Origin of the sequence: Iodobacter sp. BJB302, from assembly GCF_002735645.1 — a bacterium.
GTDB lineage: Bacteria > Pseudomonadota > Gammaproteobacteria > Burkholderiales > Chitinibacteraceae > Iodobacter.
The window spans coordinates 1-57,671 of record NZ_PDZG01000021.1; the positions used below are offsets into that span (position 1 = coordinate 1).

Annotated in this window: 45 protein-coding genes and 1 riboswitch (1 of these 46 running past the window's edge); of the genes, 31 read left to right on the forward strand and 14 right to left on the reverse strand. The window is 50.2% G+C overall.

The genetic code is table 11. The features are described 5' to 3' along the window. The first annotated feature begins 422 nt into the window (after window positions 1–422). The 4 genes from clpB (at window position 423) to CSQ88_RS08860 (ending at window position 8,694) form a co-directional block, all read left to right on the forward strand. Window positions 423–3,005: an ATP-dependent chaperone ClpB gene (gene clpB / locus CSQ88_RS08845; protein WP_099397749.1), complete on the forward strand. Its 2,583-nt coding sequence runs from the start codon at window positions 423–425 to the stop codon at window positions 3,003–3,005. 198 nt (window positions 3,006–3,203) lie between these two features. After that, window positions 3,204–4,718 carry a diguanylate cyclase gene (locus tag CSQ88_RS08850; protein WP_099397750.1) on the forward strand — a complete coding sequence of 505 codons (1,515 nt, stop codon included), beginning with the start codon at window positions 3,204–3,206 and terminating at the stop codon, window positions 4,716–4,718. A gap of 101 nt (window positions 4,719–4,819) precedes the next feature. Continuing rightward, window positions 4,820–6,517 carry a SulP family inorganic anion transporter gene (locus CSQ88_RS08855; protein ID WP_099397751.1) on the forward strand — a complete coding sequence of 566 codons (1,698 nt, stop codon included), beginning with the start codon at window positions 4,820–4,822 and terminating at the stop codon, window positions 6,515–6,517. A gap of 164 nt (window positions 6,518–6,681) precedes the next feature. After that, the gene (locus tag CSQ88_RS08860) at window positions 6,682–8,694 is read left to right on the forward strand and encodes a BCCT family transporter (protein ID WP_099397752.1); all 2,013 of its coding nucleotides are present in this window, start codon (window positions 6,682–6,684) and stop codon (window positions 8,692–8,694) included. A 204-nt stretch (window positions 8,695–8,898) separates the two neighbouring features. On the opposite strand, the gene CSQ88_RS08865 is transcribed toward CSQ88_RS08860, so the two are convergent. The 5 genes from CSQ88_RS08865 to CSQ88_RS08885 are packed head-to-tail and all read right to left on the reverse strand — an operon-like array spanning window position 8,899 to window position 12,926. Further along, the gene (locus CSQ88_RS08865; RefSeq protein WP_099397753.1) at window positions 8,899–9,192 is read right to left on the reverse strand and encodes a copper-binding protein; all 294 of its coding nucleotides are present in this window, start codon (window positions 9,190–9,192) and stop codon (window positions 8,899–8,901) included. 26 nt (window positions 9,193–9,218) lie between these two features. Then, window positions 9,219–9,689, reverse strand: coding sequence for a plastocyanin/azurin family copper-binding protein (locus CSQ88_RS08870; RefSeq protein ID WP_099397754.1), 471 nt, complete (start codon window positions 9,687–9,689; stop codon window positions 9,219–9,221). Window positions 9,690–9,713: 24 nt separating this feature from the next. Next, entirely contained in the window at window positions 9,714–11,117 is a 1,404-nt protein-coding gene (locus tag CSQ88_RS08875) for a multicopper oxidase domain-containing protein (protein ID WP_099397755.1), read from the reverse strand. Between the two features lie 26 nt (window positions 11,118–11,143). Then, window positions 11,144–12,571 (reverse strand): TolC family protein, encoded by a 1,428-nt coding sequence (locus CSQ88_RS08880; RefSeq protein ID WP_099397756.1) that lies wholly within the window; start codon window positions 12,569–12,571, stop codon window positions 11,144–11,146. Next, window positions 12,564–12,926, reverse strand: a complete 363-nt coding sequence (locus tag CSQ88_RS08885; protein ID WP_143449448.1) for a hypothetical protein — start codon at window positions 12,924–12,926, stop codon at window positions 12,564–12,566. The genes CSQ88_RS08880 and CSQ88_RS08885 overlap by 8 nt, the downstream gene beginning before the upstream one ends. A 69-nt stretch (window positions 12,927–12,995) precedes the next feature. On the opposite strand from CSQ88_RS08885, the gene CSQ88_RS08890 reads away from it, so the two are divergent. From CSQ88_RS08890 to CSQ88_RS08915, 6 genes are all read left to right on the forward strand, one after another. Then, a complete protein-coding gene (locus CSQ88_RS08890; RefSeq protein ID WP_099397758.1) occupies window positions 12,996–13,676 on the forward strand; it encodes a heavy metal response regulator transcription factor in 681 nt (226 codons plus the stop codon). A 34-nt stretch (window positions 13,677–13,710) separates the two neighbouring features. Further along, window positions 13,711–15,084, forward strand: coding sequence for a heavy metal sensor histidine kinase (locus tag CSQ88_RS08895; protein ID WP_099397759.1), 1,374 nt, complete (start codon window positions 13,711–13,713; stop codon window positions 15,082–15,084). Window positions 15,085–15,143: 59 nt separating this feature from the next. Further along, a riboswitch (glycine riboswitch) is annotated at window positions 15,144–15,239 on the forward strand. A gap of 151 nt (window positions 15,240–15,390) precedes the next feature. After that, window positions 15,391–16,488 (forward strand): glycine cleavage system aminomethyltransferase GcvT, encoded by a 1,098-nt coding sequence (gcvT, locus tag CSQ88_RS08900; RefSeq protein ID WP_099397760.1) that lies wholly within the window; start codon window positions 15,391–15,393, stop codon window positions 16,486–16,488. A 207-nt stretch (window positions 16,489–16,695) separates the two neighbouring features. Next, complete coding sequence (gene gcvH, locus CSQ88_RS08905; protein ID WP_099397761.1) at window positions 16,696–17,073, forward strand: glycine cleavage system protein GcvH; 378 nt, start codon at window positions 16,696–16,698, stop codon at window positions 17,071–17,073. Between the two features lie 193 nt (window positions 17,074–17,266). Then, window positions 17,267–20,137: an aminomethyl-transferring glycine dehydrogenase gene (gene gcvP / locus CSQ88_RS08910; protein WP_099397762.1), complete on the forward strand. Its 2,871-nt coding sequence runs from the start codon at window positions 17,267–17,269 to the stop codon at window positions 20,135–20,137. Window positions 20,138–20,316: 179 nt separating this feature from the next. After that, the gene (locus CSQ88_RS08915) at window positions 20,317–21,273 is read left to right on the forward strand and encodes a substrate-binding domain-containing protein (RefSeq protein WP_099397763.1); all 957 of its coding nucleotides are present in this window, start codon (window positions 20,317–20,319) and stop codon (window positions 21,271–21,273) included. 128 nt (window positions 21,274–21,401) lie between these two features. Here the strand turns inward: CSQ88_RS08915 and CSQ88_RS08920 are convergent, their stop codons facing one another. Then, window positions 21,402–22,205, reverse strand: coding sequence for a hypothetical protein (locus CSQ88_RS08920; RefSeq protein WP_099397764.1), 804 nt, complete (start codon window positions 22,203–22,205; stop codon window positions 21,402–21,404). A gap of 64 nt (window positions 22,206–22,269) precedes the next feature. Beyond that, entirely contained in the window at window positions 22,270–22,827 is a 558-nt protein-coding gene (locus CSQ88_RS08925; RefSeq protein WP_099397765.1) for a hypothetical protein, read from the reverse strand. Window positions 22,828–23,710: 883 nt separating this feature from the next. On the opposite strand from CSQ88_RS08925, the gene CSQ88_RS23345 reads away from it, so the two are divergent. The 3 genes from CSQ88_RS23345 to CSQ88_RS22740 are packed head-to-tail and all read left to right on the forward strand — an operon-like array spanning window position 23,711 to window position 24,394. After that, window positions 23,711–24,043, forward strand: coding sequence for a hypothetical protein (locus CSQ88_RS23345; RefSeq protein ID WP_257212536.1), 333 nt, complete (start codon window positions 23,711–23,713; stop codon window positions 24,041–24,043). After that, complete coding sequence (locus CSQ88_RS23645; protein WP_374700463.1) at window positions 23,947–24,165, forward strand: serine O-acetyltransferase; 219 nt, start codon at window positions 23,947–23,949, stop codon at window positions 24,163–24,165. Before CSQ88_RS23345 ends, CSQ88_RS23645 begins: the two co-directional genes overlap by 97 nt. Then, window positions 24,155–24,394: a hypothetical protein gene (locus tag CSQ88_RS22740; protein WP_143449449.1), complete on the forward strand. Its 240-nt coding sequence runs from the start codon at window positions 24,155–24,157 to the stop codon at window positions 24,392–24,394. The genes CSQ88_RS23645 and CSQ88_RS22740 overlap by 11 nt, the downstream gene beginning before the upstream one ends. A 35-nt stretch (window positions 24,395–24,429) precedes the next feature. Here CSQ88_RS22740 and CSQ88_RS08940 read toward each other — a convergent pair whose 3' ends face one another. Further along, window positions 24,430–25,023, reverse strand: a complete 594-nt coding sequence (locus CSQ88_RS08940) for a CoA pyrophosphatase (protein ID WP_218963045.1) — start codon at window positions 25,021–25,023, stop codon at window positions 24,430–24,432. A 52-nt stretch (window positions 25,024–25,075) separates the two neighbouring features. Continuing rightward, the gene (locus tag CSQ88_RS08945; protein WP_180273602.1) at window positions 25,076–29,551 is read right to left on the reverse strand and encodes a PAS domain-containing hybrid sensor histidine kinase/response regulator; all 4,476 of its coding nucleotides are present in this window, start codon (window positions 29,549–29,551) and stop codon (window positions 25,076–25,078) included. A gap of 436 nt (window positions 29,552–29,987) precedes the next feature. Here CSQ88_RS08945 and metG point away from each other — a divergent pair, with 436 nt between their 5' ends. Next, window positions 29,988–32,036 carry a methionine--tRNA ligase gene (gene metG, locus CSQ88_RS08950; protein WP_099397795.1) on the forward strand — a complete coding sequence of 683 codons (2,049 nt, stop codon included), beginning with the start codon at window positions 29,988–29,990 and terminating at the stop codon, window positions 32,034–32,036. A 129-nt stretch (window positions 32,037–32,165) separates the two neighbouring features. After that, window positions 32,166–33,638 (forward strand): hypothetical protein, encoded by a 1,473-nt coding sequence (locus CSQ88_RS08955; RefSeq protein ID WP_099397769.1) that lies wholly within the window; start codon window positions 32,166–32,168, stop codon window positions 33,636–33,638. A 151-nt stretch (window positions 33,639–33,789) separates the two neighbouring features. Here CSQ88_RS08955 and CSQ88_RS08960 read toward each other — a convergent pair whose 3' ends face one another. Both CSQ88_RS08960 and CSQ88_RS08965 read right to left on the reverse strand, forming a co-directional pair. Then, the gene (locus CSQ88_RS08960) at window positions 33,790–34,263 is read right to left on the reverse strand and encodes a WbuC family cupin fold metalloprotein (RefSeq protein WP_099397770.1); all 474 of its coding nucleotides are present in this window, start codon (window positions 34,261–34,263) and stop codon (window positions 33,790–33,792) included. A gap of 54 nt (window positions 34,264–34,317) precedes the next feature. Next, window positions 34,318–34,755 (reverse strand): PACE efflux transporter, encoded by a 438-nt coding sequence (locus CSQ88_RS08965; protein WP_257212537.1) that lies wholly within the window; start codon window positions 34,753–34,755, stop codon window positions 34,318–34,320. An 84-nt stretch (window positions 34,756–34,839) separates the two neighbouring features. Between CSQ88_RS08965 and CSQ88_RS08970 the strand changes: the two genes are divergently transcribed. From CSQ88_RS08970 to mscL, 8 genes are all read left to right on the forward strand, one after another. Continuing rightward, window positions 34,840–35,739, forward strand: coding sequence for a LysR family transcriptional regulator (locus CSQ88_RS08970; protein ID WP_099397771.1), 900 nt, complete (start codon window positions 34,840–34,842; stop codon window positions 35,737–35,739). Window positions 35,740–35,835: 96 nt separating this feature from the next. Continuing rightward, window positions 35,836–36,930: a hypothetical protein gene (locus CSQ88_RS08975; RefSeq protein WP_099397772.1), complete on the forward strand. Its 1,095-nt coding sequence runs from the start codon at window positions 35,836–35,838 to the stop codon at window positions 36,928–36,930. Between the two features lie 438 nt (window positions 36,931–37,368). Further along, on the forward strand, window positions 37,369–37,680 hold the full coding sequence (locus tag CSQ88_RS08985; RefSeq protein WP_099397774.1) for a ferredoxin: 312 nt from the start codon (window positions 37,369–37,371) through the stop codon (window positions 37,678–37,680). A gap of 92 nt (window positions 37,681–37,772) precedes the next feature. Further along, window positions 37,773–38,417: an alpha/beta hydrolase gene (locus CSQ88_RS08990; RefSeq protein ID WP_099397775.1), complete on the forward strand. Its 645-nt coding sequence runs from the start codon at window positions 37,773–37,775 to the stop codon at window positions 38,415–38,417. Further along, complete coding sequence (locus CSQ88_RS08995) at window positions 38,414–39,079, forward strand: energy-coupling factor ABC transporter permease (protein ID WP_099397776.1); 666 nt, start codon at window positions 38,414–38,416, stop codon at window positions 39,077–39,079. The genes CSQ88_RS08990 and CSQ88_RS08995 overlap by 4 nt, the downstream gene beginning before the upstream one ends. A 140-nt stretch (window positions 39,080–39,219) precedes the next feature. After that, complete coding sequence (locus tag CSQ88_RS09000; RefSeq protein ID WP_099397777.1) at window positions 39,220–40,764, forward strand: sensor histidine kinase; 1,545 nt, start codon at window positions 39,220–39,222, stop codon at window positions 40,762–40,764. A gap of 30 nt (window positions 40,765–40,794) precedes the next feature. Then, window positions 40,795–41,850, forward strand: a complete 1,056-nt coding sequence (gene rlmM, locus CSQ88_RS09005) for a 23S rRNA (cytidine(2498)-2'-O)-methyltransferase RlmM (protein ID WP_099397778.1) — start codon at window positions 40,795–40,797, stop codon at window positions 41,848–41,850. A 102-nt stretch (window positions 41,851–41,952) separates the two neighbouring features. After that, window positions 41,953–42,378 (forward strand): large conductance mechanosensitive channel protein MscL, encoded by a 426-nt coding sequence (gene mscL / locus CSQ88_RS09010; RefSeq protein WP_099397779.1) that lies wholly within the window; start codon window positions 41,953–41,955, stop codon window positions 42,376–42,378. A gap of 61 nt (window positions 42,379–42,439) precedes the next feature. Here mscL and CSQ88_RS09015 read toward each other — a convergent pair whose 3' ends face one another. Then, entirely contained in the window at window positions 42,440–44,623 is a 2,184-nt protein-coding gene (locus CSQ88_RS09015; RefSeq protein WP_180273603.1) for a diguanylate cyclase, read from the reverse strand. Between the two features lie 167 nt (window positions 44,624–44,790). On the opposite strand from CSQ88_RS09015, the gene hutC reads away from it, so the two are divergent. The 6 genes from hutC (at window position 44,791) to hutH (ending at window position 53,905) form a co-directional block, all read left to right on the forward strand. Continuing rightward, entirely contained in the window at window positions 44,791–45,498 is a 708-nt protein-coding gene (gene hutC / locus CSQ88_RS09020; protein WP_099397781.1) for a histidine utilization repressor, read from the forward strand. A 308-nt stretch (window positions 45,499–45,806) separates the two neighbouring features. Next, on the forward strand, window positions 45,807–47,594 hold the full coding sequence (locus CSQ88_RS09025) for a DUF1302 domain-containing protein (RefSeq protein ID WP_180273604.1): 1,788 nt from the start codon (window positions 45,807–45,809) through the stop codon (window positions 47,592–47,594). A 241-nt stretch (window positions 47,595–47,835) separates the two neighbouring features. Further along, a complete protein-coding gene (hutI, locus tag CSQ88_RS09030) occupies window positions 47,836–49,062 on the forward strand; it encodes an imidazolonepropionase (RefSeq protein ID WP_257212538.1) in 1,227 nt (408 codons plus the stop codon). A 149-nt stretch (window positions 49,063–49,211) separates the two neighbouring features. Then, the gene (hutG, locus tag CSQ88_RS09035; RefSeq protein ID WP_099397783.1) at window positions 49,212–50,147 is read left to right on the forward strand and encodes a formimidoylglutamase; all 936 of its coding nucleotides are present in this window, start codon (window positions 49,212–49,214) and stop codon (window positions 50,145–50,147) included. A 260-nt stretch (window positions 50,148–50,407) separates the two neighbouring features. Next, complete coding sequence (gene hutU, locus CSQ88_RS09040; protein ID WP_099397784.1) at window positions 50,408–52,078, forward strand: urocanate hydratase; 1,671 nt, start codon at window positions 50,408–50,410, stop codon at window positions 52,076–52,078. Between the two features lie 291 nt (window positions 52,079–52,369). Beyond that, the gene (hutH, locus tag CSQ88_RS09045) at window positions 52,370–53,905 is read left to right on the forward strand and encodes a histidine ammonia-lyase (protein WP_099397785.1); all 1,536 of its coding nucleotides are present in this window, start codon (window positions 52,370–52,372) and stop codon (window positions 53,903–53,905) included. 78 nt (window positions 53,906–53,983) lie between these two features. On the opposite strand, the gene CSQ88_RS09050 is transcribed toward hutH, so the two are convergent. Beyond that, complete coding sequence (locus CSQ88_RS09050) at window positions 53,984–54,583, reverse strand: OmpA family protein (protein ID WP_099397786.1); 600 nt, start codon at window positions 54,581–54,583, stop codon at window positions 53,984–53,986. 3 nt (window positions 54,584–54,586) lie between these two features. Then, on the reverse strand, window positions 54,587–55,021 hold the full coding sequence (locus CSQ88_RS09055) for a FecR domain-containing protein (RefSeq protein ID WP_099397798.1): 435 nt from the start codon (window positions 55,019–55,021) through the stop codon (window positions 54,587–54,589). A gap of 276 nt (window positions 55,022–55,297) precedes the next feature. Between CSQ88_RS09055 and CSQ88_RS09060 the strand changes: the two genes are divergently transcribed. Both CSQ88_RS09060 and CSQ88_RS09065 read left to right on the forward strand, forming a co-directional pair. Further along, entirely contained in the window at window positions 55,298–57,439 is a 2,142-nt protein-coding gene (locus CSQ88_RS09060; protein WP_099397787.1) for a CHASE2 domain-containing protein, read from the forward strand. 8 nt (window positions 57,440–57,447) lie between these two features. After that, window positions 57,448–57,671: the start of a hypothetical protein gene (locus tag CSQ88_RS09065; RefSeq protein ID WP_099397788.1), read on the forward strand. Its footprint extends 1,147 nt past the window's final position; only the first 224 of its 1,371 coding nucleotides appear in the window; the start codon lies at window positions 57,448–57,450; its stop codon lies beyond the right edge, outside the window.

A 57,671-nucleotide genomic window follows, 5' to 3' on the forward strand; every position in this document is an offset into this window, starting at 1 on the left:
AGGACGCAGTAATCCGCGGGTTGTGAAACGACGAACTAAGCATTTTGCAAGTAGAAAAGGCACGGAAATTCTTAATCAACGGCATAACTGGGGAATAAAAATCATAAAGTGAACAGCATTGGGGTCTATTGACGTTTTATTCACGGCTGAGAATAAAACGTCAATAGACCCGGATCATTCCCGATTATTTTTACCGGGAATCCAGCCTCGTCACTCCCAAGTGCTTGTATCGGAAGAGGAATGGCGGCGTTTCTTAACGGAACATGAACACGAGCCAAGTCCTGTAGTTTTCTCCGTGGCCCTCCGTACTCTCCTGGCTCGAAGTGGTTAAAGATTTGGTTTTTCTAAAACCCACACACCCTTGATCTCGCCCTGCCATGCCCCCATGTATAACGTAAGAACCAACTTTGGAGGTGTGCGGAATGCGTTTCGATAAACTGACCACAAAATTTCAACAAGCCATAGGCGACGCGCAAAGCAGCGCCAATGCCAACGACAATCCTTATATTGAGCCGCAGCATGTCTTAGCTGCACTGCTGGCCGACGTGGATTCCGGCACGTCTGCCTTATTGGCAAGAGCTGGAGTAAATGTTAATCCGCTCAAAACCGCACTTGCTGCCGCCATTGACCGCCTGCCAAAAGTAAGCGGTGGCGATGGTGAAATCACTGTTTCTAAAGAACTGAGCAATTTACTAAATCTGACCGATAAAGCCGCACTTAAACGCAACGATCAGTTTATTTCCAGCGATCTGTTTTTATTGGCTTTAACCGCAGATAAAGGCGAGACAGGCCGTTTACTCAAAGAAAACGGCGCTAAAAAAGAAGCGGTTGCCGCAGCCATTGATGCCGTGCGCGGCGGGCAAAGCGTAGACAGCTCGGAAGCGGATCAAAACCGTGAAGCGCTGGATAAATATTGCATGGATCTGACTGAACGCGCCAAAGCGGGCAAGCTAGACCCAGTGATTGGCCGCGACGATGAAATCCGCCGCGCCATGCAAGTATTGCAGCGCCGCACCAAAAATAATCCTGTTTTAATCGGTGAGCCTGGCGTGGGTAAAACCGCAATTGTTGAAGGCCTGGCCCAGCGCATCGTCAATGGCGAAGTGCCTGAATCGCTCAAATCCAAGCGCGTTTTGGTGCTGGATTTGGCGTCTTTGCTGGCTGGCACCAAATACCGTGGCGAATTTGAAGAACGCCTAAAAGCCGTGCTGAACGAGTTGGCGAAAGACGAAGGCAACACCATTATCTTTATCGACGAGCTGCATACCCTGGTGGGCGCGGGCAAAACCGAAGGATCAATGGACGCGGGCAATATGCTCAAACCGGCGCTGGCGCGGGGAGAGCTGCATTGCATCGGCGCAACCACGCTGGATGAATACCGTAAGTATGTAGAAAAAGACCCCGCACTGGAGCGCCGCTTCCAGAAAGTATTAGTGGGAGAGCCGAGCGTTGAAGCCACCATCGCCATTTTGCGCGGCTTACAGGAAAAATACGAAATCCATCACGGTGTAGAAATCACCGATCCAGCCATTGTGGCCGCCGCCGAACTGAGCCATCGCTATATCACCGACCGCTTTTTACCCGATAAAGCCATCGACTTGATCGACGAAGCCGCCGCCCGCATCAAAATGGAAATCGATTCCAAACCTGAAGTGATGGACAAGCTGGACCGACGGATTATTCAGCTCAAAATCGAGCGCGAAGCGGTAAAACGTGAAAAAGACGATGCATCCAAAAAACGCCTCGCCCTGATCGAAGAAGAAAGTGCACGTTTAGAGAAAGAATATTCAGACTTAGAAGAAATCTGGAAAGCAGAAAAAGCCAGCGTGCTCGGCAGCCAGGCAATTCGGGAAGAAATTGAACGGGTTAAAACTGCAATGGACGCCGCCCAGCGTCGTGGCGAGTGGGACAAAGCCAGCGAATTGCAATACGGCCAGTTGCCGCAGCTGGAAGCCAAACTCAAAGCCGCTGAAGCATCCGAAGCTACGGGTGGCAAGCCCAAATTACTGCGCACGCAGGTTGGATCGGAAGAAATCGCCGAAGTGGTCAGCCGTGCTACCGGCATTCCGGTCAGCCGCATGTTGCAAGGGGAGCGCGCCAAGCTGCTGGCCATGGAAAACGCCCTGCATCAAAAAGTGGTGGGGCAATCCGAAGCCGTACGGCTGGTTTCTGATGCCATCCGCCGTTCCCGCGCAGGGCTTTCCGACCCTAACCGCCCTTACGGCAGCTTTTTATTCCTCGGCCCAACCGGCGTGGGTAAAACCGAGCTGACCAAGGCGCTGGCAGAATTCTTATTTGATTCGCCCGAGCATTTAATTCGCCTCGATATGAGCGAATTTATGGAAAAACACAGCGTATCCCGCTTAGTGGGCGCGCCTCCGGGCTATGTGGGCTATGAGGAAGGCGGCTACTTAACCGAGGCCGTTCGCCGCAAACCCTATAGCGTGATTTTGCTGGACGAAGTCGAAAAAGCGCATCCGGATGTGTTTAACATCCTGCTGCAGGTACTGGATGACGGCCGTCTTACTGATGGCCAGGGGTGTACGGTGGACTTCAGAAACACCGTGATTGTGATGACCAGCAATTTAGGCAGCTCGCAAATCCAGGCCATGGCAGGCATGGATTATCAGCTCATCAAGATGGCGGTATTGGCCGAAGTACAAGGCCATTTCCGCCCCGAATTTGTAAACCGGATTGATGAAATGGTGGTTTTCCATTCTCTGGATCAGGCGGCCATCAGAAATATTGCGCGCATTCAGCTGAATCGCTTACAAAGCCGCTTAGCTCATATGGAAATCGAATTGTGCGTAACAGACGCTGCACTGGATATCGTTGCGGCAGCAGGGTTTGATCCGGTTTATGGGGCAAGGCCTTTAAAACGCGCTATTCAAACCGAAATTGAAAACCCTCTATCCAAAGCCATATTGGAAGGCAAAGTGAGCGCAGGCCATCTGCTCACGATTGATGCCGACAATGACACGCTTTGCTTTAAGCAATCTCATTAAATCTGCAGCACTTAACGGCATTCTTCGGAATGCCGTTTTTTTATTCCCGGACAAAACCATCAGTAAGTATCTTCCTTTCAAAACAAACGGGTTTTATATGCAATTAGCTCGTCAGAAAATTGTACTTCCATAATCAAATACTCAACAATTATCAAAATAATAAGATAAGCTAAATGATCGAATTCCCAAAAAAATGTAATGAAGCAAGCACTTACATTTCTGACATCACCTAAGGCCGCCAAGGCCTTCTTGCTGCTGATCGTTTATCTGGGCATTGGTTTTCTGAGTATTCAATTTGCCATGCTACCCTCAGAAAACTTTGCCGTTATTTGGTTTGCTGCGGGCTGCGGGCTGGTTCTTATGCTGGAGCTTGGCAAAACGGGGATTCCTTTTGTTTTAGCCGGCAGCGCCATCCTGAATACCCCCACCTATTATGCTTTTTTGAGCCATGCAGGCATGAATCATGCACTGCCCCTGTCTGTTATTTTAGGTTTTATACCCGCCGCCATTGATACCTGGCAAGCCGTGATGGCCGCCAATGCATGGAAAGCTTTTAGTGAAAAGTATCATCACCCACCATTACAAACCCCCGGGGATCTTCCTTATTTCTGGCAAAAAATCTGTTTTATGCCTGCACTGATCAGCATGACGCTTTGGCATTTACTGCTGAGCTGCAGCAATACAATTCCCTACAACGGTTTTTTTTCTAATCTTCAACAAATGTTATTACTGATTCTTGGCGATACAGCGGGCATTTTTGTCATTGCCCCTATATATGCCTCGTGGAAATCAGGCGCTTTAAAAAATATAATCCGCCCTGCCTCGCCCTACTTTGCCACCATTTTACTGATTGTTGGCCTTGGATTTATGGTGCACAGTTATTTAATGATGCTGGTTTTGCCGGTTTTATTATTAATTGCCATTCATTTCAAGCTGGCGGGTACATCAATCGCTTTATTTATTGTATTTACCCTGTCGGCAATTGGAACGGTCTATCAGACAGGGCCGTTTCTCCATTCCAACTTAATGATTACTTTCATTAATTTACAGCTTTTTCTTTTTCCCCTCGGGCTGACACTGCACTATCTGGCTCTTTTACAAGAGCTGCTCAGCCAAAGCCAGATGCAACTTGAATCTGAAGTGGCCAGCAGAACGAAAGCCCTTGCCGCAGCCAATTTACGCCTCGAAGAATTAGTCACCACGGATGAGCTGACGGGTGTAGCCAACCGGAGAGAATGGCAGCGCCGCTGCGATGAAGCCATAACCTATGCCCGCCGCTACCAGCAGCCCCTGTCTATTTTATTAATTGATATTGATCACTTTAAAAATGTAAATGACCAACACGGCCATTTAGCGGGGGATTTAACCCTGAAAGAATTATGTCGGATATGCACCACAGAATTACGCGCCACTGACAGCTTTGCCCGCTGGGGAGGCGAAGAATTTGTACTGCTCTTGCCTGGCACCACACAGGCAGAAGCCATGCTGGCAGGCAATAAATTAAGGCTAGCCGTAGAAGAGCAAGCGCAAATTGAATTTGAAAACAAAAATATCCGTATCACCATCAGCATTGGTGTGGCCATGCTGGAAGACAGTGATCCCAGCCTGGATTGCCTGCTGAACCGTGCCGATCAAGCCATGTACGCAGCAAAAGCCGCAGGCAGAAATCAGGTGCAATGCGCATTAAGCAGCGCGTATTTTGCCAGCAGCTAAAATCAGCACGCCGAGGCCAAAACAGCAACAACTTACTTGAGACTTATACAGATTCCACAGAGTAAGCCATAATTAAACCCTGCCTTTTACTTGGCTAAATCATGCTTACCCGCTTTCGCCCCCGCTCCCTTGATATCCTCCACAATTACAGCAAAAGCCAGCTGATGGCCGATATCACGGCAGGAATGAGCGTGGGTATTGTCGCCCTTCCGCTTGCTATGGCCTTTGCAATCGCCAGTGGGCTGACACCCGCAGCCGGGCTGACCACAGCCATTATTGCGGGCTTTCTGATTTCGCTTCTGGGCGGATCAAAAGTCCAGATAGGCGGGCCCGCCGGGGCATTTATTGTGGTGGTTTACGCTATTGTTCAGCAATATGGCTTAGGCAATCTGCTTTTAGCGACCATGCTGGCAGGTGTATTTATGTTTTTACTTGGCCTGCTTGGCCTTGGGGCATTAGTACGCCATATTCCCGTTTCAATTGTGATTGGCTTTACCAATGGAATTGCTGCCTTAATTGCCTTATCTCAGCTTAATGATTTTTTTGGTTTAAATATTGATCATCTTCCTGCTGAATTTTTTTCAAAAACCAAAGCAATTGGGCTGGCCCTGCCTCATATTCATTTGGCCACGCTGGGTATTGGCGTATTTTCGCTGACCATTCTGATTATCTGGCCCAAAATAGCCAGGCATTTGCCCCCGGGTTTAAAACAAATCCCCGGCAGTATGATTGCCCTTTTAGCAGGGACTTTACTTTCTCAATGGCCGGAGCTGAATGTGGCCACCATAGGCAGCCGCTTTGGTGATATTCCGTCGCAGCTATCCCCGCCTGCCTTTCCTCAGTTCACCTGGCACTCCCTTGCCGCCATTATTCAGCCCGCGCTGACCATTGCTGTATTAGGCGCCATTGAATCCTTACTTTGCGCGCGCATTGCTGATGGCCTGATCAATGACCGCCACGACCCCAATCAGGAGCTGATGGCTCAGGGCATTGCCAACTTTGTTTCGCCCTTGTTTGGCGGGTTTTGCGCCACCGGCACCATTGCCCGCACCGTCACCAATATTAACAGCGGGGCCAGCAGCCCTGTTTCTGGCATGGTGCACGCCTTATCTATTTTGCTGATCATGGCTATTGCTGCGCCATTTGCCAAACTGATCCCACTTTCCACGCTCGCCGCCGTTTTACTTTATGTGGCCTGGAATATGGGGGAATGGGCCGAGTTCCGGCGCTTGCAACATTTCACCGGCAATTACCGCACCATTTTACTTTCTACTTTTATTCTCACCGTGGTAGTGGATTTAACTGTGGCAATGGAAGTGGGCTTACTGCTGGCCTGCGTTTTCTTTATTACCCGGGTATCCAGCCTGACTCACTTAAAGAAAGTGGAACTTCCTGAACATCTGCGTGGCAAAGCGGATCAAATTGAAGCATGGAGTATTCATGGCTCCTTATTTTTTGGATCGATTGCCAAAATTGAAAGCTTACTCGACCCGCATAAAATCCAGCCCGATCTGCTGATTTTAGATTTGTCATCACTCTTAAATATGGATACCACAGGGCTGGAGGCCTTAGAAACACTGCAGCAGCAATTACACCACCAGGGCGCTTGCCTGATTATTTGCGGCGCGGGCATTCAGCCTCATTCACTGATCCACAGATCCGGGTTTTATCAGCATTTAGGGGCAGAATTTTTATTGCCTGATCTGCAAAGCGCATGGCAGTGGGCAGATCATTTATCCCAAAAAAAGCATGCAGAACACCAGGAAAACAGCGGAAAAACGCATAGTCACAATGTGTGATTTAGTCACTAATTTGTACTATTTATCATTACAAACCCAGCAATCATTGTTAGAGTGCCCGTCCCGTTTCTATGCAAATAGTCTTATAAATACATGCGCATAGCACTGAAATCCGCTTTTTATCCCCAAACGGCCTCGTTTTTTTGGCCACTACAAGGAGATGCATGAATACAAGTACCCGCCTTCGCCTTCATCACACCTTAAGCATGCCGGTGTTTTTACCCAGCATGATTTTAATTGGCATATTGCTCGCCATTTGCACGCTTAATCCTCAGGCTGCTGAACAAATCTTCTCGCAAGGCCAAGCCTGGGTTACACAGAAATTCAGCTGGTTTTATATTCTTTCTGTGGCTATTTTTGTCATCACCTTAGTCGCCATAGCCTGCAGCCCTTACGGCAATACCCGCCTTGGCCCGGACGACGCCAAACCCGAATACAACTTTACCTCTTGGGTGGCCATGCTGTTTGCCGCGGGCATGGGTATTGGTCTGATGTATTTCGGTGTGGGCGAGCCGATGCAGCATTATTTATCGCCGCCACTGGCCCAAGGCAGCACCATGGCTGCCGCCCGTGAAGCCATGACCGTGACCTTTTTCCACTGGGGCTTTCATGCATGGGCGATTTACTGCCTGGTTGGCCTCGTGCTGGCCTATTTTGGCTTTCGCTACAATCTGCCGCTGACTATCCGCTCCGGCCTTTATCCCATTTTGCGCGACAAAATTAATGGCCCAATCGGCCATGCTGTCGATGTATTTGCCCTCTGTGGCACTATTTTCGGGATTGCCACCACGCTGGGCTACGGCATTTTGCAAATCAGCGCTGGTCTGCATTCACTCACCGGCTGGGAAACCTCAAACCTGCACTTTCAGTATGGCCTGATTGCCGTGGTGATTGGTCTTGCGGGCTGGTCTGCCGCATCGGGTCTGGATAAAGGCGTGCGCCGCCTGAGCGAGCTTAATTTAAGCCTCGCCATTATCCTGATGCTGTTTGTTTTATTTGCCGGGCCAACCTTGTTTTTGCTTGGCGCATTTGGCGACAATATCGGCCATTATTTTTCCAGCCTGGTTGAGCTGACTTTCCGCTCTTACACCTATGAGCCTACGCAAAAAGAAGGCTGGTTCAGTGGCTGGACACTGCTCTACTGGGCGTGGTGGATTTCATGGTCGCCATTCGTTGGGATGTTTATTGCGCGTATCTCCCGTGGCCGCACCTTACGTGAATTTATCATCGGCGTGATGCTGATTCCTGCCCTGTTTAACCTAGTATGGATGACGATTTTTGGCAATACCGCCATCTGGCTGGATATGCATACCGCCGCAGGTGCGCTGTCGCAAACGGCAGGCAATGTGGATGCGCTGCTGTTTAAATTCTTTGAATACCTGCCCTTGGTGAAAGTCACTTCATCGATCACCATCCTGCTGATTGCCGTGTTTTTTGTCACCTCGGCGGATTCGGGTGCTTTTGTGCTCAACACCATTGCCACCCGTGGTGCAGAAAAATCGCCCGCCTGGCAAAGCCTGTTTTGGGCAGGCTTACTTGGCGCTACGGCCGCTATTTTGCTGACTGCCGGTGGTTTAAAAGCGCTGCAGGCCGTCACCTTAATTGCTGCACTGCCCTTCACTGTGATTATGCTGCTGCTTTGCTTCAGCCTGTGCAAAGGCCTGGCGGCAGACAGACAGCACTTTTCACAGAAGTTTTCCCCCAGCACTACCTTCTGGACAGGCCAGCACTGGCGGACTCGTCTTGCGCAAATTCTGCATGAGCCGCGCTTGAGTGATGTCGAAAAATTCATCACCAAAAGTGTTGAACCTGCACTGAATGAAGTCGCCACCGAGCTACAAAAGCAAGGCCTGAGTGCCTCGGTATTACACGGGGAAGGTGGCGCGGTTTCTTTGGTGGTGCCACAAGCTAATCTGCGTGACTTTGTTTACGGCGTGCGGCCATTAAAGCAGCCGGTGGCTACTTTTGCGCTGCGTGACGCTTCGCTCCCCATGTCGAGCAGGCCGCATCACTATGTGCCCATCACCTTCTTTGAAGATGGCCGCCAAGGCTACGATGTGCAATATATGATTCAGCAAGAGCTGATTGCCGATGTGCTCAAGCAATACGAGCGTTATTTAAGCCTGGTGCAAAATCAAGATACGCATCTGCTCAATAGCGCGCCGGGCCATACGTAACCTCACCCAATAGCTTGGTAATTTAAGTAGAAGTTCAGCCGAGATCTGAGCTTCTACTTTTTCAAAAAAAAATGCTCATAAGTAAACACCCAAAAGTTTTATGGCAAGGCGTCGAAGGCGCAAGCAGTACAAGTAGTACGACAAGGCGAGACAACGATGCAAGAAAACTTTTGCTTAAGCACTTATTTATGCTGCAAAAGCAAACTAGTTTGCAATTTGAATCTCTGTAACAAGCAGCTTGCCATTCTCACTCACCGCTTTAAATTTCACCTTATCGCCCGCTTGTAAAGGCTCCAGCTGATTCAGGTTTTTAGCAGTAAAAACCATGGTCATGCCAGGCATATCCAGATTTTTAAGTTCACCGTGTTTTAGCGTTATTTTTCCGGAAGATTTGTCGATTTTCTTGATTTCGCCATCACTCAGCTCATCGCTATTAGCAAAAGAAGTATTTAAAGCAAAAGCCATTGCCAGCACGGCGATTAATCGTGTGTTTTTCATGATCTGAACTCCAAATATTGAATTGTTTATTTAGCGACCGTTTTTACGGTAACAAAGCCTTTCATGCCTGCCTCATAATGGCCAGGACTCAGGCAAGAAAAGTTGATTTTGCCAAGCTGAGTAAATTGCCAAATCACTTCACCACTTTTACCCGCTGCTAAAGACAGCATATTCGGTTCGTCATGCTCCATTTCTGGATGCTTTTTCATCTCTAAGAGATGCTCTTTGATTTCTTTCTCAGAATTAAGAATAAATTCATGCTTCACTTTTCCCGTGTTTTTTACGGCAAAACGAACTGTTTCCCCCTGTTTAACTTCAATATTTTCCGGGCTAAAACGCATGGTATCGGCCATTTCAACGGTGACCGTGCGTGTGACTTTACTGGCAACACCGGGCTTGCCAATATTGTCACCGTGACCACCTGCATGATCGCCACTGGCCAAGGTCAAAGAAGAAAGAAACAGGGTCGTGATGGCAAGTAAAGGAATGGTTTTCATGGGATCTCCAGGGTCTATTTATCATTAATGGCCGGATTGGCCTTTCGGTTTACGGACTTGCACCTCTACTGCGGTTTTCTGTTTACGAGGCATACTGGCATCCCCCTCGGCTTTAAAGCGGGCGGGCTCGGCAAGCGGGCCTTGGTATTCATAAGCCACCGTACCTGCAGGATGCTTGTACCAGCCAGGATTTTTGTAATCCCCCGCTTTTTGATCGCGCCTGACTTTCAGCATGCTAAACATGCCGCCCATTTCGACCGAGCCAAAAGGGCCTTCGCCAGTCATCATCGGCACGGTGTTATCAGGAATTGGCATTTCCATTTCGGCCATATCGGCCATACCGCGCTCGCCCATCACCATATAGTCGGGAATCAGCTCGGTGATTTTTTTGACGAGTCCACGATGCTCTACGCCAATCATGGTTGGCAAATCGTGGCCCATGGCATTCATGGTGTGGTGGCTCTTATGGCAATGAAAGGCCCAATCGCCTTCTTCATCGGCTAAAAACTCTATCTGGCGCATTTGCCCTACGGCCACATCGGTGGTGACTTCCGGCCAGCGCGTGCTTTTAGGCGTGGGGCCACCATCGGTGCCGGTCACCATAAACTCGTGCCCATGCAAATGGATAGGGTGATTGGTCATGGTTAAGTTGCCGATACGGATCCGCACCTTATCGTTTAAGCGCACATTTAAAGAATCAATACCGGGGAAAATGCGGCTATTCCAAGACCACAAATTAAAATCGGTCATGGTCATGATTTTGGGCGTGTAGCTGCCCGGGTCGATATCGTAGGCATTGAGTAAAAATACGAAGTCCCGATCGACTTCTGCAATGAGTGGATGCTTGGTTTTAGGGTGGGTAATCCAAAAGCCCATCATGCCCATCGCCATTTGCGTCATTTCATCGGCATGGGGGTGATACATAAACGTACCGGGCCGCCGCGCCACAAATTCATAAACAAAGGTTTTGCCAGGACCAATCGCTTTTTGCGTGAGCCCTGAAACGCCGTCCATGCCATTAGGCAGACGCTGGCCATGCCAATGCACGCTGGTGTGCTCAGGGAGTTTATTGCTTACAAAAATACGCACCCGATCACCCTCGACCACTTCGATGGTTGGGCCCGGCGATTGGCCGTTATAGCCCCATAAATGCGCCTTAAAACCGGGAGCCATTTCCCTAACGACCGGCTCGGCCACAAGGTGAAACTCTTTAACGCCCTGATTCATACGCCAAGGCAGGGTCCAGCCATTTAAAGTCACCACGGGGTTGTAAGGGCGGCCATTTTCTGGAACTAAGGGCGGCATGGTGTCCGGCAAAGTTTGGCTCACCGGCTCCGGCAAGGCCGCCATCGCCACTTTACTCACACTGGCGGCAATCACTGCACCGGCCATACCGGCCGTTCTTAAAAAATCTCGTCTTGAATTCATCACTGCTGCCTTTTTAATGAATGAGCTTAATGCCCTGCATCTGCACTGGCACTTCCCGCTGTCACTGAGCTGATCATTGATGCACTGGGTTTGCCCATCAGTTCGGCTTGCAAGGCCGCGTCACTAAGCCAGAACTGCTGCTCTGCCGCGATGGCTGAAATAACACTGCTAATTTGCTCACGAGAATCTGCTAATAGCTCAAAGACACTAAGGAGCATGCCGTTGTAACGCAGGGTATTTTCTTCTGCGATGACTTTTCGTAAAGGCAGCACTTCATCTCGGTAGTGACGGCTCATATCGTAGGCCGTTCGATAGGCGGAATAACTGCTGCGTAAATTTGAACCCGCTGCCCGCACAGTGGCTTCCAAGCGATTGGCCGCCACTAATGTTTGGGCATTCATGGCATCGCGTTGGCCACCGCCCCAGTCAAATAGCGGTAAACGCAGCGCAATTTCATATCCCTTGCGATTCTTTTTGATTCCTTCTGCATTGACGGTGTCATGGCGAATGCCTAGCTCGATATCAATTAAACTGGTCAGCCCATTCAGCCCCTGCGCCTTTGCTGAAGCATCAAATGTGGCCTTAGCTAATTTAATGTCTAGCCGTTCTTTGCTGGCCAGCTGACTAATTTCTTCTGCACTACGGGGGCTCTTAGGGAGATCAGGTAATTTATTGGGCAATTGGAGTTGGGCCGCTTGGGCATCATTTAAGCCCAGCACTCGAACTAACTCTTCACGGCTAGCAAGGGCTGAATGTTGTGCAGCAGCCCATTGCGTAGCAGATTCAGCATAAAAAACCTGCTGTTTTGCATGGGCTAAACGGCTGTAATTGCCCACGGCTAGTAATCGCCGAGCGAGTTCGGCACTGGCTTCTGCTGTATCAAAAACTTGCTTGGCATATGCCAAGCTCTGCTGCGCTGCAACCGCCTTTACCCACACTTGACGTATCTGAGTCACTTGCTCAATCGTATCTAAGCTCAGTTGCAGCTGAGCCTGTCCGATACGACGCTGTGCTATATCGTAGCGCTGTGGCAAGGTGAGCAAATCCAGCAGGCCAAAAGACAATAAACGGCCCAATTCAAGCTCACTCCCTAGGGTGACTCGCTCAAAAGTGAATAGCGGATTAGTGATACGCCCAGATTGCGCGGCACTTGCAGCATCGGCCCAGTTTTGCGCCAACATCGCTTGTACGTTGGGGCTATTGAGCAAGGCCAAATGAACCGCACTATTTTGGTCTAATGGCTTTTGCAGTAAATCAGTTGCCGCTTTGTCCATTTCAGTGCGCTGTGCTGTCGTCGTCGCCAGCGCCAGCTTGCCTTGGGTAAAAGAGACGGCCGTTTGATTACTTTGTGCGAGCGAGCGATCAAAATCGACACTGGCACACGCTGTTAATCCCAGAACAGACAGACTAAGGACGATAAGCCTCATTCTCGACCCCCGAAATAGTTCACTCATGAGCGGCTCCATGACGTGCATCGGGTTGAGCCTGAGGCTCAGAAGCTTGCCTTGCCTCTTTGGCATACACGCGCCAGCCCCCTATTTTGGCGACCGTATCATTTGATTCACGCCAAGGAATAAGCACCTGCTCGCGATATGGCTGATATTGAACCAGCACTGAGTGGTATTCCAAACGTGTCATAGGCGCTGGGGCGCTGCTTTCATCTGATTGGGCAGCAGCAGTCGTCAAAAGAAAACTGATAAAAAACAGGGATATAGATGGTTTCATGGCGACCTCTACCCAATGATTGCTTAAGCGGACTAAGCCAGCAGTATAGGCACGCCATACCCATTGCAAAGATGACCCAAACATTACAAATTTGTCATAAACCAAAGCAAGAGAAGATTCAGGATAGAATTTAAGCAACAAAGGGGAATAGAAATGCGCATCTTAATTATTGAAGATGAGAGCAAAACAGCGGCTTATTTAAAGCAAGGCTTAAGTGAGAGCGGCTATGTCATTGATATTGCCAGCAATGGCATCGATGGCTTACATAAAGCACTAGAAGAAGAGTTTGATTTAATCATCTTGGATGTGATGTTGCCCCTGCTCGATGGTTGGGGGGTGCTTGATGGCCTGCGACGCAGCAAACAAACACCGGTGCTGATGCTCACTGCGCGTAGCCGGATTGATGATCGGGTGCGTGGGCTAGAATCGGGCGCAGATGATTATTTGCCTAAGCCCTTTGCCTTTCCTGAGCTGCTGGCCCGCATTAAGGTACTGCTTAAAAGAAATAATAAAGTGAGCCCCGTCGAGACTTTGCAACTGGCAGGGCTAGAGTTAGATCCTGTTAAACATAAGGCCTACCGTCATCAACAACAGATTGATCTCACCGCCCGTGAATTTGCCCTGCTGCATTTGCTGATGCGCCGCCATGGCGAAGTGCTGACACGCACTCTGATTGCCTCTAATGTATGGGATGTTAATTTTGATACTGACACTAATATTGTGGATGTAGCGATTCGCCGTCTAAGAGGCAAAGTAGATGATGGCTTTAGCCCTAAGCTCATTCATACCGTGCGTGGTGTGGGCTATGTTTTTGAAGCAAGGGATGAAGAATGATCGCCGCGCTCAGTAATCATGCGAGATATCAAACATGAAAGTGCCAAAATCTTTAGCTTGGCGGGTGGGCGGCATGGTGGGGGTCTTTTGTGCGGTCTTGGTTTTTTTGATTGCGATGGGCACAGATCACTTATTACGTTTGGCTTTAGATCAACGGGCTAAAACTGAATTAATCGGTAAGATGGAAGCTTTACAGCAAGTGCTTAATGCCAATACAAGCGCCGATGAATCCAAGTTATCTGCACAACTAGTCGGCCATCCTTATTTACACTGGGCCCTTGTTTCAGACTCAACCGTTTTAAAAAGCTCGGATCCTTTTGCCAGAGAGCAAGCCCTTGCCCAGGCTCATTTCCAATCTAAATGGGTCGCCGGTGTATTCACTAGAAAAAACAACCTAGGTGATCCTGTCTTACTAGGCATTCAAGCACACCCTATACAAGCGCAATGGTTGCTGGTCTTTTTAGAAAGGGAAAGTGATCAAAAACTGCTGCTCCTATTTCGCCAATCTCAGGCTTTAGCGCTACCATTTGCCGTGTTATTTATTGCGCTAGGCTCATGGCTGGTTGCTAAGCGCGCTTTGCAGCCCTTGCAAACCTTTAATGCTTTGGTGAGCTCTGTGACCGCAGCATCATTACATGCCCGATTAGGTATTGAAGCGGTACCCACTGAATTACAAGAACTAGCAATCAGCTTTAACGGCATGTTGCAGCGCTTAGAGAATAGCGTTGAACGGCTATCCCAATTCTCTGCCGATCTAGCGCATGAAATGCGCACACCCTTAAGTAATGTATTGGGCGATATTCAGGTCAATCTAAGTAAAACCCGTGAGGTGGCAGATTATCAGCGCGTATTGGCCTCGGCCGAAGAAGAGCTACTACGGCTAAATCGTTTAATTAATGATCTCTTATTTTTAGCCAATGCAGAGCAAGCCGAACAGGCTTTAAATTTGGAAGAAATTGATTTAAAGCCGCTGATTGAAATGCTATTTGATTTTTTTGATGCACTGGCTGAAAGCAAAAACATCCAATTGCTTATAAGTGGTAGCGGTCAAATATTAGCTGACAAATCCATGCTGCAACGCGCCCTGACCAATTTACTCTCTAATGCCATTCGGCATGCCGATCTTGCCAGTAAGATTATGGTAGACATAGAGCAAGATGCACACAGCATCTCCATCTCCGTCAGCAACCAAGGCGAAGTTATTGCAGCAGATCACTTGGCGCATCTATTTGAGCGTTTCTACCGAGTAGACCCCGCCCGTAGTCGTAACGATGGCGGCTCAGGCTTGGGCCTCGCCATTATTTCTTCGATTATGCAACTGCATCATGGCGAGATCGATGTAAACAGTCATTCAAACATATCTAGCTTTAAACTTAAATTCAAAACAAGCCAGCAGAACCAAGCATAAAAAAAGGCAGAAACGCCTAATGTAAAAATTGACAAGCACCGTCTAAGTGGTTAAATTCCGACCACTAAAGAGGAGAGAGCACCTAGGGAAAACCCTTGGTGCCGCCGAAGGCGCAACGCCCGCGAACGCTCAGGCAAAAGGACTCTTTGGCATCAACACTCTGGAGAGCGGCGTGAAATCGCCCACCGAAGGGGCTAACAAAACGGATCGTCATGAGCCGTTTTGGAATCTCTCAGGTACCAAGGACAGAGGGGCCGCTGCACAAACCAGCCAGACTTGGCTTGCAGCGCTATGCCCGGGAGCGCCATGTCCGCCCAACTCCACACTACCCCACTCAATGCTGCCCATCGTATTGCCAACGCCCGTATGGTCGATTTTGGCGGCTGGGACATGCCTGTAAACTATGGCTCGCAAATCGAAGAACACCACGCCGTTCGGACCGATGCGGGCATGTTTGATGTTAGCCATATGCGTGTGGTGGATATCAAAGGCGGGCAAGTTCGCGCCTTCCTGACCCGCGCCATTGCCAATAATGTGGCCAAGCTTAAAGTTTCCGGCAAGGCGCTCTACTCCTGCCTGCTTAACCCACAAGCTACGGTGATCGACGATTTAATCGTTTATTTCTTCACCGAAGATTACTTCCGCCTTGTGGTTAACGCAGGCACAGCAGATAAAGACATCGCATGGCTGCAACAGCTCAATAGCGATTGGAATACCGGCCTTACCATTACTTCCCGCAATGATTTAGCCATTCTGGCCGTACAAGGCCCCAATGCCCGCGCTAAAGTTTGGCAAGTTCTGCCAGAAACCCAGGCCGCCAGCGAAGAGCTCAAGCCTTTTAATGCCGCTCAAATTGGTGAGGTGATGATTGCCCGCACGGGTTACACCGGCGAAGATGGCTTTGAAGTAGTGCTGCCTGCTACGCAAATTGAAAACTTCTGGAATCAACTGATCGCCGCAGGCGTTCGTCCTTGTGGTTTGGGTGCTCGCGACACGCTTCGCTTAGAAGCCGGTATGAATTTATACGGCCAGGATATGGACGAAACCATCAACCCACTGAACGCAGGTTTAGCCTGGACGATTGATTTGGTTTCCGAGCGCGATTTCGTCGGCAAAGAAGCCCTCATCGCCCAAGGCCAGACTCAACAATTCCTTGGCCTATTACTGCTGGATAAAGGCGGCGTACTGCGCGGCCATCAGGTGGTGCATACCGAACACGGTGATGGTGAAATCACCAGCGGCACGTTCTCGCCAAGCCTGCAACAATCCATCGCTATGGCGCGTTTACCACTGGGCGTGGCCATTGGCGACACCGTACACGTGGCCATCCGCGACAAAAAACTCGCCGCCCGCGTCGTAAAAATGCCTTTTGTACGCAACGGCAAATCACAAATTAACGCTTAATATTGCAAAGTCTTGAGCCACAGAGGACACGGAGTACACAGAGGGCCACAGAGAAAATCTAATTAAGCCATTCAATCGTTAGTGAGGTCAGCCTTACTGAAAAATGCTTTTTTATACGTTTTCCTCTGTGAAACTCTGTGTGCTCTGTGCTCTCTGTGGTGTAAGGTTTAGCACACATAACAACACACCCTATACCGGAGCACTTTTATGTCTATCCCTGCAAATTTAAAATTCACTGACACGCACGAATGGCTTCGTCTTGAAGCAGATGGCAGCATCACCATCGGCATTACCAACCATGCGCAAGAAGCGCTGGGCGATATCGTGTTTTTGGAATTGCCAGCAGCCGGCACTCGCTACGCTAAAAACGACGCTTGTGGTGTGGTTGAGTCGGTAAAAGCTGCCAGCGATATCTACGCGCCACTGGCGGGTGTGATTCTGGAAAGCAACGACGACTTGACCAATGCTCCAGAGCAAGTCAACACCGACGCTTACGGCGCATGGTTATTCAAAATCACCCCAGACAACGCCGCCGACCTCGATGCCATGCTGAGCGCCGCCGATTACGAAAAAGCCATCGGCTAATTCTTCTGCTTAATAAATTCTAAAACCCAAATCTTGAACCACGGAGACCACTGAGAACACGGAGTTTCACGGAGAAAACCTCCGAGAGTTTATTTTTCTCCGTGACCCTCCGTGTTCTCCTAAACTCCGTGGTTCAAGGTTTGGGTTTGATGAGTTTTGACCTTTTGCCTCGTCCCCTTTTACGGTTGCCGCCATGACCACTGCATCTCTTAGCCATCTTGAAGATCACGCCGCTTTTGTGGCCCGCCATATCGGCCCTAATGCTGCGGAAGAAGCCGCCATGCTGGCCCTGCTTGGCTACACTAGCCGCGCTGATTTGATTAAAAATATCGTTCCTGCGGCGATTGCCCGTCAGGATGCTTTGCCGCTGGGTGAATTCACTCAGGCCAAAAGCGAAGCAGAGGCTTTAGCCACGCTGAAAGCCATTGCAGGCAAGAATGTGCTCAAAAAGAGCATGATTGGTCAGGGCTATTACGGCACCCATACCCCAAGCGTCATTTTACGCAATATCCTGGAAAATCCGGCCTGGTACACGGCTTACACTCCATACCAGCCAGAAATCAGCCAGGGCCGTCTGGAAGCCATTATTAACTTCCAGCAAATGATTACCGATATGACTGGCATGGCGATTGCCAATGCATCCATGCTGGATGAAGGCACGGCAGCTGCCGAAGCGATGACGCTCTTACTGCGTATGAGCAAAAGCAAATCGACCATTTTCTATGTGGCCGCCGATGTGCTGCCACAAACCCGCGAAGTGATTGCTACCCGCGCGGCACCGCTGGGCGTTGAAGTACGCACCGGTCTTGGCGAAGCAGGCGATGGTTTTGGTGTACTGCTGCAATACCCGGGGGTCAACGGCGATGTGCCGGATTACCGCGCACTTGTTGCTGATTTACACACCAAGGGCACTTTAGTAGTGGTCGCCGCTGATTTGCTGGCACTTACTTTATTAGAAGCGCCGGGCACTTGGGGTGCTGATGTAGTGGTGGGTAATAGCCAGCGCTTTGGTGTGCCGCTTGGCTTTGGTGGCCCGCACGCTGGCTTCTTAGCCACACGCGATGAATTCAAGCGCTCGATGCCAGGCCGTCTGGTTGGGATTACCATCGATGCGCAAGGCAAGAGCGCTTACCGCCTGGCCCTGCAAACCCGCGAGCAGCATATCCGCCGCGAAAAAGCGACTTCCAATATCTGTACCGCGCAAGTATTGCTCGCTGTGATGGCCAGCATGTATGCCGTTTACCACGGCCCAAGCGGCTTAAAACGCATCGCGCACCGCGTGCACCGTTTGACCAGCATTCTGGCTGCGGGCCTGAAGCAGCTTGACGTAAAAGTCCTGAACGAAAACTGGTTTGATACCCTTACCATTTCAGTAAAAGACGCCGCGGCGATTCATACTCTTGCCCATGCTCAGGGCATTAACTTACGCCAAATCGATGCTGCAACGCTTGGCGTTTCTCTGGATGAAACCAGCACCCGCAAAGATGTTGCGACCTTATGGAGCATCTTTGCTGCTGGCAAAACATTGCCAGCGGTAGACGCCATCGATGCAGAAATCGCAGGCGCATTACCTGGCGAGCTGCTGCGCCAGACAGATTTTCTGACGCACCCAACATTTAACCGCTATCACTCTGAAACAGAGATGATGCGCTATCTGCGTAGCTTGGCAGATAAAGACCTAGCGCTAGATCGCACCATGATTCCGCTCGGCTCTTGCACCATGAAGCTCAACGCCGCCAGCGAAATGATGCCGGTCACCTGGCCGGAATTTGCCAATGTCCACCCGTTTGCGCCAAATGCTCAAACTGCGGGCTACCGCGAAATGATCGCTCAGTTGGAAGCCATGCTGTGCGCGGCAACGGGTTATGCGGGCGTGAGCCTGCAGCCTAATGCAGGCAGCCAGGGTGAATACGCGGGTCTCTTGATTATCAAGGCTTACCACGCATCGCGTAACGATAATGCCCGCAATATCGTGCTGATCCCGGCATCCGCACACGGCACCAATCCAGCCTCTGCGCAAATGGCAGGCCTCACCGTGGTGGTAGTGGCATGCGACGAAGCCGGTAATATCGATCTGGCCGATTTACGCGCCAAGGCGGATAAACACAGCCAGAATATTGCCGCGATTATGATCACTTACCCAAGCACGCACGGCGTGTTTGAAGAATCGGTTAAGGAAGTCTGCGAAATCGTGCACAGCCACGGCGGCCAGGTATATATCGACGGCGCAAATATGAATGCCATGGTGGGCCTGTGCGCACCCGGCCAGTTTGGCGGCGATGTCAGCCACTTAAATCTGCACAAAACATTCTGCATTCCTCACGGCGGCGGCGGCCCGGGTGTTGGCCCGGTGGCAGTAGCTGCACACTTAGTACCGTTTTTGCCTAATCAAGAAAGCAGCGGCTATGTACGTGGCGAGCAGGGTATTGGCGCGGTCAGTGCAGCGCCTTATGGCTCGGCAGCGATCTTGCCTATCTCATGGATGTATATCGCCATGATGGGCGCGGAAGGCCTGAAAAGCGCAACGGAAGTGGCGATTCTTAACGCCAACTACATCGCCAAACGCCTGGCGCCTTTCTACCCTGTGCTTTACAGCGGTCATGATGGCTTGGTTGCGCACGAATGTATTCTTGACCTGCGCCCACTGAAAGACACCAGCGGCATCAGCAATGAAGATGTAGCTAAACGCCTGATGGATTACGGTTTCCACGCACCAACCATGAGCTTCCCGGTACCGGGCACACTGATGGTAGAGCCTACCGAAAGCGAATCCAAAGCAGAGCTTGATCGCTTTATCGACGCCATGATTGCCATCCGCAGCGAGATCGACCGCGTGGTGAGTGGTGAGTGGACACTGGCAGATAATCCGCTGGTGAACGCACCGCACACGGTAGAAGTATTAACCGCTGAAACGTGGGAACACGGCTATAGCCGTGCGACTGCAGCATTCCCGCTGGAGAGCCTGAAGCGTAATAAATACTGGCCACCAGTGGGCCGTGCAGACAATGTCTACGGCGATCGCAATTTATTCTGCGCTTGCTTACCGATGTCTGATTACGAATAAGCTTTTAAATGCATAAAGCAAAGGCCATCCGCAGGGGTGGCCTTTTTTTATTTAAATCCGTGCCTGCATGAATAAAATAAACACCAGCACAGCTGGTGCAAGCCGCCAGGCAGCAGATTCAACCGCATACCATTAATTAGCTATATTGCTAGAAATTAAGCATGTAAGTGGAGTACGAAATGCGATTAATGCGTCTTCTGTTGTTTGCGATGGCCCTTCAATTCACTTGCGCTGCAACAGCAGCCCCGCATAAGGCTATTTTTATCCCCAAAGGGGCGACACAAATTTTCTGGAAAGAAATGGCGCGTGGCGCTGAAGAAACGGCAAAAAATCTGCATATTGAAATGGTCTGGCGAGGGCCCAGCCAAGAAGATGGTGTTGATGCCCAAGCCCGTATTATTGATTTTTATATTCAGCAAAAATACTCAGGGATTATTTTAGCGCCCAATTCTATGGCACAACTCGATAAACCCATTCGGGAAGCCATCAATAAGGGCATTAAAGTTGTGATTGTGGATTCTCCATTAACAGGACAAAACACCCTGCCCTATGTAGGCACCAATAATAAAGAAGCTGGCGCTCTGGCGGCGGCGCAGGCCGCTAAAGATTTTCCGCAGACAAAAAAAATATTACTACTGCGGTATTCAGCGCAACATGGCTCGACTGCAGAGCGGGAAAAAGGTTTTTTAGACAGCATCCATAAACTACTGCCCAATGCAGAGGTAATTGATACGCAATATGCCGGTATTACAATGCAAGCCGCCGAATCCAGTGCAAGTGCTCTTCTGAGCCGAATCCCGGATATTGATCTTATTTTCACCCCCAATGAATCAAGCACAGAGGGTACAGTGCGTGCGCTTAAAGCCAAAAACCTTGCAGGAAAAACACACCATTATGGCTTTGATTTTAATCACAAAATCAATGAAGCAATAAAAGACGGCAGCCTGAATGGTGCAGTCATTCAAGACCCTTTTTTAATGGGGCAAAAAGCCATGCGTACCCTGTTTGAATTACTGAAAAACAAACAAACCCCTGCTCTGTTGGAAACGCCCGCTATTATGATTACCAAAAAAAATATAAATAATCCGGATATCCGATTAAAAACCGCCCCATTTCTAAAACTTTATCCAAGATAATAACGATTGCAATAAGCAAGTATCTGCAGCCAGTCTGATCCGCTTAAGGAGCTGCACTTAATTTGATCAGACTGAGGCAAACCCCAGGAATACTGAAAATAAAACCCGGGCGTCTTCCAAATCAGCCATTAGGACTTAAATATCGGTGTGCGGTTTGCCGCTTTGCTGCGACCGTCTAATTCTGCAATCAATACCGGCAATTTGGCTTTAGCAGCCTGCTTCAACTGATCACTGGCTTCGGTATACACTTTAGTACTGCGAAACCAATCTGCGCTGATGCTGTCACCCAGGCGATCAGAAATCAAATGCCATGCATAGGCATCCACCAGATTATTTTCTTGCAGATAAAGCTCGGCAATAATCCCTGCAGAGCGGATATTTCCCGCCACTAATGCATCTTTAAAGGTAGATTTAGCCTGATTGGCATAGTCAGTTTGCGGATCATAATCAGGGTTTTCCGGGTTTTTATTTAATTCAAAATAATACTTCTCACCCAAATGCACCATGGCATAAGCATCCCCCGATTTCGCCAGCTTTTTTAAGCTTTGCAAATCTTTCGTTAAATAATCGGCGGGCACCATATAGCCTAAAGCTTCCATCTTTTTACGGCGGGCAGCTTCTTCTGGGCTGATCACTTCTTTATCCGGTGTATTCATGGCGGTATTCGGAAGCGGGTCGGTTTTTACCTCATCGCTGCTTAAATCAATACTTTTGTTTTTAGCAAAAGGGGAAGCTTGCAGCATGGCAGACTGGCTGATATTTTTATCTTTTGCCTGTAAAGCAGCTACAGATATTGTGTCAGCCCGATCAGGCCCCGCTGGTGATTTCACGGCCGCAACTAGGCTGGATAAAACAGCAGCAGGTGATTGCCAGAAAGAGAGAATCACGCCACCGACTAATACCAGCATGAGCAACAGAATTGGTTTTTTCATATTTCGCCTCACTCCATTCTCTCTGATACCTAGCATCAGATATCAGAGAGATTATTTTAATTAATTATTTTGGCAAATTATTAAAACACTTCAGCAAATCACCCTGAGCATAGCCCCAGCGTGTAAACGCATCGCGCTGGGCTGGCGTGCCATGCGTGCTGTAATCCGCTGCCGCCCGGGCGCTACTTACAGCGGCTTCCAGGAAAGACTGATAGCCCAGCATATTCACGGCATAGCGAATAAATGATCCGCCATTACAATCTGCTTGCAACTCCATATAAGGCGCTTGCAAGCGGATATTATTAGCAAACTGAATGGAATGACCCCATTCATGGGCCAATACCATTTTGGCAGCGTAATTGCCGTGCTGGCTTTCCTGAGTCTGCAGAAATTGTGTACCCACGCTGATAATAGAAGGTCCGCAGGCCATCGCTTTCGGGCTGGGTTCGCCACATGCACGTTGGTCGGTATAAATGGTTGGCTGTGCATAGCGGCCTTTTTCCTGACTGATTTCATAGCCGGTTTTATTGATGTAAGTCTGATTTACCGTAACTGCATTTACAGCTTGAGTCAGGCCTAAGCCCATTACAAGTGCAAAAGCCATGCGAGCTTGCTTTGTCATCGTTATCTCCATTTTTGCTGGTTGCTTATTGCTCACGTTCCGTTTTGAAAGCAATTAACAATTAAGAATCAATCACTTTCTGCCACAGATCATCAACTCCATGACATTGACATGTCAAGACGCAACAAAAAAACACACAACAAACACAACATTAAAGCAACACAAATATTACCAATACATGCACGAACCTTTTTATACACCTCAGACATTCCCCTCTACCGCCAAAAAAAACTTACAATAAATTTACTTTTAATTTGATACGTAAAAAGCTAATCCACTTAAAATCTAATGTTCGCCCCATCTGCGGTCCATTACATCAGCCAGCCAACCTCTTATCCGCAACATTTTTTAACTCTATACAATCTGCAGCCCTCTTCTGCTTCACGGCGCACAGGCAGCGGGCTCATTGATCTAAAACAAGCTATCCCCTTAGAAAAAAAACACACAGAAAGAACATAACCAACTGTTTTAATTAAATAAAAAAATTAAACATCAAAAAAAAACATCCATAAAGCTTTAATTTTCGACAAAAAAACGACACTATCAATACTCTTGATATTTATGAAAAAACAATACCAAGGCCATAAAATACACATGCAAATGATTAAAAAGCTCTAAAAAATAAACTCTTATATCAATTTTATTCTGTATTGTTTTTGGGGCTAGCCTTCTTCATTAGTCAGTAAAAAGCAATAAAAATGAATAAATATGCGATCATTTCTGACGAAATACACGGTTTTTTAGCGGATAATTCGCCGCACGCCGAACCATGCCCCTGCCCTGGCGACTGGAAGACGTGGTTCAGGGCTTACGCCAATCACGCGAGCACGCACAAAAAACATGCTTTCATAGAGAGGTTCGAGAACGACCCTCAAGAGGAGTGATGGGGCAGATTATGGAAGGGCTGGCGGCGGTGCTGTTCCCCACGCATTACGGCAGACCGGATTTATCCGAAGAAAGTATCGATTATTCTGTGGGCACCACGCTGGCACAGCTGCTTGAGCAGGTCCGGCGCGGCCTGCTGTTTAAGGCAGCCCCCGGCGTCCCTCCGATCACAAGCACGCCGCCCATGAAATCACCCGCCGGTTTCCCCGCCAGCGGCCTGATATCCACGCCATTCTGGAGGCCGATTTACACGCAGCCCAGCAGGGGGATCCGGCGGCCAGAAGCATTTCTGAGCTTTTGCTTTGCTACCCTGGCTTTCGCGCCGTACTGAACTACCGCCTGGCCAATAGACTGTATTTACTGAGCGCACCCTTTTTAGCGCGGATTATTTCCAATCTGGCTTATGCCTCAACGGGCATTGATATTCATCCTGGCGCACAAATTGAGCCCTGAGTTTTTTATTGATCATGGCAGCGGCAGCGTGATCGGTGAGACCCGCATTATTGGCAAGCGGGTACGTATTTATCAGGCAGTCATACTTCCTTGTGCACAGCCTGTTTTGCGCCGTTTTGGGCTGGAAGTCACCGTGCAGCCGCCATTGGCTTTTTATAATCATTGCGGCGATATTGATACGCTGATTGCCACTCTCGTTAAAATCCAGAGAGGCCGCAGCAGGCTGTAATGCATTAAGCGGCACCCGCAGCCACGGGTACCGTTTTATTCCAAACTTTTGGCCAGCATCAGCAGCATTCCCGCCGTTGCCCCCCACACCACACGGCCATCATGCTCTAAAAAATTGGTGAAGCCGCGCTGGCCGTTGCGCTCTATCATCCTGCGCTCAAAACGGCGCGCATCAAGTAAAACGGAGAGCGGCAGCTCAAAAACATCCGCCACTTCATTAGGATCTGGCGTTAAATCAAAGCCCGGCTGCAACACCCCCACTACGGGCGTTACCCTGAAACGGCTGATGGTGAAGTATTCAGCCAGACTGCCCATCACCGCCACCCGCTCGGGCGAGAGGCCAATTTCTTCCTGCGTTTCACGCAAAGCCGTAGCGATTAAATCTGCATCCAGCGTTTCATACGCACCGCCCGGAAAACTAACCTGCCCGGCATGGGTAGAAAGATGCGCCGCACGCTCAGTGAACAAAACGGTGGGGCCATCAGGATGCAGTACCAGAGGAATCAGCACCGCAGCCTTACGGCTTTCCGGCATGGCCTCTCCACCCAAATCACCAGCGGTTATATGTGTTGCTGCATCCAGTTTGGACTGCAGCCATGGGATCATTAAACCCGAGCTTGGCAAAATCACGACAGTACCTGTTATTTTTGTTATTCATATTCTGAAAATACCGCTTAGCGCATCAGCGCACGCGTAAGCGCTGCCCGACAGCACTGCCTAAAGACATAATCTTCGCATGATATGGCCAAGCATTATCCAATGCTTTTTCACGCGCTGTCTGCTCTACTTTTTTGCATAAATCGGCCAGTGTATGCGCCCCCAGCTGAGCGGCCGCACCTTTCAATTTATGGGCACAGCTCACCACTGCATCTCCGTCGCCCGACTCAATCACCGGGCCCAGATTAGCCAGGCACTCATCCAGTGTAGGCAGAAACAATTTAATTAGCTCATCCGTCATATCCATACCCAGCATGGTTTTTAAATCTTCAAAGGTATGGTTAATGCTGGCCATTTCTTTATCCAGCTCTTCATTACCCGCAGGCGAAGTCATATGATCTCCATTCAGAGCATTTACAGTCTGCCCCTGTGACTGATTGAAAAAAAACCGCGATAAAACACGAATCAATTGCTCAGCACTAACGGGCTTGGCAATAAAATCATCCATGCCCGCCTCATAACAACGACCTTCATCGGCTTTAAACGCATTAGCGGTTAAAGCAATTACAGGCACCCGGCTTTTCGGCCCCGCCAATGCACGAATCAGCGCAACCGAGGTATAGCCATCCATTTCCGGCATCTGGCAATCCATAAAAACCAAATCGTAATTGCCTTTCTGAACCTGATTAAGCGCTTCTAATCCATTATTTGCGACATCTACTTTACAACCCAGTTTTTGTAGCATCATCATGGCCACTTTCTGATTAATCAGATTATCTTCAGCCACCAGAATATGTAAAGCCATACCTTCTAATTCATCTACCGATAATCTGTCTTCCCGAACCGTAGCACATTCACCGCACTGTAAAGCCTCTTCAATACAATACCGCAACTGTTTTTCCTCTGTAAACTTTGCTAAATAAAAATTCAGCGAATTAACTTTTCGATGAATCTCTTTTGCCCGGCTTAAAATTAAATGAATAATTGGCAAGGCAACTCCATGTAAATGAGCGTGAATACGGCGGCTTAAATCAACAGCTTCAAAACGCTCATCCATCATCACAAAGGCAAATTCTGTCCCGTCCTGATTTAAAGCGGCCATGCCCTCCTCAGGATCAGTATAATAATGCGCATGCAGACCAAGCCTTGCCAGAGTAATCGCAAGGGATTCGGCGTATGCAAGAAAAGGCTCAAATACCAGCACTTTACGCCGCTGACTATATACAGGCACCAGAGGCTCTGCAGAAACAACAGTAAAAGGCACTTCAATCCAGAAATTAGCCCCTTCACCGGGCTGGCTTTCCACGCCAATTTGTCCTTCCATTGCATCAATCAGGCGTTTACAGATAGATAAGCCCAAGCCAGTGCCCCCAAATTTGCGAGTTGTTGAATTATCTGCCTGGGTAAACGGGCTGAATAATTCGTTTTTCACCTGCTCAGACAAACCCAGCCCCGAATCTTTTATTTCAATCCGAATCATAACGCGCTGTGAATCAAGCACCTCACACAATACACGGGCAATAATATTTCCCTCCCCCGTAAATTTAATGGCGTTACTCATTATATTAACTAATACCTGACGCAAACGGGCAGGATCCCCCATTAAATGCTCAGGTACATCAGGGGAAACAAGGCATGCAATTTCTAATTTTTTTTCATACGCCCTTGGTGCAGAAAAAATAAACAACTCTTCTATAATATGACGCAAATTAAATTCAATACACTCTAACTCCAGCCTGCCCGCTTCTATTTTTGCAAAATCCAGCAAATCATTCAAAAGTGATAATAAAGAGTGTCCTGCAGTATGAATTGAATCTACCAATTCCCGCTGCTGCGGGCTCAGCTCGCTTTCAAGCACTAAAGATGAAAACCCCAATACCGCATTTAACGGGGTACGAATTTCATGACTCATATTGGCTAAAAAATCACTTTTAGCCCGGCTTGCTGCTTCCGCCATTAAAATGGCTGCTTGTAAGGCTGCCTCATTAATTTTCCTTTCATGAATATCAATATTCACCCCAAGCATGCGCAAAGGCTTGCCATCCTGACTAAAAGAACTTACCCGCCCCACGCTTAAAATCCAGCGCCAGTTTCCTTCCCTATTTTTTACTCTGAATTCAGCGGCACAAATAGCCAGCTCGCCACTAAAGTGCGCCTGCAATAATTTTCGGGCGGCAAGCACATCGTCAGGATGCGTTAATTCAGACCAGCTGTCTAAGTGAGCCGGCATTTCTGCCGGATCATAACCCAGTATTTCTGCCCATTGCCCGCCAAATAAAACCTCATTATTACTGATATTCCAATCCCATATTCCGAGACCCGCACATTGAATGGTTAAATCCATTCTTTTTCTACTTTCATTCAAAGCTTCTTCATGCTTCAGAATCTCAGTAATATCTTCATGCGATCCTACCATTCTGACCACTTCGCCTGATTCATTTTTCAAATGAACAGCCCGGCTGCGTACACTGACCCAATGCCCTGATTTATGTTTAAATCGGAGTGTCACCTCAAAGCGATCCATTGCCCCATGATTAAATTCATGGGTTAAATGCAAGAACCGCTTTCGGTCTTCCGGTTCAATCAGCCTGTCCCATGTGGCTAAATTGTTTTCTAATTCATCATCTGCATAACCAAAATTTTCTTTCCACTGGGAAGAAAACCACACCTCGCCCGTTTGCATATCCCAATCCCAAATCCCTTCTTTAGCGGCCTGTGCGGCCAGAGAAAAACGCTCGCCTGATTCACGCAGTGCATATTCAGCCTCAATCACACGGCTCATATCAAAATCAATACCAATAACCCTTTCCGGAAAGCCTTTATCATCCAGAATTAATTTTCCATGCGTAGAGATATAACGCATTGATCCATCAGGAAAAATAATTTTCAATATTTCACTAAGCGATTCACCACCATGCAGCATGGCATGCATTGCACCATCAAACTGAATAATATCTTCCCGGCTGATTCGGGCTGACCAGCTGGCGTAATCAAGATAAAACGATACGGGGTCCAAACCATAAAGGGCATACATGGCATCATCCCAGCTGATCTTATTTTTATCTAAATGCCATTCCCATGTCGCTAATTTTGCAGATTCAATAGCCAGTCTTAGCTTCTCTTTGATTAATTTCCCCTCCTCTGAAACGGAGGTGGCATTGAGCAGACACATTATTTTTTGATGATTACAAAAGTAAAAAGCATTGAATTCAACACCAAAATCAAGTCCATTCAGATCAAGCCCTTTCAGAACAAGGGCAGGATTTGTTACGCCAGGCGATTGATTTTTTTCCGCACTCAAAATATAGGATTCAAAATCATCATAATTAAAATCAAAAAACAACCTGAACACAGGCTGACCACACACATCCGCAGCCACCTGCTTAAAAAGTGCAAGTGCATAGTGATTGATGCTGAGCACCATGCCCTGTCTGTCCAAAATAAAAGCGGCCCCGGGCATGGCATTCAACATAAGCTCTATTTCTTTATCCTGAATTTTCGTTTTATTTTCTTTATCAATTTTATTTTTATTAACGATTTTTTTATTTAAAAACATAAAATAAACGGCTGCACACAGCAAGCTCATCAGCACACCCAAAGCCATGATCCATATATAATCATTTTTCAGATATAACTGATCAAAAGCCTGCTGACTGGACATTTTTAAAGTGAGCTGTTTTCCTCCATAAGCAAACACTACTTTGCGATGATATAAAGAAATGGCATTATCCGGAGAAGTCAGATCACTCTGATATAAATTAACAGGCGCAGTTTTATTGTCTGAAATGCTTAACTCACATTTAAATAAATTCGCGTATTCACAATCAATATTCCCCATCATTTTTTTTACGCTAACCGGAATATAAACATAGCCCTGAAGCAAACCATGTCTGTCAAATGGTTTGTTGCTTTTTTTATCCATAAAATACCATGGGGAGAAAATTAAAAAATCAGCCTTGTGTAATTCTGATAAACGCTTTGAAACAATTAGCAACACTTGGTCTTTACCTGCGACTGATTTCAAATCATTAACCAAATCTGTATATACAGAGAAGTCATAGCCGCGAATTTCTTCTTTAAAAAGGCCAGGCTCCAGTGCTTCAACAATATAAGCATCTGTATTTGTGCCGGAGATATCAGCCATTTTTAAAGGAATGCTTGCAAATTCATTGGCCCATTTTGCCTGGTAATTGGCCCGGTCTTTATCAGCCACCCATCTGAGCAGGCCAACAGACAAAGCACCTGCTTGTGTAGCGGGCAAATCTAACAGCTGTACAGCATATAAAAAACCGGGTTGTGCGCCCCCTTTTCCGGTAAATGCGCCTGCGCGCTGCAAGCCCTCACCAAATGCATTCATGTGATTTTGTACAGCAGAAACATAGCGGGCGCTCATTTGCAAAAACGCAGCTTCTGCCCGCTCCGCATCCAGACTATAGGAAAAAAAAGCCAAGATAACGCTGATAAGCATTCCGGCCAGCACGAGTAATACAGGCCCTAGCATTGTAGTTTTATTCCAATTTAGCCGATGCAAAAATGACTTCATTACTCGCTGACTCTGTAAATGTTTGTTTTACAAACTGCACCCAAGATGAGAAATCAAGGAAAAAATCGGCCATTTCTGCCCAAGGCAGCTTAGCAGCGCACTGAATGCAGCAAAGCCAGCTGAGGAGCACAACAATTTATGACTTATCAATATAGAGAGCACCGGGGCGGCTTGCCAGATAAAGGCCAAAACTCATGACAAAAGCATTGCGGTTCCCGTAATAAAAGCCCGAATCAGCGGGCCTGTTTATTTTCACTTCAGCAAACACCTTGATTTATGCGTGTTTACACGGGCTTTTCACTGCAACACCACAAATATCTATGTATTCACCTCGCAGTCGAAGCAAATATTGGGGATAATTCCCTATTCTCTTTATTCCTTGGTTTTCGCCACGATGCCGCGCAAGATTCTCGTTACCTCAGCCCTTCCCTACGCCAATGGTGCGATTCACCTTGGCCACCTTGTTGAATATATCCAAACTGATATCTGGGTGCGTTTTCAAAAGCAGCGGGGCAATCAATGTCATTACGTCTGTGCGGATGACACCCACGGCACGCCGATTATGCTGCGCGCTGAAAAAGAAGGCCTGACACCAGAAGCACTGATCGCACGCGTACACGGTGAGCACACCCGTGATTTCGCAGGTTTCCATGTAAATTTTGATAATTTTTACTCGACCAATTCGCCAGAAAATCGCGAGCTGGCTTACCGTATTTACGGCAAATTAAAAGAAGATGGCAAGATTGCCAGCCGCACTATTAATCAGCTTTACGATCCAGTTAAGAATATGTTTTTGCCTGATCGCTTCGTAAAAGGCGAATGCCCAAAGTGCGCGGCTAAAGACCAATACGGCGATAACTGCGAAGTTTGCGGCGCAACTTACAGCCCAACCGAACTCAAAAACCCGTACTCGGCCGTTTCGGGTGCCACGCCAGAACTGCGCGAATCAGAACACTATTTCTTTAAGCTGGGCGAGTGCGAAGACTTCCTTAAAGAATGGACCACAACGCCAGGCAAGCTGCAAAAAGAAGCCTCCAACAAGATGCAGGAATGGTTTGAAGCCGGTCTTTCCGACTGGGATATCAGCCGCGATGCGCCTTACTTTGGTTTTGAGATTCCGGATGCGCCGGGCAAGTATTTCTATGTGTGGCTGGACGCGCCGGTAGGCTATATGGCAAGCCATAAAAACCTGTGCGATCAGCTTGGCTTAGATTTTGACAGCTATTGGAATAAAGATTCTGATGCCGAGCTGTATCACTTTATTGGTAAAGATATTCTGTATTTTCACGCGCTATTTTGGCCTGCGATGCTGGAATACGCAGGCTACCGCACGCCAACTGCCATCCACGCCCACGGCTTTTTAACCGTAGACGGCGCAAAAATGAGCAAATCGCGCGGCACCTTTATTACCGCCGAATCCTACCTCAAGCATCTGAACCCAGAATGGCTGCGTTATTACTTCGCGGCTAAATTGGGCAGCGGCGTGGATGATCTGGATTTAAATCTGGAAGACTTCAGCGCCCGGGTTAATTCTGATCTGATCGGCAAGTACGTTAATATCGCCAGCCGTGCAGCAGGCTTTATCAGCAAGCGTTTTGAAGGCCGTCTGCACGATGGCATTTTCACCGCCAGCGATTACCCGCTGATGGATCGCATCGTTGCACTGCAAGGCCAGTTACAAGGCGCGGGTGAAAAACTGGCGGCACTGTATGAAGCGCGTGAGTATGGCCGGGCCATTCGCGAAATCATGACGCTGACCGATGAAGTAAATCAGTACGTCGATAGCGTAAAACCTTGGGCGATGGCCAAAGACCCTGAGCAGAGCCTGCATCTGCATGTGGTTTGCAGCTTTTTGATCAACGCTTTCCGTATTCTGACTATTTACCTCAAGCCGGTACTGCCTAAGCTGGCGGCAGATGTAGAGCAATTTTTGAATGTGGCCCCGTTTACCTGGAGCGATGCACAGGTCTTGCTGCTCGATCACACCATCGAAACTTACCAGCACTTAATGACCCGCATCGATCCAAAAGACATTGCCGCCATGGTTGAAGAAAACAAACAAAACCTAGAAGCCACCGCCCCTGTCGCCAAGCCGGATTATGAAATTCCGCCGATTGCGGAAACCATCAGCATCGATGACTTTATGAAAATCGATCTGCGCGTGGCCATGATTACCGAAGCCAAAGCGGTAGAAGGCGCGGATAAGCTGGTGTCTTTAACGCTGGATATCGGTAGCGAAACCCGCCATGTGTTTGCAGGCATTAAGGCTGCGTATAAGCCTGAAGACCTGCAAGGCCGCATGACCGTGATGGTGGCGAATCTTGCCCCGCGCAAAATGAAATTTGGCGTATCAGAAGGCATGGTACTGGCGGCTGGTGGTGACGGTGGCTTGTATATCCTTAGCCCGGACACCGGTGCCAAGCCTGGTATGCGCGTAAAATAAAACGAGCAACCGCCATTCGTGGCGGTTTTTTTTGCTGACTTTTTGTAAAGAATCAGGCCTAAATACCTTGCCCCCCCTGGGTGATCAACAGCATGACATGCACCTGACCTTACTTTTTAAAAGAGCCCTATGCTAAAACGCCTCCTCTCCATCAGCCTATTACTAAGCAGCCAAGCTTACGCCGAATCCAGTGATGCACTCATTCAAAAACCTGCGGCATTTAAGCTAGGGTTTGAAACCATTACCCTACCCAATGATGAAAGCATGGGCATGGTGGGTGGCAGCTATTTAATCGAGACACTGCCCGGCCTCTATCTGGGCCCTGCGGCCTATGGTGCGATCACGGGCGAGCGTGGTGGTTTCTTTACCGGTGGCGCTGAAATCACTTACCGCCTTCCTGTGAGCAAAGAAATCAGCGTGGATACCGGCTTTTACCTGGGCGGTGGCGGTGGCGGCGCGGCAGGTGTGGGCGGCGGGCTGATGCTGCGCCCGCATATCGATTTGCTCTGGGATTTTGGCGGCATTCGCGCTGGGCTTTCCGCATCAGAAGTACGTTTTCCAAGCGGCAACTTCAGCAGCCGCCAGCTGGGGGTAATGATTTCTGTAGACGATACATTCAGCTACAGCGATGCCAGCCGCATCGGTCAATACCTCACGGCCACCCGCCGTGGTGGCGTAGGTTTTGATCGCATCGCCATTGTTGCCGCGCAATCTAGGCCACAGGGCAGCAGTGTCAAAACGACCACTAGCGCAGCTGCGCCGGATAGCACCTCTTACGCGGGCTTTTTAATGACGCAATCCTTGAATAATGGCTGGCTGTGGGGTGTGGAAGCCGCAGGTGCAGTGAAAGGATCATCTGACGGCTACGCCGAAGTATTGGGCACTTTCGGCTGGGAATACGCGTTTAACTCTGCCCTGCGTGCAGGCACGCGCGTATCGCTTGGCATGGGCGGTGGCGGAGCAGTGGATACAGGTGGCGGCGCTTTGGGAAAAGCAGCTGTCTTTGGCACTTATCAAATCAGCCGTGATCTGGATTTAACATTAGAAACCGGCTTATCCAAAGCCTTTGATGGCAGTTTTAATGCCCGCTATGCCAGCCTGCAACTTGGCATGGCACTGGACCACCCCCATGCAAGCAGCGACATTCTGAACCGGATTGAAGGCTGGGAATGGGATGCCAGCATGCAGCACTACACCAGTGCCGCACGCCGCGATGGCAGCAAGCGCAGCATGCAAAATATTGGCTTTAAATTAAACCGTAAAATTGATGATGGTTTTTATCTCAGCGGCCAGGCGCACAGCGCATTAGGTGGCGGAGCCGGTGGCTACTCAGTTGGCTTGATTGGCGCAGGCTGGGAAAGCCAGGAAATCATCGGCAAATTACGCCTGAGTGCAGAAATGCTGGTCGGCGCAGCCGGTGGGGGAGGTGTTGATTCAGATGGCGGCGCCATCATGCAGCCCATGGCTTATGCCAGCTACCCCATCAGCAATAACTGGCAACTAAAAGCCGGTGCAGGTGTGGTTAAATCACTCAAAGGCGATCTAAACAGCCCCGTGCTTGATTTATCAATCGGCTACCGTTTTGGGGTACCACGGCGCTAATAAGCTGCAACTGATGTGTGCAACGACAAACCCAAATCTTGAACCACGGAGTTCACAGAGGACACGGAGTTTCACAGAGAAAACCTATTTGTGTTTTTCTCCGTGCCCCTCTGTGTTCTCCTTTCCTCCGTGGTTCAAGACCTGGGTTTTGTTAAGCAATATTAAAACAAGCCACCATCCTGGCTAAATATGCCTCACAGCCCAGCTCGCCCTCGCTCGGTGCCCAGCTGGCTTTTTCGCTATCCTTCAGTGGCACATAAGGGCCGGCCTTACTTTCAAAAAAGACTGAGCCACTTTCCAGCGCCACCATGCTGTGAAACGCGCCTGCAGGAATATTAATCCCCAGATTACCATCGGCAGCAAGCACCACCTGCTCGGTGATCTCGCCTGCTTCATCAAATATCAGCACGCCAAAACGCCCGCTCAGCGCAATCATGGTTTCGTCTTTCTCCAGATCAGAATGGCGATGCGGCTGCACATAGGTGCCCGGCTCCAGCGCATTTAAAAGGCGGTGACAGGCCGATTCATTACTGGCATGAAAATTCAGATTTTTACGCAGCCTTGGGCTGGTTTTTGCAGCCGCAGATAAATCAGCCAGCGTGCCCTTATTAATTAAACTCACCATATAATTTATTTATCTCAATTTAAAATTAATCAGGGCACAGCAGTTGCCGCGCGACTAAACGGCCTGCCACCCTGGCAGGGGGAATACTTTATCGTAAGCCCAGTTATATACAAAGGCATAAACCAGATAAAAAGTGGCAAAGCCCAAATCCATAATAAAGGCTTCCCAAATCCCGATATTCAGCCACCATGCTACCAGCGGCAGGCTGACAAATAATAAGCCGCCTTCAAAACCAAAGGCGTGCACAACGCGCTCCAGCGTATTTTTCTTTACGCGCTGTTTCCAGCGCGCAAGTAAATGATCAAAACCTAAGTTGTAAAGGTAATTCCAAGCCGCAGCAATCACCGACATCGTCACGGCCAGCACCCCCAGTTGCTGTACCGAAAAGCCAAACGCCCAATGCGCCAGCGGTACAAAGAGTAAAAAACCGATCACCTCAAAACCAATGGTCTGGCGGATACGGTCTGCCCGATTTCTCATTTGTACTTTCATGCTGCTCTCTCATTTAAGGATAGCCACCATAGTAAACTGCTTCTATGATGGTTGTTAGTTAGAAACCATCATAAAAACAGATAGATGAAATATTCATTAGATCAGCTCAGCGCATTTAAAGCAGCGGCCGAATGCGGATCTTTCTCTGCCGCTGCCCGCCGCCTGGGCAAGGCGCAATCTTTGATCAGCACAGCGATTGCCAATTTAGAGATTGATTTAGGCGTCAGCTTATTCAATCGCGAAGGCCGCTACCCACAGCTCAGCGCAGAAGGTATGCGGCTTTTGCCTGAAGCCATCGCGATTTTGCAGCGCTGCGATCAGCTGAGCGGCATCGCCCATGGGCTGACTGCAGGGCAGGAGGCCAAGCTGCGCTTAGCCGTGGATGATTCTGCCCAAATGCCATGGCTTGGCGACTTGCTGCAACAGCTTGCGGCAAAATTCCCACAACTGGAAATAGAGCTGTTATTCCCGATTATGGAAGACCTCTACAAACTGCTGCTCTCGGGCCGGGTTGATCTTGGCATCAGCTACGAGGCAGCCGAACATCCCAAAGAGCTGGCTTTTCATGCTTTAAGAGAGTGTGAAATGCAATTTGTGGTATCCCGCCAACACCCTTTAGCCCTGGAAAAAACCCTTACTTTAGAAATGCTGCAAGACCACAGGCAGCTGATGGTCACTGGCCGCCACAGTGGCGCGGAAAAAGAGCGCTTCAGATACTCACCCTCAGTCTGGTGGGTGGAGGGTGACTGGGCTGTACTGGAGCTGGTACGCCGCGGCCTGGGCTGGGCCTGCCTGCCTAATCACTTTGCAGATCTGGCTTTAGAACAGGATATTGTGCAACTGCCAATCCGGCATTTTGAAAGCAGCCTGCAGCTGGGCGTACAACTGGTCTGGCACCCTGCTCACCCCCTGGGCCTGGCCGGGCAATGGCTGAAAGAAACTTTAATTCACAATTCAAACCAAATAAGCGGCAAACCGGGGTGAAATAAACCCCTGTTCAAGTTGTGGATTAGCCAAATAATTCAAACAGCCAGACTCTCGGTATAATCACCCCTTTGTCACCTTTCGTTCAGGCCAGCCATGTACCTGCCAGATCCTCGCCTCTACGCCAGAGTTAACGCACAAAACCCAATTATCCGGCTTTTGATGTCGCTGCTGACGGAATCGTCCAGCGCCCTCGTCAGCCAAAAACGCGAAGAGCTCACACGCCTGCTCGCCGACACCCTGGCCATCAATGATCACGCCGGTTTAAACGCCGCCTTGACGCAAGCACCGTCTTTAGATGCCTATCTGGAGCTGTGGAGCCTGCTGCGCGCTGCGGTTGAAACTGCACCCAAAGATGCAGAGCAATACGCCATTCCTTTTGCCATCCCGGTTATTTTAGTAGCGGGCTTTAAAGGCACAACCGAGCTGGCAGGCCAGCTTAAAGATATAGACGCCGTGCTGGCCCTCTTAAAGCAGCACGAAGTCATCGCACCCGATGCTGATGTCTGGCTGTCTGCCAAGCTGGTACATGCTGAAACCCTGGCAGGAGTGAACCCATCACAGCTCTGCCAGTGGCGCGATCAGTTGCAATACGCCTCAGGCGGCTTGCCGGTCGACTTAAACACCTCGCCGATGCCGCTGAAAGACGAAGCCGTTTTTCTGCGCTATCTGGTGGGCGTGGCCATGCAAAAGAAAGATGCAGCACCCGCAATCAAGCTGGGCGGCAATCTGGGCGCATGGGGCATGCAGCTGGCTAATTTAATTGGCGAGCAGCTTAAAACCAATGGCGTGACTTTATTCCCGATTCCCCGCACGCCAATGCCGTGGCTGACTGCCGGTGAAGCAGGCCGCGAAACCCAGCTGGAAACCCGCTTGCAACTGATGACCAGCAATGCGCTGCGCAGCATCCGCAGCAAAGGCCGCACGCCGGTGATCTGTATTGCCGCGCACGAAAACGCCGAAATCCGCATTACCTTTTCGACCGTCGAAGATGCTGAGCGCTGGGAAGGCTTTGTCTGGCCGCTGTCGGCCTGGGACCATGTGGAAAAAATCCACCAATACGCAGTCGAATTATTCCGCGAGTGTATGGTGACGGATATTCGCATTATCGAAAACGTACAGCCTGATATGGATAGTGATCAGTTACCGTTTTTTGTGACAGCGCATATTAAGGCAGTTGTGCAGCATTAATTGATTTTAGGCGGGTGTAATCACATCTGAGCTAAGCCTTTTTTGCATTAGCAAACAACAAAAAGACGTCATAACAGCGCTCTCGGCACAGGGCTTAGAAGTCCCCTTGAAACACGCCGGAGCGAGGAACAAGCGGGGCGGGGGATCGCTTGGGAGCGAGGAACGAGCCAATCCCGCCTGCCGCCGACTCGATTGTCCGCAGCGCAGGGGCTTTCGTGTTTCGTGGGGCGGCCTTCTTTGCTTCCTTTCTTGGCCGTTCAAGAAAGGGAGTCCCCTGCGGGGGATTCCCGCACCTGAATCAAGGTGCCGAAGGCACTAAAAAAGTCTTTTTGACTTTGGTTAGCGTACATGGAGCAACCCGCCAATAATGAGACGATATTAAGCACGGCGGGTTGCCCCACCCAAAGATAAATTTCAACTTCCCATTTCGAGGCCACCATGAGCCATTACCAGCACCACGTATTTTTTTGCCTGAACCAGCGCGAGCCTGGTGAGCGTCAGAGTTGCGCCAGCTGTGGCGCGGTGGAGATGTGGGAACACGCCAAGGGCCGCATCAAAAAGCTAGGGCTAAGCCAGCCAGGCAAAGTGCGTATCAATAAAGCAGGCTGTCTGGAGCGCTGTGAAGAAGGCCCTGTACTGGTCGTTTATCCTGAGGCCGTTTGGTATACCTATATTGATAAAAGCGATATCGACGAAATTATCGACGAGCATATCGTCAACGGCCGCGTCGTTGAGCGTTTAAAAATTTAAGCGCCTTCCGGCCTGCACCGGGGCAATCCGCCTGATTGCCCGTTTTTTTATATCCATTCATCAGGCGGGCCCGCCCCGCAAAGCCACACGCTATGAGCACACCCCGTAAAGCCCCCTCTTTTGAACTCATTGAGATTGATGGTCCGGCAGGTAAACTCGAATGTTTACGCCTCTCATCCGCGCTCGAAACCACCGTCGGCATTGTGCTTGTCGCCCACCCCAACCCCACCGAAGGTGGCACGTTCAGCAATAAAATTGTGCATACCCTCGCAAAAACCCTCAGCCGCTTAGGCTATGTGGCCTACTGCCCCAATTTACGCGGCGTGGGCAATTCGGCGGGTGAGTTTGAGAACGGCGTTGGCGAAGTCGACGACATGGCCGCCGTGCTGGCTTTTGCTCAAAGCGAGCATCCAGCGCTTAGCCGCCTGACACTGGCAGGTTTTTCCTTTGGCACCTTTGTGCAAAGCCAGCTCTGTGAGCGCATGGGCAGCGATCAAGTGGAAGGCCTGATTTTGATTGGCCCGGCGGTCAGCCGGCATAATTTCCCTGCTGTGCCCGTCAGCAAAACGCTGCTGATTCACGGCGAAGAAGATGAAGTCATCAGCTTAGACACCGTACTGAACTGGGCCAGACCGCAATCGCTGCCGGTCGTGATATTCCCGGGCGTAGGACACTATTTCCACGGCAAGCTTACCCAGCTTAGCGATTGGGTAAATAAAGAATGGCGTATTAAATGAACCTGCACGCCGGGCCATTTGCAAACTGGCTGCTGCTGACTTCATTTCTCATCAGCGGTGGCCTGATTTTGCACGCAGCTTTGCGTATCCCATGGTTTGCCCTCACTCAGGAGCGCCTTACTGGCTGGTTTGGTGCAAGCGTTTTTGTCTTGTGCTTCTGGCAAATGAAAGCCAGTATTCAGCCGGGGCTGTCGTTTCACTTACTTGGTGCCAGCGCACTCACCATGATTGCCGGGCGAGATAAAGCCCTGCTGGGGCTGGCTGCCGTGCTGGTTGCAGATACGGCCTATGGGCATTCGGCATGGGCAAGCATGGGCTTGTCCTGGCTGATAATTGCTTTTTTGCCCGTTACGCTCACTCATGCCCTGTTTACCTGGGCGCAGCGCGCTTTGCCCGCTAATTATTTTATTTATATTTTTGTCAATTGCTTTGCCGCAAGCATGCTTTCCATGTGGTGCACCGGCCTTTTTACCTGTGGCCTGCTTGCAGCCAGTGGTGCCTATCCTGTCGATTTTCTGATAGAAGAACAGCTACCCTATTACTTCCTTATGGGCTGGCCAGAGGGCTTTACAAGTGGCGTCTATTTATCTTTATTAGTGATCTGGCGCCCCCAGTGGGTCAGTACCTTTAATGATGCGTTTTATCTAACGCGCAAAAATTAGCCAGTTACGCCGCCCCGCTTACAAAGCATTGCATCAAAAAATACATCACTTCTTATTTATGCAAGACAAGCACAGGACTTAACTTGCCCTTTAATTACATTGAGGGCTATTGTTAAGCAAACATCTACAGCATAAACCGCATGCACAGCATCCGCTTCCGCCTGAATATGATTTTCTTAGCCATCGTGACGCTGTTTTTAGCGACATCGGGCGTGATTTCCTATTGGCAAACGCAGCAAGAGCTTGAAAACAATATGCGGCTTTCGGCCCTAGCGCTGCAAAAACGTTTGCAAACCGTTTTGCCAGGCATACTCTGGAATTTCGACAGCACCCAGATGGGCTTAGTGGTCGAGGCCGAAATGCAGTCTGCTGATTTAGCACTGCTTTTAGTTTTTAACAATGAAGAGCAAGTAGACGGGCGGATCAACGACCGCGGCAAAATGACTGCCATACACAAAAGTATTGTGTCCCCTAATGCACAGACTTTCCCTATTTACTATCCCGCCAATGAAGTGTCCAAACCGATGGGAAAAGTGGTTTATGTTTTCTCACGGGAAAAAATCGCCGCCCGCTTAAACCAGATGGTGGTAGCTAAAATTATCGAAGTTGTTTTACTGGATCTGCTTCTCTTTATGGCGCTTTCACACAGCCTGCTGCTGGTTGTGATACGCCCCTTGGGGCAGCTCCGAGAAGCCCTTGCCCATGCCGCTGACGCCAAAGACTTTGATTTTAATGACATCAAGCTGGCCCACCAGACCAAAGATGAATTTGCCGATGTGGCCGATGCAGTACACAGCATTACCCGCAGGTTGTGTGATGATTTAGAAAGCCGCAAAGCTGCAGAGCACGCCATGCGCGTAACCAGAGATCTCACCGAAAGCGCTTATAAGCAGTTGAATGAAACCAAAAATAATTTAGTTCAGGCCGAAAAAATGGCCTCACTGGGGGGGCTGGTTGCCGGGGTTGCCCATGAGGTCAACACCCCTGTTGGCGTTATTTTAACCAGCGCATCGGTTTTATTTGAGGATACGCAAGCCTTCAAAACTAATCTGGATGCCGGTGCCATCAAAAAATCAGAAGTGTTGCGCTATTCCGAAATGGCTATTGAATCCAGCCGTCTGATTTTGGCTAATGCAGAACGCGCCGCCCAGCTGATACAAAGTTTTAAACAAGTCGCTGTAGACCAGACCTCTGAAGCCAGGCGCAGTTTTGAGCTTGGGGAATACATTGACGAAGTCATTATGAGTTTAAAGCCCACACTAAAACGCACCTCGGTACGCATTGAAACCAGCTGCGACGAAAAGATCAACCTCGATGGCTACCCAGGCGCTATTTCCCAAATTATTACCAACTTTCTGACCAATGCCTTGGCCCATGCTTTTGCTGAGGGACAGGAAGGACTAATTTCACTTCAAGCCATAAAAATAGGCGATAACGTCACTCTGCGTTTTGAAGACAACGGTATGGGCATTCCCAGCGAGCACTTGAATAAGATTTTCGACCCTTTTTTTACCACCAAAAGAGGCAGCGGCGGCAGTGGCTTAGGGCTGAATGTTGTCTTTAATTTGGTCACTCAAACCTTAGGCGGCACGCTGGTGGTGAATTCGGAATCAGGCAAAGGAACCACATTTATTGCCTGCTTCCCCCTGATTGCCCCCCAGGGCAAGGAAGGCAAGCACGCCTAAAATCACCCGTATTCTGGTATCCTTACGCCCATGACACATGCCATTCTTTTTTATTGCCGCCCCGGTTTCGAAGCCGATGTGGAGGCCGAGTTCTCCTTTAAAGCAGATATCCCGGGCAAATGGGAAACTGGCCAGGGGTTTTGCATCTTTTTGCCTAAGCGCCCTGCCGACTGGGACAAGCTTTACCGCACATTGGAATGTGGCGACTGGGTTTTCCCGCGCCAGATTATTTTTGTGGCCGAAATGCTTGATTTACCACCTAAAGATCGTCTTACACCTATCCTGACTGCGCTCGATCAGTTACACGAAGCACATAAGGGCCCATGGCGTGATGTATGGATTGAATATCCTGACACCAACGATGGTAAGGAAATCTCTTCATTCAGCCGTAAATTTGGTGCGCTGCTCGAAGCAAAACTCGCCACCAAAGGTTTAGCCAGCGAGGCCAGTGCCAAAGCACGCCTGCATTTATTTTTTCCAACCCTAGAGCGTGTTTATATCGGCTTTACCCGCCCTGATTTTTCTGTGAACTGGCCGCTGGGCATTCCGCGCCTGCGTATGCCAACCGATGCCCCAAGCCGCTCAACCTTAAAGCTGGCCGAAGCGTTTATGATTTTGGTGCCCGAATCAGCCCAGGTGAAGCCCGGCATGAGCGCCGTAGATTTAGGCGCAGCACCCGGTGGCTGGACCTGGCAAATGGTTAGCCGTGGCTGCACCAAGATTTTTGCCATTGATAACGGCCCCATGAAAGGCAGTATGGCCATTCACCCCAGCGTAAAACATCTGCGCGAAGATGGCTTCAGATACCGCCCTAAAAGCCCGGTGGACTGGCTGGTTTGCGATATGGTTGAGCAGCCTGCGCGTATTGCTGCGCTGATTTCAGACTGGCTGGTGAAAGGCCATGCCCGTCAGGCTATTTTTAACTTTAAACTGCCCATGAAAAAACGCTGGAATGAACTGCAGCGCTGCCTTGATATTATTGATGATGCACTCGATGGTGCAGGTATCCGCTACCAGATCCGCGCCCGCCATCTTTATCACGACCGCGAAGAAGTCACCTGTTATTTAACCAAAATTAAGCGCTGATTATTGCATTGCGTGAGGGGCAGCCACGCCCCTTGCGCAAAATCCGTCTATTTTTAAAAGAGAATTGGTCCATTGTTCATCACTAAGCAACAGGGGTATCGCATGTTTAAAGAATTCAAAGAATTTGCAATGCGCGGTAATGTGATCGACCTGGCCGTCGGTATTATCATTGGTGCGGCATTCGGTAAGATTGTTGATTCACTGGTAAAAGACATCATCATGCCGCCCATTGCCATGCTGATGGGCAAGGTGGATTTTGCTAATTTGTATTTTTTATTATCCGAAGGTAAAACCCCTGCGCCTTACGCCACCTTAGATGCGGCTCAAAAAGCCGGAGCGGTCACATTAAACTACGGCGTATTTATTAATGTGCTGATCAGCTTTGTCATCGTGACCTTTGCCGTATTCTTAGTGATTAAAGGCCTGAACAAACTGAAGCGTGAAGAAGCAAGCGCGCCTGCCGCACCTGCTGCCACACCTGAAGATATCGAGCTATTGCGCGAGATTCGTGATTTACTTAAAAAATAAACGCTTACTTTTCAAATTGAAAGCATGGGCTTTTGCCCATGCTTGTACGACGTCCTGATTCTTACTCACTTTTCACCCGCACTTCCTGCCATATCACCGCATCCGGCTTATTGGGTAAAGCCACCTCTGGTTTCAGCAGACTGGCTACAGATAAATCCACCGCATGAATGGGCAAGTCTGCCCCTTTGCCTGCAATACACACTTTATTTCTGCCGGTCCGCTTGGCCTCTAATAAAGCCATGTCTGCAATATGTACTAACTCGCTAAAATCAACCGGCCCAAAAGCAGCAGCCAGGCCAAAACTCGCCGTAAACACAGGCAAGCCCGCCACAGCAATCCGCCCTTCCAGCGCGGCCCTTACACGCTCAAGACCACATAAGCCGCCTGCCTCATCAGTGTTTGGAAACACCACCACAAATTCTTCACCACCAAATCGCCCCACCAAATCACCTGGGCGTAAAGCTTCTTTCAACACACGGGCAAATAACCGCAAAGCCCGGTCGCCCGTATCATGCCCATGGCTGTCATTTAAGCGCTTAAAGTGATCAATATCGGCAAAAGCAATACACGCAGGCTCGGGCATTGCCAACACTCTGGCCGCCTGATTTTCTAAGCTGCGGCGGTTAAGCAAGCCTGTAAGCGGATCAGTGCGGGCCTGCAGCTGTGATTCGCTCATCACCCGCAGCACCCCTAAACGCATCCCCGCATGAGCGGCAATGGCTGTTGCCCTGAGCATTTCGTCTTCATCCGGCAAATGCCGCGCAGGGCCTACAATATGCATAATGCCGACGGCCTGCCCTATGCTGGTCAGCGGGATACACACGGCCGAGCATTCGCCTCCCGCTCTGCCGCGCATATAGCGGCATACATCCAAAGCGCTGGCATCTTCAAATTTCTGCACCTGCCCGCGGCGAAAAGCCAGGCATTGCACGGGCGATTTCACCCCGCAGCCAGACTCTGCCGAATAATTTTCACTGCGGGACATCACAGATAAATGCGCGGTACTGGAATCGGACATCAGCAGAGCCGTCGATCGCTGAGGCAGACCCAGCTCAATGGCTTCAGAAACAATTCCGGCGGCATCACTGTCATTTTCGGCCAGCTCCAGCGCGCGATGCACCTCAGATGTAAAATCCTGCAATGCGGCATCCCGGATCAGGGCCTGCTCACGCTGCAGGGTAATTCTCTGAAACCGCCCGCTCATCATCAACGCCAGCCATATCACCATGGGAATGGCAATCAGCAGGGAAAACAGCACAATACGGCCCAACTCTCTTACCGAAGCAAATGCTTCCCCGGTATCCTGCCGGACGACCACGCCCCAGCCATAGGCAGCAAAGCCCAGCGCTCCTTTTGAGGAAGAAAAAGCCACCAGCTCTTCATCTCCATGGTTTATTTCTGTAAGCACCCCGTTATTACCACTGATCAGGGCCTGCACTGCAGGCGAGCGCTTAACCAATTCAAGCGAGCCAAAGGGCTCGCCTGATGAATCGCTCAGCACTCGCCCCTGCTTATCCACCACTTGTAAATGAACCTGCTTGTAGCCACTTTGATTCAGATGCGCTTTAGCCGAGCTGACAATGGCATCCACTACTCTTTCATAAGAGGCAAAATTAGCCCATACGCGCACTATTTTGCCCTGAGCATTAAAAACCGGGGCCGCAAACAACAGGCTGACTTCCGGCTGCCCCAGCGCCTGTGCAAGTAAAGGGTCTTTTTGGGCATCTGCATAATATGTTTGCCCGGCGCCCAAAGCACCGGCACTAATTTTTTTAAACCAGTCTGTTTCCGCCACACTCTGGCCCATCAGTTTTTCAACTTCAATGCGCCGCCCGTCTCCGCTCACCGTATTGCTGGCAACAATCCTGCCCTGCATATCCGCCGCAATCATCAAGTCATAAAAACCATAGGCACGGACATAGGCATCCGCAGCCTGTGCAGTGATTCCGGTGGAGCCACGCACATTGGGATTTAATGCAATCATTTGCACATCGCCATAGCGTTCAAACAAATTCCGATCGATTTTATCGATGATGGCATCGGCTTGTGCCGCCAGATAAACGCCAGTTTTTTCTCTGAGGCTTAACTCACTGCGCTGATAGGCCAAACCACCAGTCAGCAAAAGAGGCAGCAAGCCCAGCAGCAACAGCCCCCATAAAAGCTGCCTGCTCAGGCTGTGTAGTGCGGTATGCTGCCCTGTAACAACTGTTTTTGCCTTATGCCCGCTAAACCATGCCGTGCTCATCAAATACCTCCGGCTCATATTTCTTACAAATAACTTAAAATATATACCTAAATTTATTTAATGTAGACCAAGATAATTAATACATAAATCTTACCAATGTAAACAGGGCGCTCAGCGTATTAGCTGACGGCCTGCCTCATCCTCACAGCTCACGCTACAATAACGATATGAACAAACCCATCCACTTACGTATCCGCCAATTTATTCTGGAAGGCATACGCGAACGCCGCTTTTTGCCAGGCGCAAAAATCCCCACCGAAGCCGAGCTGGTTTTGCAATTTGGCGTATCCAGAATGACCGTCAATAAAGCCGTGCGTGATTTAGCCAGCGAAGGCGTGCTAATCCGCTTTGCAGGGGACGGCACCTATGTGGCCGAGCGCAAAGCCGAATCGCCACTGCTGGATATCAATAATATTGCTGAAGAAATCGCCTGCCGTGGCCACCGCTACCGCGCATCGGTGGAGCTGCTGCGCGCCGAGCCGGCTCAGGATGAAATCGCACTCTGGCTGGGCCTCGTGACCGGCGAAACGCTGTTTCACTCGCTGATTGTGCATTTTGAAAACGATAAAGCAATCCAGATTGAAGATCGCTACGTCAACCCCGCCTTTGCGCCGGATTATCTGCTGCAAGATTTCACTATCGAAACACCGAACGCCTACCTGATGAAAAGCTGCCCGCTCACCGATATCGAGCACACGGTAGAAGCCGTGCTGCCCAATGTGGCCGAGCAAGTTTTACTTAACATCGCCGCCACCGAGCCCTGCCTGCGCGTACTGCGCCGCACCTGGTCGCATAAGCATTTAGTCAGCTTCAGCAGGCTGTTACACCCTGGCAGCAGCTACAAACTGCGCTCGCAGACCAGGGTAAAAAAGTAAGCACTTCTCAGAAAACTCAAGCCATTCAGCCATCCTGATCCCCAAGCTCAATAAAGCCATGCCGTTGTTAAGCTATGGTAAATAAACGTTGTTTGCAGCAGGCTGAGCCAACCCTAGCCCTGGCACCCTCTTTAGCAAAAAAGCATGCGAAGCAGGCTCTGAAGACAATGCCCATCCTGTTTTCACATGGTTTCTCGTTCAAAACCTGCCCCATAAATATTGACGCGAACCAAGCAAAAACAAACCAGATACCAGTGGATGGCTGGAAACCATACTTTGGGGTGCGCAAGGTGCAAAAACGAGTCTGCATGGCTGTTTTATTGTTTAAATCGCTGCTGTTTACCCCGCAGGGCGCGGAGGCTGGCGAGCTTGTTTTTGGGAATGTGCGCTCAGGGCTGGGCGAGGGAATTAAAGTTGATTCAGGCAATGTTCAAATCGAATTGAAGGGTGCTTTAGGAATCAGCACCATCATCAGGGCAGAAAGCCCTGACACCGCACTCACCAGTGGCAAGGGCATGTCCACTCACAATGATGGAGATCTGAATTACGAACAGGGTGATGTGGTATCTCAGGTACTGGACGCCTATCTGCAAGCCAATCTGTCGACTGGCAATTATGGGCTGCTGCTCAGTGGCAAAGCATGGTATGACCAAAGCCAGTTAAATCATTCGGTTCCGCACGGGCATGTCAGCAATGATTATACTGCCGGCCCGTTAAATGATTCGGGCTTTGCCACGCTCAGCCAGTTTAGTGGTGTTCAGCTGCACGATGCATATGTGTACGGCCACTTTACAGTCTTTCAAAAAGCGCTCGAGCTTCGGGCCGGTCAGCAAGTTATTCCCTGGCGCACCCCCACGACCATCCTAGGCGGCATACAACAAGTCAACGCACTGGATTTTGCAGGTCTTCGCCGGGGCAACCCGCTGCCAGAAACCATGAGCATCCCCGTTTCCGCACTCTATGCCAGGCTCAGGATGAATGAGCAGCTGTCTCTTGACGCTTACTACCAGTTTGATTTTCTACCCAACGCCTACCCCGGCTGCGGAACCTTTTACTCAAGCAACGATTATGCACAGGCTGGCTGCAATAAATTAACCTTAAACGGGGCCATGCTCAGCGTCTTAAACAATAAACCCATCTCCACCAACGACCAGCAATCCAGCACTAACGCTCTGGATTATATTGCCCGAACCACCGATCTCATTCCGAACGAAGAACAGTTTGGCTTCAGCTTTAATTACAAAATAACGGAGATGTCCTCACTAGGCGTTTTTTACGCCCAGTACACCAGCCGTAATGCCGTGATTCAGGCAGAACGCAGTGGCCTAGGCGTATTTCTGCCCAATAAGGCGGAGCCCGTAAGTATCGCAGGGCAATACAGACAGGCCTACCCTGCCCACCGTCATTTGTTTGGACTGAACCTGAGCCAGAGACTGGAAGGCGGCGCAGGCCTTTATCTGGAATACAGCTATCGCCCCAATCAGCCTTTACCATGGAATGGCGCAGATTTTCTGAATGGCATATTGCTTGGCATTGGCCCCCTGAAACAACTTGCTGACACAGCAACAGGCTATATTGCACAGGGCTATGATGATTTTCAGATGAGCCAATGGATCTTGGGCGCAAAATCCCCTTTACCTGCGGCTTGGGGAGCAAATGCAACGCTTGCTGGCGAACTAGGCATACGACATGTCCATAATCTGCCTGATCCTTACGAGAAACGCTATGGCCGCAGTGGCTTTGGTATGGCGCCCAGCTCCGCCTTTCCTGCTTGCACTGGCCCGCAGGCCACATGTGACGTAGCTGGCTTTGTCTCCGCCACGGCCTGGGGATGGCGGCTAAAATACGAAAACGATGTTCCCGTACCATCCGGCAACTGGGTATTGCGGCCTTCTCTGTCCTTTGCTTACGATGCAAAAGGCTATTCTGAAGATGGCCAATTTTCAGAAGGCCGCTACCTGTCTGTGGCCGGCATCAGCGCCATCTTTCAAAAAAACCACCAACTGGATTTCCGATATATCAAAACAGGCGGTGGCCTGTATAACCTGCAAAAAGACCGCAGCAGCTTTATGCTCAGTGCACGCACCACCTTTTAATCAAATTAAGATCTCCACACGGCTTATCTGCCTGCAATTCAAGCAAATGACTTTTTAAATCCTGCATGCCCGCCCCTGCTGGCAAAGCAGGCGCGACACTTACCCATATCAAATATGTCTATACAATAAGCACCATACCATCCTGCTTTCTAGCGACAAATCAACTCTTATTAGACTTTTCCCTGCTTGACATCAACAGCAAAATGCGTAAATGTATATACAATTACACAGCCGACTGCCGATGATGACCCACACTCCAGAATCGCTTTGGATTAACGCCCGCCTTGCTACCCTGTCCCCTGAGCACAATGCCGCTTACGGCGCGCTCCATGGTCATGCTTTATGGATTAAGGGTGAAGAAATCTATGCGATTTTGCCGCAGGCTGAAGCCCTGGCCGGGTTTGCAGGCAGAGGAGAAATCATTGATGTGGCAGGCGCCTGGATTACGCCGGGGCTGATCGATTGCCATACCCATCTGGTTTATGGCGGCAACCGTGCGACGGAATGGGAAAAACGCCTGACGGGCGTGCCTTACCAGCAAATTGCCGCGGAAGGCGGTGGCATTGTTTCCACGGTGAACGCCACACGGGGTTTATCGCCAGCTGACCTGGCAGCGCAAAGCCTGCCGCGCCTCTTGGCCCTGATGAATGAGGGCGTCACCACGCTGGAGATTAAATCTGGCTATGGCCTGCGCCTTTATGACGAATTAAAACAACTGCGCGTAGCCCGCCAGTTTGGTGAAAATTATCCGGTAGAAATAATTCCCACTCTGCTCGCAGCCCACGCCCTGCCGCCTGAATTTGCCGGCCGCAGCGACGAGTATATTGATGAAGTGATTTCACGCATCCTGCCTGCCGCCGCCAGCGAAGACTTGGCTGAAGCGGTGGATGTGTTCTGTGAAGGCGTCGGCTTTAGCCCGGCGCAAACCCGCCGTGTATTTGATGCCGCAAAAAAGCACGGCCTGAAAGTAAAAGGCCACGTAGAGCAACTCTCTAATTTGCACGGCGCGGCGCTGGTAGCCGAGTTTAATGGCCTGTCTGCCGACCATATCGAACACCTCGACGACGCAGGCATTGCCGCGATGCAAGCCGCTGGCACGGTGGCGGTGCTGCTGCCCGGCGCGTTTTACTTTTTGCGCGAAACACAAAAACCCCCTGTTGCAGCGCTACGGGCTGCGGGTGTGCCGATGGCGGTTTCCACCGACCTCAACCCCGGCACCAGCCCCTTTGCCTCCATCCGTTTGGCGATGAACCAGGCCTGTGTGCTGTTTGCCTTAACCCCAGAAGAAGCCCTCACCGGCACTACCCGTCACGCAGCCCAGGCACTGGGGCGTGCAGCAACTCACGGCCAGCTGGCAGCCGGATTTGTCGCAGACTTTTTAGTCTGGAATATCGATCATCCGGCAGAAATCATCTACAGCCTGGGCGCGCCCCTGCTCAGGCAACGTGTATTTAGAGGCTCTTTTTAACGAAAACCTAAATCTTGAACCACGGAGGACACAGAGAACACTGAGTTTCACGGAGAAAAACTGACTTGTAATGCTTTTCTCCGTGATCCTCCGTGTCCTCCCAATCTCCGTGGTTCAAGGTTTGGGTTTACTGATTAGGATTAAAAACCATGACCGTCTGGACTGGCCGTATTGATGCTGCTGAAGGCGATGCAGCGCGGCGCTGGCATCAGGTCGTGCAGCCCTTAGCTGCAAATCAGCCTGCAGGCATTGCCCTACTGGGCTTTGCCTGTGATGAAGGCGTGCGCCGCAATCAGGGGCGGGTGGGGGCGGTGGCGGGGCCGGTGGCTTTGCGTAAAGCACTGGCGAATCTGGCTTATCACCCTACTCTGCCGCTTTACGATGCAGGGGATGTGGCCTGTGAGGATGGCGATTTAGATGCAGCCCACCAGCGCCTTGCCGCTGCGGTGAGCCAAAATATTCAGGCCGGTCATTTGTCGCTGGTACTTGGTGGTGGGCATGAAACGGCTTTCGGCCACTGGCTGGGCATTGCCAACGCTCACCCAAACCAGCGCATTGGCATTGTCAATTTCGACGCGCACTTTGATTTGCGTGAAGCCACAGAGGCCACCTCCGGCACGCCCTTTGCCCAGATCGCGGTTGCATGCGCCCAGCGTAGCCAGGATTTTCAATACCTCTGCATGGGCGTGGCAGAAACAGCCAATACCCAGGCTCTGTTTGCTACAGCAGAACGGCTCAAAGCCGCGTGGCGGCTCGATACAGAGATGACACCATGGCAGCTGACAGAAACCGAGGCGCAGTTGCAAACCTTTATCGATCAGGTCGACGTGGTTTACCTGACGATTGATTTGGATGTATTGCCCGCCGCGCAAATGCCTGCAGTCTCCGCCCCAGCCGGTTTCGGGGTAGAAATCAGCGTGATCGAACACCTTAGCCGACTACTTGCCGCCAGCGGAAAACTTGTCGCAGCTGATTTAGTGGAATTCAACCCGCTGTTTGATACCGACAACCACGGCGCAAAAGCCGCAGCCAGACTGGCGTGGGCGATTACCAGAAGCTTTAAACCTTTAGTTTCAAAAAATTAAAGAACCCACACCTTAAAACACGGAGGACACAGAGAACACAGAGTCTCACGGAGAAAAGCGACAAGTACTTGTAGGGCGGGCGAAACCCGTCGATTGAGTAGCGTTTCATACCAAGCTCGGCGGGTTTCACCCGCCCTAGAAAAAATAAGCTTTAACGCCCAATCTAACGCTTGGTTTTCTCCGTGTAGCTCCGTGTTCTCTATGCTCTCCGTGGTTCAAGATTTAGGTTTTTTGTATACACACCAACCCGGAGCCTGAAAATGACTGACCCACGCCATGATCCTTCCCGCGTTATCCGCGCGCCACGCGGTAGCGAGCTGACTTGTAAAAGCTGGCTGACTGAAGCCGCTTTTCGCATGATTCAGAACAATCTCGACGCCGAAGTGGCCGAGTATCCGCAATCCTTAGTGGTTTACGGCGGTATTGGCCGTGCGGCGCGCAATTGGGAATGCTTTGATAAGATTCTGGAAGTGCTCACCCGCTTGGAAGACGATCAAACGCTGCTGATTCAATCAGGCAAACCGGTTGGCGTGTTTCCATCGCACCCCGATGCACCGCGTGTGCTGCTAGCCAATTCCAATTTGGTGCCGCACTGGGCCAATTGGGAGCACTTCAACGAGTTAGATAAAAAAGGTCTGATGATGTACGGCCAGATGACCGCAGGCAGCTGGATTTACATCGGCAGCCAAGGCATTGTGCAAGGCACTTACGAGACTTTTGTGGCCATGGCCAAGCAGCATTTTGGCGGTGTAGCCAAGGGGCGTTGGGTGTTGACTGGTGGCTTGGGCGGCATGGGCGGCGCGCAGCCACTGGCTGCAACGATGGCTGGTTTTTCGATGATTGCAGTGGAATGCGATGAAACTCGCATCGATTTCCGCCTGAAGACGCGCTATGTAGACCGCAAAGCGACCACCTTGAACGAAGCGCTGGCCATCGTCGCCGATGCAAAAGAAACCGGCAAGCCGGTATCTGTTGGCCTCTTGGGCAATGCGGCCGATGTGTTTGCCGAGCTGGTCGCCCGTGGCATTACCCCAGATTGCGTCACCGACCAAACTTCGGCGCACGACCCCGTACACGGCTACCTACCTCAGGGTTGGAATATTGCCAAATGGCGTGAGGCACAGAAATCCGATCCGGCTGGCGTGACCAAGGCCGCCAAACAATCGATGGCCAAGCAAGTGCAAGCGATGCTGGATTTACAAGCGCGTGGCGCGGCAACGGTGGATTACGGCAATAACATCCGCCAAATGGCGCTGGAAGAAGGCGTCACCAACGCATTCGACTTCCCAGGCTTTGTACCCGCCTATGTACGCCCATTATTTTGCGAAGGCATTGGCCCTTTCCGCTGGGTAGCACTATCTGGTGACCCGGAAGACATCTACAAAACCGATGCAAAAGTCAAAGAGCTGATCCCGGACAACCCACATCTGCACAACTGGCTGGATATGGCGCGTGAACGCATCGCCTTCCAAGGCTTGCCAGCGCGTATTTGCTGGGTAGGCCTAAAAGATCGCGCCCGCCTTGCGCTGGCTTTTAATGAGATGGTTAAAAACGGCGAGCTGAAAGCCCCGATCGTGATAGGTCGTGATCACCTCGACTCTGGCTCGGTGGCCTCGCCCAACCGTGAAACCGAAGCCATGCTGGATGGCTCGGATGCCGTATCCGACTGGCCACTCTTGAACGCGCTGCTTAATACCGCTGGTGGCGCGACTTGGGTGTCGCTGCACCACGGCGGCGGCGTAGGCATGGGCTTTTCTCAGCATTCAGGCGTGGTGATTGTGGCCGACGGCACAGACGCCGCTGCCAAACGCTTGGGCCGCGTATTGTGGAACGACCCCGGCACCGGCGTCATGCGCCACGCCGACGCAGGCTACGACATCGCCAAAAACTGCGCCAAAGAACAGGGCTTAGATTTGCCAATGTTGAAGTGACATAGCAGTAGTTTGCAGCAAAACCCAAACCTTGAAACACAGAGGACACGGAGAACACAGGGTTCCACAGAGGAAAACAGAGTTTAAGCTGCGGCTTTCTTAATATGTTTTGAGTATTTTCAAATCTAGAGCGCTTTAGAGTCGGCCGCAACATAAGGAGCAGGGACTAAGTCTGATTACATTAGCCCAATCATTGGTTTTCTCCATGTAACTCCATGTTCTCTGTGTCCTCCGTGGTTAAAGATTTGGGTTCTACGCAGCACCCCATAAAAACACATACTGGATCACACAATGAGCACATTCAATATCAAGCCGGGCCAATTAACGCTTGCAGACTTACGCAAGATTGCCCGTGATGAAAGCATCACCCTTAGCCTGGATGCGTCATCCCATGCAGGCATCGACGCAGCCGCCGCTACCGTGGCGCGAGTTTTGACTGAAGGGCGTACGGTTTATGGCATTAACACGGGCTTTGGCCTCTTAGCCAGCACCAAAATCGCTACAGAAGAGCTGGAGCTGCTGCAACGCTCCATCGTGCTTTCCCACGCAGCAGGCATTGGCAAGCCAATGGAAAATGGCACGGTGCGTTTGTTGATGGCGCTGAAAATCAACTCGCTGGCACGCGGTTTCTCTGGCATTCGCCGCTCGGTCATCGAAGCGCTGATTACCCTGTTTAACCATCAGATTTACCCGGTTATTCCACAAAAAGGCTCGGTCGGCGCATCGGGCGATTTAGCCCCGCTCTCGCATATGAGTGCGGTTTTAATTGGTGAAGGCGAAGCCTTTGTGGATGGCAAACGCGTGACTGGCGCGGCAGCCATGCAAGCGGCGGGCTTAGAGCCTATCGTGCTGGCCCCCAAAGAAGGCCTGGCGCTATTGAATGGCACACAGGCATCCACCGCTTTTGCGCTGGAAGGCTTATTTGCCGCTGAAGACTTATTTATCGCCGCCTCCGTTGCAGGCAGCTTATCAGTGGAAGCCGCCATGGGCAGCCGCACACCCTTTGACGCCCGCATTCATGCTGTGCGCGGCCATGTAGGGCAAATTGATTCGGCGGCGTTTTACCGTGACTTGTTGGGAGAAACGAGTGAAATCGCCCAAGCCCATGCCAACTGCGGCAAGGTGCAAGACCCGTATTCATTGCGCTGCCAGCCACAGGTGATGGGCGCATGCCTGACGCAAATCCGCAATTCGGCAGAAACATTATTAGTAGAAGCCAATGCCGTATCGGATAACCCGCTGGTTTTCTCTGACGACAATGTGATTTTATCTGGCGGCAATTTCCACGCCGAGCCAGTGGCCTTTGCAGCGGACAATCTGGCACTGGCCATTGCCGAAATCGGCTCCTTGTCTGAGCGCCGTATGGCTCTGCTGATTGACAATAATCTGTCTAAATTGCCAGCCTTCCTCGTGAATAACGGCGGCGTGAATTCGGGCTTTATGATCGCCCAGGTAACGGGCGCTGCGCTGGCCTCTGAAAACAAATCGCTTGCTCATCCCGCATCGGTAGACAGCCTGCCAACATCGGCCAATCAGGAAGATCATGTTTCCATGGCCACTTTTGCTGCGCGCCGCCTTAAAGACATGAGCGAAAACACCGCAGGCATTCTGGCGGTGGAATTACTCGCAGCTTGCCAGGGGATAGATTTCAGAGCGCCAAACAAGGCCTCCGATAAGCTGGAAGCCGCTAAAGCGCTGCTGCGTGCCGAGGTGACTTTCTACGATAAAGACCGCTACTTTGCGCCCGATATCGAAAAAGCAGCGGCCCTGATCAGCCGCGCGGCTTACAACCACTTCAGCCTGCTAGGTCTGTTACCTTCGGTGTAATTGCATTTAAAGCCACCACAAAAAAAAGCCCGCTTTGCATCTGCGGGCTTTTTTTGTTCGACTAAAAAACTAAAATCATCAGCGAATTGAAATCTCAACCCGTCTGTTTCTTGGCTCCAGTGTTTCATCAGGCGTCATCACCAGCAAATTGCGCTCGCCATGCGATTCAACCGTCAGGGCGTGATATTCAAGCCCTTTTTGCTTTAACCACTCTGCTACTAAATTCGCCCTTACAAGAGCCAGCTCTTCATTAATGGCCGCACTTCCCAAGGTATCTGTATGCCCCACCACAGAAATATCTACCGCCGGCCATTTTTTGGCTTCAGCAATGATTTCCGGCAGCAGCATTTCAGATTCTTCTGTCAGCATGGTATCAACCTGAAAATACAATAAGAAATGCTTAGGAATTTTAGGCCGCGCCGCCATTGCATCGCCAAAGTCTTCCTGAATCTTTTCTGCATCAACCGCAGCTGGCGTTTCTGATCCATCCAGAGCCGCGCCATAGCCTGCGATATTAATCAGCTGTTCACCCTGCTCACCCTTTACCTGCACCGCTCCTGTGTGCCCATTTGGGTTTTCCAGCAGCACAATATAAGAGTTTGAAGCACAGCCCTGTAGCAAAACCGCCACAAACAATAAAACAGAGCCCGTAAATCCCTTCAGCTGATTCAAGCGCATACATTATTCCTCGACTTTAACTACAAATTGCGTACCCCGCACACCGATAATACCGGCGGGTGTTTTAATAGCAACGGCATCTGGCTGCAATTTTGCAATCACACCAGAGACATAGTTCATGGTTCCTCTTGCCATCATGCTGACTAGGCTAAGCTTGCCCTGAGCAGGTGCATAGAGGTATTCATCCACGGTCAGCTGGGTATCCGGGCCAAAAGACATAATGGTTTCGTCTTTAAAAGTAAGCCCCATACTGCTTTTAGCCCCGGTTTTTAATACACTGCCCTGCATAATGGCTGTGCCCACCTCGGCTTTCACCACCTTACCCCCCGTCGTCACAGAAGCCTCGCCACTCACATTTTTAACATAAGCAATCGGCGTTTCAGCCGCCCATAAAGCAGAGGATAATAACAACCCGCAGATAAAAGTGAATTTAAACATGACTTTTTCCTCCTTCTCTGATGGAAAAGCTTTAAATACCATAAGCTTAACATGCATTTGTAAGCATTGATTGTCCATATTCCCTCAGTGCTGACAGCCGTATTCCATCGGATCTGAGCAGCATTACTTCGTCGCAGCCCTATCTGTTTTCTACAAATAAAATTCAGGATAAAGAAAGGCCAGTACTAATCTGAATTACTAGGGCAGCAGCACTTTTATTGTGCCACTCTACTAAAAACCAAGCGATTAGCGTAAGAAAAACACTATCAGGCTTATATGAACAATAGATCACTTCTGCGCCTCAGCGTTTTTCTTCCGCTTGCAGCAGCCCTGTTGGGCTTAACCCTGCTGTTAGCAGACCCAGCCCTTTTGCAATCGCTGCGCAACAATATGTTTGATCAGTACCAGCGCTGGTCGCCCAGAGAAAATACGGATGATTCAGTCCGCATTATTGATATCGACGATGAAAGCCTTGCCCGCCTGGGCCAATGGCCCTGGCCACGAAAACAAGTGGCCGAAATAACAGACCGCCTGCATGGCGCGGGCGCAGCCGCCATTGGCTTTGATGTGGTGTTTGCAGAAGCAGACCGCACTACACCCCGCGCCATGGCCAATCTCTGGGCGCTTAATGGCCCCTTACGCAGCGAGCTTGAAGCCCTTCCCGATCATGATCAGATGTTTGCACAAAGCATCAGAAAAGCCCCGGTTGTGCTTGGCTTTACGGTACAGCGCGAGCAGCCGCCTCAGGAAGAAATACACTTACCTGCCCGCCCTTTTCGCTATGTTTACGCCGGGCCGCAGCCAGAGCGCTGGCTGCATTCATTTCAAAGCGCCATCCTGGCCCGCACAGAGTTTGAAAGCGCCGCCAGTGGCAATGGCGCGCTTAATTTTGTGCCCGACAGCGATGGTGTGGTTCGCCGTATTCCACTTTTGCTGCGTGTTGCCAACGAATCTGTCCCCTCACTGGATGCAGAAATCCTGCGCGTGGCTCAGGGCGAAAAAAACTATATTTTAAAATCGCGGGAAAATGGCCAGGGTATCAGCGAAATACGAATTGGCCGCTATACCATCCCCACCACCGAAAATGGTGAAGTCTGGATGCACTACGCCCCCTATAGCCCCAGCCGCTATTTACCTGCATGGAAGCTGTTTTCCGGGCAAATTCCTAAAGAGCAGTTACAAGGCAAAATAGTGCTGGTGGGCAGCTCGGCCCAAGGGCTGATGGATCTGCGTTTTAGCCCGCTTGGCCGTATCCTTCCCGGCGTAGAGGCCCATGCTCAGCTCCTGGAGCAAATCAGCTCCGGCCATATTTTGCAACGCCCTGCATGGGCCAGGGTGGCCGAGATACTGGCCACTATGGCGGGATGCCTTGCCATCGGTCTGATGGCCGTCAGAACCCGTGCACTGCATGCCGCCAGCATCACGGCAGCCTTACTTTTATGCCTGCAGCTGGGCGCATGGTATGCGTTTACCGAATACGCACTACTGATTAACGCGGTGACACCTTCACTGGTTTTTGCTGCCACATTTATTGTGGGCAGCCTATTGCACCACTGGATGAGCGAGCGGGAACAGCGCTGGGTTAAGCAGGCATTTTCCCGCTATGTATCGCCAAACCGCGTCAGCCATCTGATTGAACATCCGGATTCAATGGCTTTAGGCGGGCGGCGGCAGGAATGCAGCTTTATTTTTACCGATCTTGCCGATTTTACTTCGCTGATGGAAAGCATCGATCCCGCTCAGGCCGTGGTCTTACTCAATGATTATTTAGACCAGATGATTGCCATCGCGTTTAAACATGAGGGCACGCTGGACCGGATTGTGGGCGATGCAGTTGCCATTATGTTTTCTGCCCCCGTGCCGCAGGCCGACCACCGCGCCCGCGCCTTAAGCTGTGCATTAGAAATGGATGAATTTGCCAGTGATTACTCCAAAACACTCAACGCCAAAGGGCTGCGCTTTGGCCTGACCCGCATCGGCATTCACTCTGGCGAGGTGATTGTGGGCAACTTTGGTGGCTCAACGATTTTTGACTATCGCGCTCTGGGTGATCCAGTTAACACCGCAGCTCGTTTAGAAAGTGTAAACAAACATCTGGGCACGCATATCTGCCTGTCCGAGGCCACCTTATCCGGCTGCCCGGATGCGCAAACCCGCCCGGTTGGACGTTTAGTCCTTAAAGGAAAAAACAAGGCATTGCAGGTTTTTGAGCCACTCACCCCGACACGCGTCTCAGACTATGCCGGGCTTGAAGCTTACGAAAACGCTTATCAGGCAATGGCTCAAAAATCCCCGGATGCAATCAGCCAGTTTAACGAGATGGCCCGGCGCTACCCCAACGATCCCTTAGTCCTGCTGCATCAGCAAAGGCTAAACCGGGGAGAGCATGGCGATTTAATTGTTATGACAGAAAAATAGAGGTCTATATGAGCACCGCAAAAATCAACCGTTTTATTCAAATTTTCAGCGATGCTTTTACCCGGCTGGGTGCTGATGTGCCCATGCCGCATATAGAGCGGCTGGCGATTTTAATCCACCGCGCCATGGAAAACAGAACCCGCAAATATCACACCTCCATGCATATTTTCGAGCTTTGTGAAGGCCTGAGTGCAAGGCCCAAACTGGCCGCGCTGTTTCATGATTTAGTCTA

Coding starts and splice junctions, on each gene's coding strand:
- clpB (WP_099397749.1), top strand. CDS start 423: ATGCGTTTCGATAAACTGACCACAAAATTTCAACAAGCCATAGGCGAC.
- CSQ88_RS08850 (WP_099397750.1), top strand. CDS start 3,204: ATGAAGCAAGCACTTACATTTCTGACATCACCTAAGGCCGCCAAGGCC.
- CSQ88_RS08855 (WP_099397751.1), top strand. CDS start 4,820: ATGCTTACCCGCTTTCGCCCCCGCTCCCTTGATATCCTCCACAATTAC.
- CSQ88_RS08860 (WP_099397752.1), top strand. CDS start 6,682: ATGAATACAAGTACCCGCCTTCGCCTTCATCACACCTTAAGCATGCCG.
- CSQ88_RS08865 (WP_099397753.1), bottom strand. CDS start 9,192: ATGAAAAACACACGATTAATCGCCGTGCTGGCAATGGCTTTTGCTTTA.
- CSQ88_RS08870 (WP_099397754.1), bottom strand. CDS start 9,689: ATGAAAACCATTCCTTTACTTGCCATCACGACCCTGTTTCTTTCTTCT.
- CSQ88_RS08875 (WP_099397755.1), bottom strand. CDS start 11,117: ATGAATTCAAGACGAGATTTTTTAAGAACGGCCGGTATGGCCGGTGCA.
- CSQ88_RS08880 (WP_099397756.1), bottom strand. CDS start 12,571: ATGAGTGAACTATTTCGGGGGTCGAGAATGAGGCTTATCGTCCTTAGT.
- CSQ88_RS08885 (WP_143449448.1), bottom strand. CDS start 12,926: ATGTTTGGGTCATCTTTGCAATGGGTATGGCGTGCCTATACTGCTGGC.
- CSQ88_RS08890 (WP_099397758.1), top strand. CDS start 12,996: ATGCGCATCTTAATTATTGAAGATGAGAGCAAAACAGCGGCTTATTTA.
- CSQ88_RS08895 (WP_099397759.1), top strand. CDS start 13,711: ATGAAAGTGCCAAAATCTTTAGCTTGGCGGGTGGGCGGCATGGTGGGG.
- gcvT (WP_099397760.1), top strand. CDS start 15,391: ATGTCCGCCCAACTCCACACTACCCCACTCAATGCTGCCCATCGTATT.
- gcvH (WP_099397761.1), top strand. CDS start 16,696: ATGTCTATCCCTGCAAATTTAAAATTCACTGACACGCACGAATGGCTT.
- gcvP (WP_099397762.1), top strand. CDS start 17,267: ATGACCACTGCATCTCTTAGCCATCTTGAAGATCACGCCGCTTTTGTG.
- CSQ88_RS08915 (WP_099397763.1), top strand. CDS start 20,317: ATGCGATTAATGCGTCTTCTGTTGTTTGCGATGGCCCTTCAATTCACT.
- CSQ88_RS08920 (WP_099397764.1), bottom strand. CDS start 22,205: ATGAAAAAACCAATTCTGTTGCTCATGCTGGTATTAGTCGGTGGCGTG.
- CSQ88_RS08925 (WP_099397765.1), bottom strand. CDS start 22,827: ATGACAAAGCAAGCTCGCATGGCTTTTGCACTTGTAATGGGCTTAGGC.
- CSQ88_RS23345 (WP_257212536.1), top strand. CDS start 23,711: ATGGGGCAGATTATGGAAGGGCTGGCGGCGGTGCTGTTCCCCACGCAT.
- CSQ88_RS08945 (WP_180273602.1), bottom strand. CDS start 29,551: ATGCTAGGGCCTGTATTACTCGTGCTGGCCGGAATGCTTATCAGCGTT.
- metG (WP_099397795.1), top strand. CDS start 29,988: ATGCCGCGCAAGATTCTCGTTACCTCAGCCCTTCCCTACGCCAATGGT.
- CSQ88_RS08955 (WP_099397769.1), top strand. CDS start 32,166: ATGCTAAAACGCCTCCTCTCCATCAGCCTATTACTAAGCAGCCAAGCT.
- CSQ88_RS08960 (WP_099397770.1), bottom strand. CDS start 34,263: ATGGTGAGTTTAATTAATAAGGGCACGCTGGCTGATTTATCTGCGGCT.
- CSQ88_RS08965 (WP_257212537.1), bottom strand. CDS start 34,755: ATGAAAGTACAAATGAGAAATCGGGCAGACCGTATCCGCCAGACCATT.
- CSQ88_RS08970 (WP_099397771.1), top strand. CDS start 34,840: ATGAAATATTCATTAGATCAGCTCAGCGCATTTAAAGCAGCGGCCGAA.
- CSQ88_RS08975 (WP_099397772.1), top strand. CDS start 35,836: ATGTACCTGCCAGATCCTCGCCTCTACGCCAGAGTTAACGCACAAAAC.
- CSQ88_RS08985 (WP_099397774.1), top strand. CDS start 37,369: ATGAGCCATTACCAGCACCACGTATTTTTTTGCCTGAACCAGCGCGAG.
- CSQ88_RS08990 (WP_099397775.1), top strand. CDS start 37,773: ATGAGCACACCCCGTAAAGCCCCCTCTTTTGAACTCATTGAGATTGAT.
- CSQ88_RS08995 (WP_099397776.1), top strand. CDS start 38,414: ATGAACCTGCACGCCGGGCCATTTGCAAACTGGCTGCTGCTGACTTCA.
- CSQ88_RS09000 (WP_099397777.1), top strand. CDS start 39,220: ATGCACAGCATCCGCTTCCGCCTGAATATGATTTTCTTAGCCATCGTG.
- rlmM (WP_099397778.1), top strand. CDS start 40,795: ATGACACATGCCATTCTTTTTTATTGCCGCCCCGGTTTCGAAGCCGAT.
- mscL (WP_099397779.1), top strand. CDS start 41,953: ATGTTTAAAGAATTCAAAGAATTTGCAATGCGCGGTAATGTGATCGAC.
- CSQ88_RS09015 (WP_180273603.1), bottom strand. CDS start 44,623: ATGAGCACGGCATGGTTTAGCGGGCATAAGGCAAAAACAGTTGTTACA.
- hutC (WP_099397781.1), top strand. CDS start 44,791: ATGAACAAACCCATCCACTTACGTATCCGCCAATTTATTCTGGAAGGC.
- CSQ88_RS09025 (WP_180273604.1), top strand. CDS start 45,807: ATGGCTGTTTTATTGTTTAAATCGCTGCTGTTTACCCCGCAGGGCGCG.
- hutI (WP_257212538.1), top strand. CDS start 47,836: ATGATGACCCACACTCCAGAATCGCTTTGGATTAACGCCCGCCTTGCT.
- hutG (WP_099397783.1), top strand. CDS start 49,212: ATGACCGTCTGGACTGGCCGTATTGATGCTGCTGAAGGCGATGCAGCG.
- hutU (WP_099397784.1), top strand. CDS start 50,408: ATGACTGACCCACGCCATGATCCTTCCCGCGTTATCCGCGCGCCACGC.
- hutH (WP_099397785.1), top strand. CDS start 52,370: ATGAGCACATTCAATATCAAGCCGGGCCAATTAACGCTTGCAGACTTA.
- CSQ88_RS09050 (WP_099397786.1), bottom strand. CDS start 54,583: ATGCGCTTGAATCAGCTGAAGGGATTTACGGGCTCTGTTTTATTGTTT.
- CSQ88_RS09055 (WP_099397798.1), bottom strand. CDS start 55,021: ATGTTTAAATTCACTTTTATCTGCGGGTTGTTATTATCCTCTGCTTTA.
- CSQ88_RS09060 (WP_099397787.1), top strand. CDS start 55,298: ATGAACAATAGATCACTTCTGCGCCTCAGCGTTTTTCTTCCGCTTGCA.